The sequence below is a fragment of the Pseudomonas sp. 102515 genome (assembly GCF_031085165.1).
Lineage (GTDB): Bacteria > Pseudomonadota > Gammaproteobacteria > Pseudomonadales > Pseudomonadaceae > Chryseomonas.
In genome coordinates this window covers 283,414-339,537 of the sequence record NZ_JAVHTY010000001.1, presented here as the reverse complement: position 1 = coordinate 339,537, position 56,124 = coordinate 283,414, and the positions used below count along the sequence as shown (strand labels likewise).

The 56,124-nt window shown below is 66.3% G+C and carries 49 protein-coding genes and 1 other RNA gene (2 of these 50 cut by a window edge); 18 read left to right on the top strand and 32 right to left on the bottom strand.

Features of this window, described 5'->3' with window-relative positions; all coding sequences use genetic code 11:
• From RCF34_RS01535 to RCF34_RS01515, 5 genes are all read right to left on the bottom strand, one after another.
• Positions 1–679, bottom strand: the 5' portion of a protein-coding gene (locus RCF34_RS01535; RefSeq protein ID WP_308706577.1) for a GGDEF domain-containing protein. Its footprint begins 245 nt before the window's first position; only the first 679 of its 924 coding nucleotides appear in the window; it begins with the start codon at positions 677–679; its stop codon lies beyond the left edge, outside the window.
• A 173-nt stretch (positions 680–852) separates the two neighbouring features.
• Positions 853–1,854, bottom strand: coding sequence for an NADP-dependent oxidoreductase (locus tag RCF34_RS01530; RefSeq protein ID WP_308706576.1), 1,002 nt, complete (start codon positions 1,852–1,854; stop codon positions 853–855).
• A gap of 54 nt (positions 1,855–1,908) precedes the next feature.
• Positions 1,909–3,096, bottom strand: a complete 1,188-nt coding sequence (locus RCF34_RS01525; protein WP_308706575.1) for a benzoate/H(+) symporter BenE family transporter — start codon at positions 3,094–3,096, stop codon at positions 1,909–1,911.
• Between the two features lie 9 nt (positions 3,097–3,105).
• Positions 3,106–3,711 carry a LysE family translocator gene (locus RCF34_RS01520; protein WP_308706574.1) on the bottom strand — a complete coding sequence of 202 codons (606 nt, stop codon included), beginning with the start codon at positions 3,709–3,711 and terminating at the stop codon, positions 3,106–3,108.
• Between the two features lie 87 nt (positions 3,712–3,798).
• A complete protein-coding gene (locus RCF34_RS01515) occupies positions 3,799–4,278 on the bottom strand; it encodes a MarR family transcriptional regulator (protein WP_308706573.1) in 480 nt (159 codons plus the stop codon).
• Positions 4,279–4,358: 80 nt separating this feature from the next.
• Here RCF34_RS01515 and RCF34_RS01510 point away from each other — a divergent pair, with 80 nt between their 5' ends.
• Together RCF34_RS01510 and RCF34_RS01505 are read left to right on the top strand one after the other, a co-directional pair.
• Positions 4,359–5,528: a PLP-dependent aminotransferase family protein gene (locus RCF34_RS01510; RefSeq protein WP_308706572.1), complete on the top strand. Its 1,170-nt coding sequence runs from the start codon at positions 4,359–4,361 to the stop codon at positions 5,526–5,528.
• Position 5,529: 1 nt separating this feature from the next.
• Entirely contained in the window at positions 5,530–6,129 is a 600-nt protein-coding gene (locus RCF34_RS01505; protein ID WP_308706571.1) for a glutathione S-transferase family protein, read from the top strand.
• Positions 6,130–6,175: 46 nt separating this feature from the next.
• On the opposite strand, the gene RCF34_RS01500 is transcribed toward RCF34_RS01505, so the two are convergent.
• The 3 genes from RCF34_RS01500 to RCF34_RS01490 form a co-directional block, all read right to left on the bottom strand.
• Positions 6,176–6,598 (bottom strand): hypothetical protein, encoded by a 423-nt coding sequence (locus RCF34_RS01500; RefSeq protein WP_308706570.1) that lies wholly within the window; start codon positions 6,596–6,598, stop codon positions 6,176–6,178.
• A gap of 340 nt (positions 6,599–6,938) precedes the next feature.
• Positions 6,939–7,838, bottom strand: coding sequence for a manganese catalase family protein (locus RCF34_RS01495; protein ID WP_308706569.1), 900 nt, complete (start codon positions 7,836–7,838; stop codon positions 6,939–6,941).
• Between the two features lie 39 nt (positions 7,839–7,877).
• On the bottom strand, positions 7,878–8,390 hold the full coding sequence (locus RCF34_RS01490; protein WP_308706568.1) for a ferritin-like domain-containing protein: 513 nt from the start codon (positions 8,388–8,390) through the stop codon (positions 7,878–7,880).
• A gap of 352 nt (positions 8,391–8,742) precedes the next feature.
• Between RCF34_RS01490 and RCF34_RS01485 the strand changes: the two genes are divergently transcribed.
• A complete protein-coding gene (locus RCF34_RS01485) occupies positions 8,743–11,607 on the top strand; it encodes an EAL domain-containing protein (protein WP_308706567.1) in 2,865 nt (954 codons plus the stop codon).
• Here the strand turns inward: RCF34_RS01485 and rbsD are convergent.
• Genes rbsD through RCF34_RS01455 form a run of 6 tightly spaced genes read right to left on the bottom strand, consistent with a single transcriptional unit; the run spans position 11,604 to position 17,424 of the window.
• The gene (rbsD, locus tag RCF34_RS01480) at positions 11,604–12,008 is read right to left on the bottom strand and encodes a D-ribose pyranase (RefSeq protein ID WP_308706566.1); all 405 of its coding nucleotides are present in this window, start codon (positions 12,006–12,008) and stop codon (positions 11,604–11,606) included. The genes RCF34_RS01485 and rbsD overlap by 4 nt on opposite strands.
• Positions 12,005–12,913, bottom strand: a complete 909-nt coding sequence (gene rbsK / locus RCF34_RS01475) for a ribokinase (RefSeq protein ID WP_308706565.1) — start codon at positions 12,911–12,913, stop codon at positions 12,005–12,007. The genes rbsD and rbsK overlap by 4 nt, the downstream gene beginning before the upstream one ends.
• Complete coding sequence (locus tag RCF34_RS01470; protein ID WP_308706564.1) at positions 12,903–13,922, bottom strand: LacI family DNA-binding transcriptional regulator; 1,020 nt, start codon at positions 13,920–13,922, stop codon at positions 12,903–12,905. Before RCF34_RS01470 ends, rbsK begins: the two co-directional genes overlap by 11 nt.
• The gene (locus tag RCF34_RS01465) at positions 13,922–14,899 is read right to left on the bottom strand and encodes an ABC transporter permease (RefSeq protein WP_007158442.1); all 978 of its coding nucleotides are present in this window, start codon (positions 14,897–14,899) and stop codon (positions 13,922–13,924) included. Before RCF34_RS01465 ends, RCF34_RS01470 begins: the two co-directional genes overlap by 1 nt.
• Positions 14,896–16,452: a sugar ABC transporter ATP-binding protein gene (locus tag RCF34_RS01460; RefSeq protein WP_308706563.1), complete on the bottom strand. Its 1,557-nt coding sequence runs from the start codon at positions 16,450–16,452 to the stop codon at positions 14,896–14,898. The genes RCF34_RS01465 and RCF34_RS01460 overlap by 4 nt, the downstream gene beginning before the upstream one ends.
• 15 nt (positions 16,453–16,467) lie before the next feature.
• Positions 16,468–17,424 carry a sugar ABC transporter substrate-binding protein gene (locus RCF34_RS01455; protein WP_308706562.1) on the bottom strand — a complete coding sequence of 319 codons (957 nt, stop codon included), beginning with the start codon at positions 17,422–17,424 and terminating at the stop codon, positions 16,468–16,470.
• Positions 17,425–17,633: 209 nt separating this feature from the next.
• On the opposite strand from RCF34_RS01455, the gene RCF34_RS01450 reads away from it, so the two are divergent.
• Entirely contained in the window at positions 17,634–18,182 is a 549-nt protein-coding gene (locus tag RCF34_RS01450) for an adenine phosphoribosyltransferase (protein ID WP_308706561.1), read from the top strand.
• Positions 18,183–18,366: 184 nt separating this feature from the next.
• Here RCF34_RS01450 and RCF34_RS01445 read toward each other — a convergent pair whose 3' ends face one another.
• The 5 genes from RCF34_RS01445 to pnuC form a co-directional block, all read right to left on the bottom strand.
• Entirely contained in the window at positions 18,367–18,672 is a 306-nt protein-coding gene (locus tag RCF34_RS01445; protein WP_308706560.1) for an antibiotic biosynthesis monooxygenase, read from the bottom strand.
• Positions 18,673–18,736: 64 nt separating this feature from the next.
• On the bottom strand, positions 18,737–19,285 hold the full coding sequence (gene folE, locus RCF34_RS01440; RefSeq protein WP_308706559.1) for a GTP cyclohydrolase I FolE: 549 nt from the start codon (positions 19,283–19,285) through the stop codon (positions 18,737–18,739).
• Between the two features lie 63 nt (positions 19,286–19,348).
• The gene (locus RCF34_RS01435; RefSeq protein WP_308706558.1) at positions 19,349–19,903 is read right to left on the bottom strand and encodes a Smr/MutS family protein; all 555 of its coding nucleotides are present in this window, start codon (positions 19,901–19,903) and stop codon (positions 19,349–19,351) included.
• A 37-nt stretch (positions 19,904–19,940) separates the two neighbouring features.
• On the bottom strand, positions 19,941–20,468 hold the full coding sequence (locus tag RCF34_RS01430) for an AAA family ATPase (protein ID WP_308706557.1): 528 nt from the start codon (positions 20,466–20,468) through the stop codon (positions 19,941–19,943).
• Positions 20,465–21,028: a nicotinamide riboside transporter PnuC gene (gene pnuC, locus RCF34_RS01425; protein WP_308707503.1), complete on the bottom strand. Its 564-nt coding sequence runs from the start codon at positions 21,026–21,028 to the stop codon at positions 20,465–20,467. Before pnuC ends, RCF34_RS01430 begins: the two co-directional genes overlap by 4 nt.
• Before the next feature lie 265 nt (positions 21,029–21,293).
• On the opposite strand from pnuC, the gene RCF34_RS01420 reads away from it, so the two are divergent.
• The 3 genes from RCF34_RS01420 to RCF34_RS01410 all read left to right on the top strand — a co-directional run bounded on the left by RCF34_RS01420 (position 21,294) and on the right by RCF34_RS01410 (position 24,499).
• Positions 21,294–22,130 (top strand): undecaprenyl-diphosphate phosphatase, encoded by an 837-nt coding sequence (locus RCF34_RS01420; RefSeq protein ID WP_308706556.1) that lies wholly within the window; start codon positions 21,294–21,296, stop codon positions 22,128–22,130.
• Positions 22,127–22,627 carry a DUF1294 domain-containing protein gene (locus RCF34_RS01415; RefSeq protein WP_308706555.1) on the top strand — a complete coding sequence of 167 codons (501 nt, stop codon included), beginning with the start codon at positions 22,127–22,129 and terminating at the stop codon, positions 22,625–22,627. The genes RCF34_RS01420 and RCF34_RS01415 overlap by 4 nt, the downstream gene beginning before the upstream one ends.
• 78 nt (positions 22,628–22,705) lie before the next feature.
• Complete coding sequence (locus tag RCF34_RS01410) at positions 22,706–24,499, top strand: gamma-glutamyltransferase family protein (RefSeq protein ID WP_308706554.1); 1,794 nt, start codon at positions 22,706–22,708, stop codon at positions 24,497–24,499.
• Between the two features lie 140 nt (positions 24,500–24,639).
• Here RCF34_RS01410 and mqo read toward each other — a convergent pair whose 3' ends face one another.
• The 3 genes from mqo to RCF34_RS01395 all read right to left on the bottom strand — a co-directional run bounded on the left by mqo (position 24,640) and on the right by RCF34_RS01395 (position 28,838).
• Complete coding sequence (gene mqo / locus RCF34_RS01405) at positions 24,640–26,136, bottom strand: malate dehydrogenase (quinone) (RefSeq protein ID WP_308706553.1); 1,497 nt, start codon at positions 26,134–26,136, stop codon at positions 24,640–24,642.
• Positions 26,137–26,591: 455 nt separating this feature from the next.
• Positions 26,592–28,181, bottom strand: a complete 1,590-nt coding sequence (locus tag RCF34_RS01400) for an ABC-F family ATPase (protein ID WP_308706552.1) — start codon at positions 28,179–28,181, stop codon at positions 26,592–26,594.
• A gap of 240 nt (positions 28,182–28,421) precedes the next feature.
• Positions 28,422–28,838, bottom strand: coding sequence for a response regulator (locus tag RCF34_RS01395; protein WP_308706551.1), 417 nt, complete (start codon positions 28,836–28,838; stop codon positions 28,422–28,424).
• Between the two features lie 240 nt (positions 28,839–29,078).
• On the opposite strand from RCF34_RS01395, the gene RCF34_RS01390 reads away from it, so the two are divergent.
• Positions 29,079–29,273, top strand: coding sequence for a hypothetical protein (locus tag RCF34_RS01390; protein ID WP_308706550.1), 195 nt, complete (start codon positions 29,079–29,081; stop codon positions 29,271–29,273).
• Positions 29,274–29,322: 49 nt separating this feature from the next.
• Here RCF34_RS01390 and RCF34_RS01385 read toward each other — a convergent pair whose 3' ends face one another.
• Together RCF34_RS01385 and RCF34_RS01380 are read right to left on the bottom strand one after the other, a co-directional pair.
• Positions 29,323–30,531 carry an MFS transporter gene (locus RCF34_RS01385; RefSeq protein WP_308706549.1) on the bottom strand — a complete coding sequence of 403 codons (1,209 nt, stop codon included), beginning with the start codon at positions 30,529–30,531 and terminating at the stop codon, positions 29,323–29,325.
• Positions 30,528–31,736: an MFS transporter gene (locus RCF34_RS01380; protein ID WP_308706548.1), complete on the bottom strand. Its 1,209-nt coding sequence runs from the start codon at positions 31,734–31,736 to the stop codon at positions 30,528–30,530. Before RCF34_RS01380 ends, RCF34_RS01385 begins: the two co-directional genes overlap by 4 nt.
• A gap of 129 nt (positions 31,737–31,865) precedes the next feature.
• Between RCF34_RS01380 and RCF34_RS01375 the strand changes: the two genes are divergently transcribed.
• Entirely contained in the window at positions 31,866–32,279 is a 414-nt protein-coding gene (locus RCF34_RS01375) for a DUF192 domain-containing protein (RefSeq protein ID WP_308706547.1), read from the top strand.
• Positions 32,280–32,520: 241 nt separating this feature from the next.
• Here the strand turns inward: RCF34_RS01375 and RCF34_RS01370 are convergent, their stop codons facing one another.
• Positions 32,521–33,876 carry a substrate-binding domain-containing protein gene (locus RCF34_RS01370; protein WP_308706546.1) on the bottom strand — a complete coding sequence of 452 codons (1,356 nt, stop codon included), beginning with the start codon at positions 33,874–33,876 and terminating at the stop codon, positions 32,521–32,523.
• A 69-nt stretch (positions 33,877–33,945) separates the two neighbouring features.
• Complete coding sequence (gene xthA / locus RCF34_RS01365; RefSeq protein ID WP_308707502.1) at positions 33,946–34,758, bottom strand: exodeoxyribonuclease III; 813 nt, start codon at positions 34,756–34,758, stop codon at positions 33,946–33,948.
• A gap of 121 nt (positions 34,759–34,879) precedes the next feature.
• Here xthA and RCF34_RS01360 point away from each other — a divergent pair, with 121 nt between their 5' ends.
• The 7 genes from RCF34_RS01360 to RCF34_RS01330 all read left to right on the top strand — a co-directional run bounded on the left by RCF34_RS01360 (position 34,880) and on the right by RCF34_RS01330 (position 50,008).
• Positions 34,880–36,613 (top strand): autotransporter assembly complex family protein, encoded by a 1,734-nt coding sequence (locus RCF34_RS01360; protein ID WP_308706545.1) that lies wholly within the window; start codon positions 34,880–34,882, stop codon positions 36,611–36,613.
• The gene (locus RCF34_RS01355; RefSeq protein WP_308706544.1) at positions 36,610–40,302 is read left to right on the top strand and encodes a translocation/assembly module TamB domain-containing protein; all 3,693 of its coding nucleotides are present in this window, start codon (positions 36,610–36,612) and stop codon (positions 40,300–40,302) included. Before RCF34_RS01360 ends, RCF34_RS01355 begins: the two co-directional genes overlap by 4 nt.
• A 79-nt stretch (positions 40,303–40,381) precedes the next feature.
• Positions 40,382–40,882 (top strand): thiol peroxidase, encoded by a 501-nt coding sequence (tpx, locus tag RCF34_RS01350; protein ID WP_308706543.1) that lies wholly within the window; start codon positions 40,382–40,384, stop codon positions 40,880–40,882.
• A gap of 159 nt (positions 40,883–41,041) precedes the next feature.
• Entirely contained in the window at positions 41,042–42,277 is a 1,236-nt protein-coding gene (locus RCF34_RS01345) for an MdtA/MuxA family multidrug efflux RND transporter periplasmic adaptor subunit (protein WP_308706542.1), read from the top strand.
• A gap of 9 nt (positions 42,278–42,286) precedes the next feature.
• Complete coding sequence (locus RCF34_RS01340) at positions 42,287–45,418, top strand: multidrug efflux RND transporter permease subunit (protein WP_308706541.1); 3,132 nt, start codon at positions 42,287–42,289, stop codon at positions 45,416–45,418.
• Position 45,419: 1 nt separating this feature from the next.
• Positions 45,420–48,530, top strand: coding sequence for an efflux RND transporter permease subunit (locus RCF34_RS01335; protein WP_308706540.1), 3,111 nt, complete (start codon positions 45,420–45,422; stop codon positions 48,528–48,530).
• Positions 48,527–50,008 carry an efflux transporter outer membrane subunit gene (locus RCF34_RS01330; protein ID WP_308706539.1) on the top strand — a complete coding sequence of 494 codons (1,482 nt, stop codon included), beginning with the start codon at positions 48,527–48,529 and terminating at the stop codon, positions 50,006–50,008. Before RCF34_RS01335 ends, RCF34_RS01330 begins: the two co-directional genes overlap by 4 nt.
• Positions 50,009–50,058: 50 nt before the next feature.
• On the opposite strand, the gene RCF34_RS01325 is transcribed toward RCF34_RS01330, so the two are convergent.
• A complete protein-coding gene (locus tag RCF34_RS01325; protein WP_308706538.1) occupies positions 50,059–50,370 on the bottom strand; it encodes an SCP2 sterol-binding domain-containing protein in 312 nt (103 codons plus the stop codon).
• A gap of 259 nt (positions 50,371–50,629) precedes the next feature.
• On the opposite strand from RCF34_RS01325, the gene sohB reads away from it, so the two are divergent.
• Together sohB and RCF34_RS01315 are read left to right on the top strand one after the other, a co-directional pair.
• Positions 50,630–51,655, top strand: a complete 1,026-nt coding sequence (sohB, locus tag RCF34_RS01320; protein ID WP_308706537.1) for a protease SohB — start codon at positions 50,630–50,632, stop codon at positions 51,653–51,655.
• Positions 51,656–51,703: 48 nt separating this feature from the next.
• Positions 51,704–52,696, top strand: coding sequence for a YhdH/YhfP family quinone oxidoreductase (locus tag RCF34_RS01315; RefSeq protein WP_308706536.1), 993 nt, complete (start codon positions 51,704–51,706; stop codon positions 52,694–52,696).
• A 58-nt stretch (positions 52,697–52,754) separates the two neighbouring features.
• Here the strand turns inward: RCF34_RS01315 and RCF34_RS01310 are convergent, their stop codons facing one another.
• The 5 genes from RCF34_RS01310 to efeB all read right to left on the bottom strand — a co-directional run.
• Positions 52,755–53,255 (bottom strand): DUF934 domain-containing protein, encoded by a 501-nt coding sequence (locus tag RCF34_RS01310; RefSeq protein ID WP_308706535.1) that lies wholly within the window; start codon positions 53,253–53,255, stop codon positions 52,755–52,757.
• Positions 53,239–54,897: a nitrite/sulfite reductase gene (locus RCF34_RS01305; protein WP_308706534.1), complete on the bottom strand. Its 1,659-nt coding sequence runs from the start codon at positions 54,895–54,897 to the stop codon at positions 53,239–53,241. The genes RCF34_RS01310 and RCF34_RS01305 overlap by 17 nt, the downstream gene beginning before the upstream one ends.
• A 202-nt stretch (positions 54,898–55,099) precedes the next feature.
• Positions 55,100–55,175: non-coding RNA, sX9 sRNA (locus RCF34_RS01300), on the bottom strand.
• Between the two features lie 61 nt (positions 55,176–55,236).
• Positions 55,237–56,052 carry an iron uptake system protein EfeO gene (gene efeO, locus RCF34_RS01295; protein ID WP_308706533.1) on the bottom strand — a complete coding sequence of 272 codons (816 nt, stop codon included), beginning with the start codon at positions 56,050–56,052 and terminating at the stop codon, positions 55,237–55,239.
• 21 nt (positions 56,053–56,073) lie between these two features.
• Positions 56,074–56,124, bottom strand: partial view of an iron uptake transporter deferrochelatase/peroxidase subunit gene (efeB, locus tag RCF34_RS01290; protein ID WP_308706532.1) — the 3' portion only. It continues 1,242 nt past the right edge of the window; the window shows 51 of its 1,293 coding nt (coding positions 1,243–1,293); its start codon lies off the right edge, out of view; it ends in the stop codon at positions 56,074–56,076.

The window sequence follows — 56,124 nt, the reverse complement described above, 5'->3', positions numbered from 1 at the left end:
CGCCGCCAAAGCGAAAGACCATGTCCATGCTTCTCAGGCTGTTGTCGAGGGTGCGGGCGGTCTGGCGCAGCACGTCGTCGCCGACGCTGTGGCCGAAGCGGTCGTTGATGCGCTTGAAATGGTCCAGATCCACCATCAGCAGCGACAGCGGCTGCTGGGTCCGGCGGGCCAGTTCCAGCTCCCGCACCAGGGCGCGATCCAGGGCGCTGCGATTGCCGACACCGGTCAGGGCATCGCGCAGGGCATTGTTCTGGGCCTCGCGATAGAGCAGGGCATTGCGCAGGGGAAACAACAGACTGCCGAGCAGGTATTCCAGCGCACCGAGTTCGCTCTCTTGGAAGCGCTCCAGACGGTGGAAGGTCAGATCACCCAGGCGGAGATCCCCCTGGCTCAGGTGATAGTGCACCTGATGACCCTGTTCTTCGCCCAGGCCGATGGCGACGTCTTCCGCAGCATTGCGGTAGGCGAGGCCGGGCAGGTCCACCAGCGTATCCACCTCCTGCCGGAAGAGTTGCAGGACCCGTTCGAGATCCAGCGATGTCTGCAGCACGCCGAGCAAGCGCTGGCGCAGGGCGCCCAGCACCGCGGGGTCGCTTTCGCGGGCGGAGGCAGCCAGAGTGGCGTTACGCTGCTGGCGAGCGCGATCGAGGTTGATGGTGTTGGACGAGGGCGGGACCATGCCTGTTCTCCTTGGCGGATAGTCCCTCTACAGCGAGAAGCGTGCCAGTCTTAAAGTATCATTTAAATCAATGACTTGGCAGAATGATGGCGATTGGCCGTCTGTAACTTGACGCTTGAGGCCCAGGCGGGCCGCGATTGCAGCCCGCTGGTGACGACTTTCCGACGCGCGGTTTAGACCTTGAGCACCAGCTTGCCGAAGTTCTCGCCGGAGAACAGCTTCATCAAGGTCTCGGGAAAGGTGTCCAGGCCTTCCACCACGTGCTCCCGGGATTTGAGCTGGCCGTCGGCCAGCCAGATCGCCAGCTGCTTTTGTGCCTCGGCGTAGCGAGCGGCGTGGTCGAGCACGATGAAGCCTTCCATGCGCGCGCGATTGCTGAGCAGCGCCAGGTAGTTTTGCGGCCCCTGCACCTTGTCGCTGTTGTACTGGCTGATGGCGCCGCAGAGCACTACCCGCGCGCGGAAGTTGATCTGCGCCAGGACCGCGTCCAGGGTCGGGCCGCCGACGTTGTCGAAATAGACGTCGATACCGTTGGGGCACTCACGGTGCAGGGCGGCCGCGAGGTCCGGTTCCGCCTTGTAGTCGATGGCGGCGTCGAACCCCAGTTCCTCGATCAGATAACGGCATTTTTCCGCGCCACCGGCGATGCCCACCACATGGCAGGCCTTGAGCTTGCCGATCTGGCCGACCATGCTGCCGACCGCGCCGGCAGCGCCGGAGACCACGAGGGTCTGGCCGGCCTTGGGCTCGCCGACTTCCAGCAGGCCGAAGTAGGCGGTCAGGCCGGTCATGCCGAGCACGGAAAGATACTGGGGCAGGCTGGCCTTGCTGGGATCCACCTTGTAGAAGCCCTGGGGCTCGCCCAGATAGTAGTCCTGGATGCCGAGCATGCCGTTGATCGTGTCGCCTACCTTGAAGTCCGGGTGGTTGGACGCCACCACCTCACCCACGCCCAGGGCGCGAATGACTTCGCCGAGGCCGATGGGCTTGATATAGGACTTGCCCTCGTTCATCCAGCCGCGCATGGCCGGGTCGAGGGAAAGGAAGAGATTCTTGATCAGCACCTGACCGGCGCCGGGTTCGCCGATCGGCTGCTCGACGCGCTCGAAGGTGTCGGCGGTGGGTTCGCCGGACGGACGCTTGGCGAGCAGGAATTGGCGATTGGTACGGGACATGGTGTTCTCCTGACGTGAAGGATCCAGTTCCGACCCGTCAGGGGGGCGAGGGTTCTAACAGCGGCGTGCGGTGAGTAGCAAACTGGCCAAAAGGCCGGCGACCAGGCCCCAGAAGGCCGCGCCGATCCCGGCCAGGGTCAGGCCCGAGGCCGTGACCAGGAAGGTGATGAGCGCCGGCTCGCGCTGGCTGGGTTCGGCGAGGGCGCCGTGCAGGCCGTTCATGATGGAGCCGAGCAGCGCTAGGGCGGCCACCGAGATCACCAGCTCGCTCGGCAGGGAGGCGAACAGCGCCGCCAGGGTGGCGCCGAACAGCCCGGCGATACCGTAGAAGAGTCCGCACCAGACGGCCGCCGTATAGCGCTTGCTGGCATCTTCATGGGCCTGGGGGCCGGTGCAGATCGCCGCGCTGATGGCCGCTAGGTTGATGCCATGGGAGCCGAAGGGCGCCAGCAGGAGCGAGGCGAGGCCGGTGGTAGCGATCAGCGGCGAGGCCGGAACCGCGTAGCCATCGGTACGCAGCACGGCGATGCCAGGCATGTTCTGGGAGGCCATGGCCACCACGAACAGCGGGATGGCGATACCGATGGTGGCCGCCAGCGAAAAGGTCGGGGTGGTCCACACCGGCACCGCCAACTCCAGCCGCAGTGCGTGGAAATCCAGCAGGCCCAACCCTGCGGCCAGCAGCAGGCCGACCACCAGGGCGACCAGCACGCAATAGCGCGGCCACAGTCGCTTGGCCACCAGATAGACCAGGGCCATGCCCAGGACCAGCGCGGTCTGGTGCTGGGCCGCGGCGCAGATCTCGATACCGATGCGGAAGAGGATGCCGGCCAGCAGGGCGGCCGCCAGCGCCGGCGGTACCCGGCGCAGCAGACGGTCGACGCTGCCGGTGAGCCCGCAGAGGGCGAGCAGCACGGCGCAGATGACGAAGGCGCCGATGGCGTCGCTGTAGGGCACCGACGGCAGGCTGGTGACCAGCAGGGCGGCGCCCGGGGTCGACCAGGCGATGACGATGGGGGTGCGGTACCTCAGCGACAGGCCGATGGTGGTCAGCGCCATGCCGATGGACAGCGCCCAGATCCAGGAGGAGATCTGCCCGGTGCTCAGGCCGGCATTCTGGCCCGCCTGGAACATCAGCACCAGGGAGCTGGTGTAGCCCACCAGCATGGCGACGAAGCCGGCGACCACGGCGGCGGGCGAGGTGTCGACCAGCGGGGTAAAGCGTTGCGGAGCCGCGTGCATCGAAAAACCTCAGTGATGGCCGAACAGGATGGGGTAGAGGGACAGCACCAGCAGCAGGGCCATGCTCCAGTTGAACAGCCGCAGCCGTGCCGGGCTGCTGAGCAGACGGCGCAGGCCCATGCCGAACAGGGTCCAGAGGCTGACGCTGGGTAGGTTGATCAGGGCGAAGAGCAGGGCGACCAGCAGCAGGTTGGCGGTGAAGTTCTCGGCCGGAATATAGGCGGTGACCGCGCCGATGGCCATGACCCAGGCCTTGGGGTTCACCCATTGGAAGGCCGCCGCCTGGAAGAAGCCGAAGGGCTTGCCGCTGCCCGACTGCCGCGGCGTGGGGGCAGCGGCGGTGGCCAGCTTCCAGGCCAGATACAGCAGATAGCCACCGCCGAGGACCCGCAAGGCGATCTGCAGAGGCGGATAGAGGACGAACAGTTGACCCAGGCCGAGACCGGTGCAGATGACCAGCAGCATGTGGCCCAGGCTGATGCCGAACATGTGCGGCAGGGTCCGCCGAAAGCCGAAATTGACCCCTGACGCCAGCAGCATCATGTTGTTGGGGCCGGGCGTGGCGGAGGAGACGAAGGCGAAGAGCATGAAGGCGGAGAGCAGTTCGACGGTCATGAGGGCATCCCTGGGCTTTGCGCCAGCTTAGCCAGGCCTCTCGAGGCGGTATCCATACACCGAGGCCGCGAACCAACGGTACAGTTTTCAGGAGTCGACCGAGGGTTGCGAACTGTCCTGGCTGCCTTCGGCCTCATGGCGACCGGCCAGTGCCTGGTTGAAGGCCAGCCAGCCTTCGGCGGCGTCCGCTCCAGCCGCCACCAGCGCGGCTTGCACCAGGCGCATCTGCTCGCGTCTCAGGGTCTGCTCCAGCGCGGCGCCGCCGCGGGTCAGCGACAGCCGTCGCTTGCGCTTGTCCGTCGCGTCCGTCGCCATGGCCACCAGTTGCATCTCCAGCAACTGCCGCAGCGGAATGTTCAGCGCCTGCTTGCTGACGTTGAGCACTTCCAGCAGGGCCTTGTTGCTCAGTCCCGGTTCGCGGGCGATGAAGAACAGGATGCGCTGGTGGACCCGGCTCAGGCCGCGGCGCGCGAGCATGTCGTCGGCCTTGGCGGTGAACGCCTGGTAGCCGAAGAAGAAGGTCTCCATGACCAGGCGCTGCTGGGTGGTCTGATTTAGGTCAAGCATATTGACTTGTCTTTCCGGAGTGCATTAGGGTCGGTCAAGTAGTTTGACTCATTAGCCGGCCATGGGCCACAGGAGGGCAGATGGCATTTTCCGAACGGGTAAGCCGACTCAAGAGCAGCCTGATCCGCGACATCCTGGCCGCTGCGCAGCGCCCGGAAGTGATGTCCTTCGCCGGCGGCCTGCCCGCCGAGCGCTGCCTGCCGGCGGTGGACTGGAGCCGGATGCCGGTCGGCCTGGGTCAGTACGGCATGAGCGAGGGCGAGCCGGCACTGCGCGAGGCCATCGCCGCCCAGGCACGCGGCTATGGTCTGGACTGCACGGCGGACCAGGTGCTGGTGACCACCGGATCGCAGCAGGCCCTGGATCTGATCGCCAAGCTTTATCTCGACGTCGGCAGCCCGGTGCTGGTGGAAGGCCCCACCTATCTGGCTGCGCTGCAGAGCTTCCAGTTCTTTGGCGCCGAGTGCCTGGAGGTCAGCCTGACCGCTGAGGGGCTGGATCTGGAGGCCTTGCGCCTGCGCCTGGAAGGGCAGCGCCCGGCTTTCGCCTATCTGATCCCCACCTTCCAGAATCCTTCCGGCGTGCGCTATTCCGCGGCCAACCGTGCAGCGGTGGCAGCCCTGCTGGACGAGTACGGCGTGACCCTGGTCGAGGACGAGCCCTATCGTGAACTCAGCTATGACGGCGCGCCGGCGCGACCGATATGCGGCCAGCTCCGGCGCAGCACCTGGGTCCACACCGGCAGCCTGTCCAAGACATTGATGCCCGGCCTGCGCGTGGGCTACCTGATCGCCTCGCCCGAATTGCTCAAGCCCCTGCGGGCACTCAAGCAGGCCGCCGATCTGCATACCTGCCGCATGAGCCAGTGGCAGGTGCTGCGATGGCTGGGCAGCGACCGCTACGCCCAGCACCTGGATGAGGTACGGGCCTTCTACCGTGAGCGCCGCGATGGCTTCGCCCTGGCGCTGACGCGGCATTTCGGCGATATCGCCGACTGGCAGATCCCACAGGGCGGTCTGTTCTTCTGGTTGCGGCTGAAAACGCCCCTGGATACCCGTACGCTGCTGGACGCCGCGCTGGCACAGGATGTCGCCTTCATGCCGGGCGAGCCGTTCTTCGCCGAGCCGGAGCGTCACCACGGTCTGCTGCGGCTCAATTTCAGTCACGTGCTGCCCGAACGGCTGGACACGGGCCTCGCGCGCCTGGCCAGCGTGATCCGGAAAGCCACCCCCCATTACAAGGAGCTGTGAGATGTATCAGGTCTATGGCGATCGTCGTTCCGGCAACTGCTACAAGGTGGTGCTGATGCTGCACCTGCTCGGCGTGGAGTATCGCTGGCACGAGGTCGATATCCTCGCCGGCGAGACCCAGAGCGAAGCCTTCCTGGCGAAGAATCCCAACGGCAAGATTCCGGTGCTGGAGCTGGAGGACGGCACCTGCCTATGGGAGTCGAACGCCATCCTCAACTTCCTCGCCGACGGCACGCGCTTCCTGCCCAGCGAGCCGCGCCTGCGGACCCAGGTGCTGCAGTGGCAGTTCTTCGAGCAATACAGTCACGAGCCCTATGTGGCGGTGGCGCGTTTCATCCGGCTCTACCAGGGGCTGCCGGCCGAGCGCCTGGAGGAGTACGAGGTCTGCCAGGTACGTGGCTACAAGGCGCTGCGGGTGATGGAGCAGCAGCTGCAACGCACGCCCTTCCTGGTCGGGGAGCAGTACTCGATCGCCGACATCGCGCTCTATGCCTATACCCACGTCGCCCATGAAGGCGGCTTCCGCCTGGACGACTATCCGGCGATCCAGGCCTGGCTGGCCCGCGTGGCAGCGCAACCGGGGCATGTCGCCATCGGCTGAAATATGAACAGGGGAGCCGGGCTCCCCACGGGATGCCGGTGCGTGATCAGCGGGCGCTGACCACGAACTGCCAGTACTGGTTGAGCCGGCGCTCGCCGCCGTTGGCGGTCAGCAGCACCGAGGACGGCGGCTTGGACTGCAGCTCCGGCAGGGATTTCATCAGCGTCAGCCAATTGCTGTAGTAGGTCTGCAGACAGCGGCGGGCGGTGCCGTTGTTCTGCAGCGAGGTAAGGGCCCGCTGATAGGCCGGTTCGATCTGCGACAGCGCCTGGACGACGCAGGTGTCGGTATCGGAGAAGCGCGCGGTGTCGCCAATGCGGGTTCCGGCGATCACCGCCTTGTTCGCGCAGCTCTTGAAGGCAATCATGCTGGCCTGCTCGAATTGCAGGGCATTCTGATCCATGGCGAAGGCGGGTGCGCTGCAGACTGCGGTGGCAACGAGGGCTAAGGCGTAAAGATGGCGTTTCATGGTGGCGTCCCTGACTACGTCGGTACAACGTGGTGGCATCAATGCACAGCGGCAGACTGCGCCGCCGGATGAATGTTCAGCGCGAAAGGCGGCAAAGCGCCATCAGATGAATTCCACCAGACCGACGGTAGTGAGGCCTATGAACAGGGCGGTCAGAGCGACCATGGCGAACGCCAGGAGATAATCTTCCATCAGGGATTTCCCTACTACGATGACGGCAGTAGGACCGATGGCAATTGGCCAGGTTCTGGCAAGGGCGAGAGCAGGATGAGCTGGCCGACGAAAGGTCGTCACGCCGTGGAGAGGGTGGCGACGTCCAGTGGACGTCGTCACCCGAACATCACTCTTCCAGACGGTTCTTGTCGAGCTGCTTGGCCAGGCCGGCGCCCAGATCGGCAGCCGTTACCGGCGCCGCGTTCGGATCCGACATCGTACGGGTCGCGAGCTGTTCGATCGCCTTGGCCTGCATCGGTGGCAGCTTGACGCTGGCAAGACCGTCGCCACCGTCCACGGCGGGGCCGGGCTGTTCCACGAACTCCCAATCCTGACCCTGATTCCAGGGCCCGCGCAGGTCACCTTCGCCTTGCGACATGTTGTAGTAGACGCTGGCGAATTCGGGGCGCGGCGGCATCTTGCCCTGGGGGAAGTTGGGCTGGATGGAATGCAACGCGTTCTCGAAGGACTTCTGGTGAGCGATCTCGCGGGTCATCAGGAAGCTCAGGGTGTCCTTGATGCCGGCATCGTCGGTGACGTTGATCAGGCGCTCGTAGACGATCTTGGCCCGGGCTTCGGCGGCGATGTTGGAGCGGAGGTCGATGGTCGGTTCACCGATGGTATCGATGTAGGCCGCGGTCCAAGGCACTCCTGCCGAATTGGTCAACGCCGGGCCACCGCCATAGAGGATCTGGGTGAGGTGGGAGTCATTCCCCGCGCCCGTCAGCGAGCGGTACATGTCCGCTTCTTCCTGGGTCTTTTCCGCTAGGTCGCCCTTGGCGCCCTTGTTCAGCATGGCGATCATCGAGCCGATGATTTCCAGGTGGCTGAGTTCTTCGGTGGCGATGTCGAACAGCATGTCCTTGCGGCCCGGGTCGAGCTCGGCTATCGCCTGGGTGAAGTAACGCATGGCGGCGGCGAGTTCGCCTTGGGGACCGCCGAATTGCTCCAGCATTAGGTTGGCGAGACCGGGATTGGGTTCGGACACGCGCACGGTGTATTGCAGTCGTTTGTTATGGACGAACATGTAACCTCCAGGGGCTAGTCACGGTAAAGCTCGGGCGGTTCAGCGCTTCGCGGTCAGATCGGGGTCCGCGGAGCGTTCCAGGAAGGCACGGGTGGTGGCGGGCAGGTCCTCCAGCAACCAGGCCGCCATGGCCTTCTCCTGTTCGAGGATGCGTTCGCAGGCCTGCTGCGTTTCGGTGTCGCCGATCTCGGCAGCGGCGGCGATCAGCGTGGTGTAGGTGGCGATTTCGATGTTTTCGAAGACATAGCCGGCGATGGCGCCCTTGATGACCTCATCGCTCATGGGCGCGCCGCCAAGGGTCTGGCCCAGGGCCATCAACTTGCCACCCATGTCCTTGAGGGTCGAGGCGCTGCTGCCGTGACGGCTCAGGCAGCCTTCGATGATCTGGCGCTGCTCCTGGGTTTCCCTGATGTGCTGCTCGATGCGCTGGCGCAGTTGCGGATAGTGCTCCAGCCGGGCGGACTGGGCGGAGAGCATCTTCTCGGCCTGTTCCTCCATGGCATGGGCATCGCGCAGCCAGTCGATGAGGTTGTCTTGCTTGGAAGCGGTCATGGAAAACTCCTGCTCGTGGAGAGGGGCGACAACGGGCTGGAGGGGCCCGCCAGATTGCGTTCTGTCTGCTTATTAGTGGTCCTGGCCTAGCGAGAGATTCGGCTCGCGACGGCCTTTCGGATCGATGGGGAAGGCCCGGGCTTTTTGTTTTACAAGCCCAGCGGCAGGGGCTTGTCTGGCAGGTTGGATTGTTGGACAGGAGTACCCTGGCTGTACAACTCTTGTCTCAGTCGACTGATGTCGTTAGTCATATCTTTGCCGTTCGCGCCCCCAGGGAAACCGTTCATTCCGTACTTGCCGAAGCCCAGGGCATCTGTGTCAGGATTCGAGGAATGCACGGGAAGGAGTCAGCATGAAAGGGCCTGAGGAACAGTGGCCAGGTGCGCGCCCGGCCAGGCCGCCGGAGGCACGCTGGCCGGATCCGAATGCGCCGGGATTGGAGGCGGAGCAGATCATCGCGCAACTGCGTGCGGCCGCTGCCGATGCCGACTGGGCCTGGTACCAGCGCCGCGGCAACTGGTCATGCATGGCCACCGGCAATGGCATCAGTGCCTGGCCGGAACTGCTCGACGACGAGGAACTGGCGCAGCTGTCCGCCGAGGCCGGGCTCAGCTGCTATCCCACCGGCAGTGGCCCGACGCCGCTGGGCTGGTTGCTCGCCCGTCCCGATGGCCATACCGATTTCGCCGCGCTGGCCCTGAGATTTGGCTTCGTGCTGCAGCGCCTGCAGCTGCAGCGGGCCCAGGCCATCCAGCAGGTGCTCTACGACATCACCTACCTGGCCAGTTCGACCCTGGATCGTCAGCTGTTCATGCAGCGCACCCACGAGCTGCTGGTCTCGCTGATCGATGCCGAGAATTTCTTCCTGGCGCTGCAGGACGCCGACTCGGACCAGATCCACTATCCCTATTATTTCGACCAGCGCGACGAGAGTCCGCCCGAGCCCGGCTCCTTCGAGCTGCTGGATCGCGAGCGGCCCTGCCTGACCGCCTATGTGCTCATGCACGGGACACCGCTGCTGCTGCCCAAGGAGGCCATCGAAGCGGCGCAGGTGTCAGGGCCCTACTATTGCCAGGGCTCGGTCCCCGAGTTCTGGATGGGCATCCCGCTCAAGGATGGCGCCGATCGCACCTTCGGCGTGCTCAGCCTGCAGGTCTACGACCGCGAGCGCCGCTACGGCCCTGAGGACCAGGCGCTGTTCCAGGTGATCGCCCGCGACGTGGCCATGGCCCTGGATCGCATCCTCCGACGCGAATCCCTGGAAGCCACCGTGGGGCAGCGCACCCAGGAGCTGTCGGAGGTGAATGCCCGGCTGCGCGAGCAGGTCGCCGAGCGCGAACGCGCGGAGCAGCTGCAGGCGGCGCTGTTCCGCATCGCCGAGCTGTCCAGCGCCAGTACCGACATGCCGGAACTCCTGGGCGGTCTGCACCGCGTCGTGGGTGAGTTGCTCTATGCCCACAACTTCTATATCGCCCTCTACGACGACGCCTCGGGGGAGGTGAGCTTCCCCTATTTTGCCGACGAGCGCCGTACCACGGCCCCCGTCGCCCGGCGCGGCACCCGTGGCTATACCGAGTACACCATCCGCCAACGGCGACCCTGCATCATCGATCGGCACAAGGCCCGGCTGCTGATCGAGCAGGGCGAGATCGCCCCGGTCGCGGGTACTCCGGAGGCCTGCTCCTGGCTGGGCATCCCGCTCTACGACGGCAAGCACGTCCGTGGGGTCCTGGCGGTACAGAGCTATCGCGAAGACGTCTATTACAGCCGGCGCGACCAGGAGCTGCTCACCTTCGTCTCGCGCCACATCGATACCGCGCTGTCCCGGCGCAGCGCCGCGGAAGCCATCCAGCAATCGCGCCAGGCACTGGAGGTCAGGGTGCAGGAGCGCACCCGGGCGCTGGACGCCGCCAACGCCCGGCTGCTGTACGAGAACAACCACGATGCCCTGACCCGACTGCCCAATCGCAGCTTCTTCCAGCAACGCCTGGGCGAACTCTGGGCGGCGCTGGAGCGCGACGGGACCGGCCTGGCGGTGATGTTTCTCGACCTGGACAGGTTCAAGCGCATCAACGACCAGTTCGGCCATCCCTTCGGCGACCTGCTGCTGGTGGCGGCCGGTGAGCGGCTGTCCAGTTGCCTGCGGGAGACCGACCTGCTGGCGCGGCTGGGGGGCGACGAATTCGCCATCCTGGTGCCAGGTGGCGGGCTGGACTCGCCGGTGGCCATCGCCCAGCGCATCATCGAAGCCTTCGATCGCCCGCTGGTGATCGACGACCACAGCCTGTTCGCCTCCTGCAGCATCGGCATCGTGGTGGCCGATCCCAGCCTGCATCGGCAGCCGGACGACCTGTTGCGCGACGCCGACACGGCCATGTACCGGGTCAAGCAGGGCGGGCGCGACAACTTCGCGGTCTTCAACCAAGAACTGCGCCAGGTGGTCTCCGATCAGGTGGTGCGCGAAGGCGCGCTGCGCAAGGCGCTGAAGAATGGCAACGAACTGGAGCCCTTCTTCCAGCCGATCGTCGAGGTGACCACCGGCCGGGTCGCGGCCCTGGAGGCGCTGATTCGCTGGCGTCAGCCGGACGGCAGCGTACTGGCGCCGGGGGCCTTTCTACCCGAGCTGGAAGGCCTGCGGCTGATCGGGCGCCTGGATACCTACATGCTGACGCGCATCGCCGCCACCCTCGCCGAGCCGGCCCAGGCGCACTGGCCGGTGGTGCACGTCAATTGCTCCAGCTACAGCATCGTGCGGCCGGAATTCGCCGACGAGGTGCTGAGCATCCTCGCCGCGTATGGCGTGGCGCCATCGCGGATCTCCCTGGAGTTGACCGAAGGGGCCCTGGTCGCCGAGCCGGAGCGCGCCAAGGCGACCATGGAGGCCCTGGATCGCCACGGGGTCTCGGTGGTGCTGGACGATTTTGGCGCGGGCTTCTCGTCGCTGGGCTACGTCCACGAATACCGCTTCCGCGGCCTCAAGATCGACAAGTCCTTTGTCCTGCGTCTGGCCGACAGCGCCCGCAGCGTCGCCATCGTCCGCGCCATCGTGCGCATGGCCGAGTCGCTGGGGCTGGATGTGGTCGCCGAGGGCGTCGAGGACACCCAGGCCCTGCAACTGCTCAGGGACATGGGCGCCCGCCATGCCCAGGGCTATCTGTTCGCCCGCCCGCTGGACCTGCTGGCGACCCGGCGGCTGCTGGCCAGGGCCGTCGACTAGAAGGCGACGCCGGCGACCAGGATCAGGTTGGTGTAGGGCTGGCACTCGCCGGTGCGGATCTGCACCCGGGCCTGGCGACACAGGGTCTTCATTTCGTCATGGGAGACCAGGCGGCGGCTGCCCAAGGCGCCGCCCCCGGTCAGGCGTTCCAGTTCGCCCAGTGCCGGTGGCTGGGCGGTGAGGGTTTCCTCGGCGAGCAGATGGCTTTCCACCTGCATCTCGCTGAGCAGCGCCTGCAGCACACTGAGAAAATCCGGTACGCCCGGGGTCACGGCCAGATCGACCAAGGGCGTGCCCGGCGGCACCGGCATGCCGGCGTCACCGATGACTACCAGGTCGCCGTGACCGAGACTGGCAACGGCCTGGGACAGGGCGATGTTGAGCAGAGCGGTCTTTTTCACCGGGCGAGCTCCTGGCGGGTGGGGATGGACGGCTGGGCGCCCGGGCGGGTGACGGCAATGGCGGCGGCCTGCTGGCCGAGGGCGATGGCCTCCGAGACGCTCAGACCCTCCGCCAGGCCGGCGGCGAAGCCACCCAGGAAGGTGTCGCCGGCGGCGGTGGTGTCCACCGCCTTGACCGGTGTGGCCGGGTGGTGGCGGCAGCTGTCGGCGGTGACCTGCAGCAGGCCCTGGCCACCCAGGGTCAGCAGCACCTGACGGGCGCCGGCGGCGACCAGCTGACGTGCGGCGGCTTCGGCCTGCTCCAGAGTGTCCACCGCCAGGCCGGTCAGCAGGCTGGCTTCGCTTTCATTGGGCACCAGGTAGTCGATATGGGCGTACCACTCGGCCGGCAACGGACCGGTGGCCGGCGCCGGATTGAGGATCACCGTCTTGCCCAGTGCATGGGCGCGGGCGAGGGCAGCGCCCACGGTGGCCAGCGGGACTTCCAGCTGGGCGATCACCAGCTTGGCCTGGTCGAGCACGCTTTCTTGGGCCTGCAGGTGTGCGGCCGACAGTTCGCCGTTACCGCCGGCGACGATGACGATGGCGTTCTGGCCCTGGTCGTCCACCAGGATGGAGGCGATGCCGGTGGGCACCTCCGCAGCCACCGAAACGCCCTGGCAGTCGATACCTTCCTGGAGCAGGCTGCGGGTGAGGAAGTCGCCGTAGGGATCGGCGCCGACGCAGCCGATCATGGCGACCCGGGCGCCCAGGCGTGCCGCGGCGACGGCCTGATTCGCGCCCTTGCCGCCCGGTGCGGTGGTGAAAGCGTGGCCGGCGAGCGTTTCGCCGCCCTTGGGCAGGCGCGGGGCGCGCACCACCAGGTCCATGTTCAGGCTGCCGATGACGACGACGTCAGGGTGCATGGGAGGTCTCCAGAGCAGAGGGTGCCGCGGTGGATTCGCGCAGCACCAGCCGGGGTACGGCGATGTCGTGGGTGGAAGGGCTGCCGACCGTCTCGCGGCGCGCCAGCAGGAGCTGGGCGGCGCGCTCGCCGAGGTCGCGGATCGACTGGCCGATGGTGGTCAGGGCCGGGTAGAGATAGCGACTGAGCTCGATGTCGTCGAAGCCCACCACCGAGAGCTGGCCGGGGACGCTCAGCCCCAGCTCGGCGGCGGCGCGCAACACGCCCAGGGCGATGGTGTCGTTGCCGGCGAAGATCGCGGTCGGGCGCTCCGCCCGCGCCAACAACTCGCGGGCCGCGGCATGACCGGCCGCCGCGGTGAAGGAACAGCGCTGGATGGCGCCAGGGGCGATAGCGGCTTTCGCCAGAGCCTCCTGGTAGCCGGCGATCCGCTCGCTGGCGACGGGGGAGTCGGCCGGGCCACCGATGCAGGCGATCCGGCGATGGCCGAGTTCCAGCAGATGGCGGGTGGCGAGCAGGCCGCCCTGGCGGTGATCGACGCGGATATGCGCGGCCTGGACACCGTCCAGCGGCCGGTCGGCCAACACCAGCGGGATACGCAGGCCGGCGAGCGCGCGGGCGAAGCGCGGATCGCCGTCCACAGTGGCGACCACCAGGCCGTCGATCCGGCGCTCCTTGAGCACCCGCAGATAGCGCAGCTGCTTGTCGGCATCGTCATCGGAATTGCAGAGGATGATGCTGTAGCCCTGGCGCTCGCAATGATCCTCGATCCCCCGCGCCAGTTCGGCGAAGTAGGGGTTGACCGCATTGGGCACCAGCACGCCGAAGGTGCCGGTGGCGCGGCTGCGCAGGGAGCGCGCCACGCCGCTGGGCACGTAGCCCAGTTCGGCGATGGCCGCCTCGACCTTTTCCCGCACGCCCGGACTGACCGGGCGGCTGTTGTTCACCACATGGGAGACCGTGGTGTAGGAGATGCCGGCGCGGGCGGCGACATCCTTGATGGTCGCCATCAGCCCTTGCTCTTGGCGCGCTGGCTGCGGTAGGTGTCGAGGATCACAGCGACCACGATGACCGCGCCGGTGATGATGCGCTTGGTCGGCTCGCTGGCGCCAATCTGGGCCAGGCCCGCAGCCAGTACCGAGATGATCAGCACGCCGAAGAAGGTGCTGATGACCGAGCCGCGGCCGCCCATGAGGCTGGTCCCGCCGATCACCACGGCGGCGATCACCTGCAGCTCCAGGCCAACGCCGGCATTGGGATCGGCGGCTTCCAGACGGGAGATCTGGAACAGCGCGGCGAGGCCCGCCAGCAGGCCCATCAGGGCGAAGACGATGACCTTGTAGGGCTTGGGATTGATCCCGGCCAGGCGCACCGCTTCCTCGTTGGTGCCGATGGCGATCAGGTAGCGACCGAGCACCGAGCGGGTCAGCAGCAACTGCGCGACCACGATCACCAGCAGGGCGATGACGAAGGAGGGCGAGATGCCGAAGGCGAAGGGCGTCGACAGCCAGGCGTAGGCATCGCCGATGTAGGCGGTGCGCGAATCGGTCAGCTGGTAGGCGGCGCCACGGGCCATCTCCAGCACGCCCAAGGAGACGATGAAGGAGGGGATGCGCCAGGCCACCGTCACGCTGCCGGTGAGGGTGCCGGTCAGGGCCGCGCAGAGCATGCCCAGGGCGGCGGCCGGCAGGATCCCCCAGCCCCATTCCAGGGTGGCGACGCTGACCACGGCGGCGGCCAGGGCGACCACCGAACCCACCGAGAGATCGATGCCGCCGATGATCAGGATGAAGGTCATCCCGGTCGCCAGCACCATCAGATCGGGGATCTGGTTGGCCAGGGTGGTGAAGGTGGCGTAGGAGAGAAAATGGCTGCTCATCAGTGAAAACAGCACGATCATGGCCAGCAGGGCCGCGGCCAGGCCGACGTAGGTGCCCAGGCCCAGGCCGAAGGCACGCCGGGAGGAGGTGACGGGAAGACTGCTCATCGAATGGCTTCCTGAGAAAGGGGTTGCGGCGGGACAGGTTCTTCCAGCAGGGCTTCGCGGGAGCGATAGCCGGCGAAGGCGGCGGCCAGCAGCCGCTCCTGATCCCAGTCATGGCGTTCGAAGGTGGCTTCCAGGCGGCCGGCGGAGATCACGCCGATGCGATCGCAGATCAGCATCAGCTCGCGCAGGTCACTGGACACCACCACCAGGGCCTTGCCCTGGCGGGTGAGTTCGGCCAGCAGGCCATAGATTTCGAACTTGGCGCCGACGTCGATGCCGCGCGTGGGTTCGTCGAACAGCAGCACCTGGCAATCGCGTTCGAGCCAGCGGCCGATGACCACCTTCTGCTGGTTGCCACCGGAGAGTTCGCCCACGGGCTGGGTGCCATCGTTGCAGCGGATGCGCATGCCCTTGATATGGCGCTCGGCCAGGGCAGCTTCACGGGAAGTGCTGACCAGGCCCTGCTGGGCGACCTTGGCCATGTTGCCCAGGGCGATGTTGGCGCTGATCGGCTGGCTGAGCAGCAGGCCTTCGCTCTTGCGATCCTCGGTGATGAGGGCGATGCCCTGGCGCACCACCTTGGCCGGCGAGCTCAGGTCGACCGGCTTGCCGGCCAGGTGCACCGCGCCGGAGTCGGCGCGATCGGCGCCAAAGATCAGCCGCAGCAGTTCGGTCCGTCCGGCGCCGATCAAGCCGGAAATACCATAGATCTCGCCAGCGCGGACGCTGAAGGAGACGTCCTGGACCTTGTCGGCGCGCGTGAGCCTCTTGACCTCCAGCAGGGGCGGGCCGAACCGGCGCTCGCCCATGTCCAGGTGCTCGCCGAGATCCCGGCCGACCATGAGGCTGACGATCTGGTCGGTGCCGTACTCCGCCATGGGGGCATCGGCCACCAGGCGACCATCGCGCAGCACCACCAGCTGCTGGGCGATGCGCTTGAGTTCTTCCAGGCGGTGGGAGATGTAGACCAGGGCCACGCCCCGGGCACGCAGCCGCGCGATCTGCTCGAACAGCAGTTCCACCTCGCGCGAGGTGAGCATGGCGGTCGGCTCGTCGAGGATCAGCACCCGGCAATCGCCGATCAGGTTGCGGGCGATTTCCACCATCTGCTGGTGACCCACGCCCAGTTCGGCGATGGGGGTATCCGGATCGATGGCCTCCAGGCCGACCTGGGCCATGGCCAGCCGAGCCTGTTCGCGCAGCTGACGACGGTCAATCCAGCCCAGCCGCCGGGGCAGGCGGTCGAGAAAGAGATTTTCCGCCACGGTGAGGGTGGGCAGCAGATTGAGCTCCTGCATGACCATCCGCACCCCCTGGGCCTCCGCCTCTCGGCGGCTGCCCGGGGCATAGGGTCGGCCAAGGAAGCTCAGCTCTCCGGTGGTGGGTTGCACCAGGCCACAGAGAATCTTGGACAGGGTGCTCTTGCCGGCGCCGTTTTCCCCGGTGAGCGCCAGCACTTCGCCGGCGCGCAACTCCAGGTCCACGCCGCCGAGTACCGGCTGTGCATAGGTCTTGCCGATGCCACGGGCGCTGAGGATGACCTCGGACGACATGGGGCTCTCCTCGGATCAGGGCTGGGTGACGAGTTCGACCGGGGTCTCGATCACGCCGTCCTTGGCACCGGTGGGCTCGCCCTTGACCAGCTTGAGCGCGGCCTCGATCCCGAACACGGCCTGCTTGGCGGCGAACTGGTCGGCGGTGGCGAGGACGCGACCGTCTTTCAGCATCGGGTGGATGGCCTTGATGTTGTCGTAGCCGACGATCTGCACCTGACCTTTCTTGCCGGCCGCGCGCACGGCGGAGACGGCGCCCAGCGCCATGCTGTCGTTGCCGGCCAGCAGGGCCTTCAGGTCGGGGTATTCGTTGAGCATGGCCGCGGCCACGGCATTGCCCTTGTCGATTTCCCAGTTGCCGGACTGCACGCCGACGATCTTCATGCCGGCCGCTTCCATGGCGTCCTTGAAGCCTGCGGTGCGCTGCTGGGCGTTGGTGGTGGTGGAGACGCCCTCGATGATGCCGACCTGGTCACCCTGCTTGAGCTGCTTGGCGAGGTATTCGCCTACCAGCCGGGCGCCCTTGCGGTTGTCGGGGCCGACGAAGGGGATGTCCAGGGACTTGGACTTGAGCACGTCGGGATCCAGGCGATTGTCGATGTTGACCACCTTGATGCCGGCGTCGCTCGCCTTCTTCAGTACCGGGACCAGCGCCTTGGAATCGGCCGGGGCGATGACCAGGGCGTCGACCTTGGACACGATCATTTGCTCGACGATACGGATCTGGCTGGAGGTGTCGGTCTCGTCCTTGATCCCGTTGGAAATCAGGTCGAAGTCGGCGGAGTGCTCTTTCTGGTAGGTCTTGGCGCCGTCTTCCATGGTCAGGAAGAATTCGTTGGCCAGGGACTTCATGACCAGCGCGACCTTCGGCTTCTCGGCGGCCGTGGCATGACTGGCGGTGAGCGGCAGGATCAGCGAAGCGGAGGCGAGAGCGATAGCCGCCAGCAGGCGGGCAGGGCGAAAGGCCAGCATAGGGGGAATCTCCGAATTCTTATGGTTCTTGTGGTTGCGCAAACGTTTGCGCGCCGTCGAGAATGTCCGCTTCCCTGGTAGCTGTCAACGTAAGGCACTACATGAATCGATTCAGCTCGCAAGGCTGGCGGGTTGGCCCTGGCTGGGCAGGCACCGGTATACTGTGCAATCGTGTTCAACCAGGCGCCCGGCGCCCGAGAGTCTCTGCCATGTCCTTTTCCGAATCCGCCCTGAAATCCCTCATCCGGGCCGTGCCCGATTTTCCCAAGCCGGGGGTGATCTTTCGGGACATCACGCCACTGTTCCAGTCACCCGAGGGGCTGCATGCCGTCATCGCGGAGTTGCTGGAGCGCTATCGTTCGGCGTCCTTCACCCACGTCGGGGCGCTGGATGCACGCGGATTCCTCATCGGCCCGATCCTGGCCTACGAGCTGGGCAAGCCGCTAGTGCTGTTCCGCAAACAGGGCAAGCTGCCGGCCGAGCTGCTGACCGAGGTCTACAGCACCGAATACGGCGATTCGGTGATCGAGGTACACAAGGACAGCGTCGGTGCCGGTGATTCGGTCCTGCTGGTCGACGACCTCATCGCCACCGGTGGCACCCTGGTCGCCGCCGGCAACCTGATCCGCCGCCTGGGCGCCGAGGTCCACGAAGCGGCCGCCATCGTCGACCTGCCGGAACTGGGCGGCTCCAAGCGCCTGGAAGCCGCCGGCATCCCCACCTTCGCCCTGACGAGCTTTGCGCTGTCCGAGTATTGAGTGGCGGACGTTCGCTATCTCCGCCATAACCTAGCGCCCAGGCGGCCGCTGCCACGGGCACCGTAGGTTAGGTCGAGCGCAGCGAAGCCCAACAGCCCTTGCCTCGGCGCCGGTCCCGTTGGGCTTCGACGATGGAGCCGTCTCAGCCCAACCCACGATTCATCGCAATCCTGGCAGCCTCTCGTCAAAGCTCGGTCGTCGGCCTTTTCGGCTCCAGCGGATACAGATCCACCTCGTCCGCCAGCTTGGGCAACTCGTCGAGAAAGGCGAGAGTGTGTGGCTGGTTGAAGTGGTCGTCCTGGGCGGCGACCGAGATCCAGCGGGCCTGGACCACCCAGAGGTCGCCGTCCTCGCTACCCTGGAATACCCGATAGTCCAGGCACCCGTCGTCCCGCACCGCCACAGCAGCCAGGTCCAGCAGGTGGGCGCCCAGCGCCTGGGAACGTTCGGGCTGGGCTTTGAACAGGGTGAGGCTGTGGACGTCCGCCATGGCGTGCAGGTCTCCTGGAGATTCGAGGCTTCGACTCTCCAGGATGGCGGACGTCGCGGCCGACTCAGCGATTGATCAGGCTGAGGAATTCGGCGCGGGTGGCGTCGCTGGCGCGGAACTGGCCGAGCATCACCGAGGTGACCATGGAGGAATTCTGCTTCTCCACGCCGCGCATCATCATGCACATGTGCTGCGCCTCGATGACCACCGCGACACCGGCCGCACCGGTGACCTGCTCGATGGCTTCGGCGATCTGCCGGGTCATGTTTTCCTGGATCTGCAGCCGGCGAGCGAACATGTCGACGATGCGTGCCACCTTGGACAGCCCCAGCACCTTGCCCTTGGGCATGTAGGCGACGTGGGCCTTGCCGATGAAGGGCAGCATGTGGTGCTCGCACAGGGAGTACAGCTCGATGTTCTTGACCAGCACCATCTCGCTGTTGTCCGAGGTGAAGAGCGCCTCGCCCACCACCTCTTCCAGCGTCTGGGTGTAGCCACGGCAGAGGTACTGCATGGCCTTGGCCGCGCGCTTGGGCGTGTCCACCAGCCCCTCCCGGCCGATGTCTTCGCCGAGTCCGGTCAGGATCGAGGAGTAGTGCTGTTCGAGGGACATTGGGGTTCCTGTTTGTCGATAAGGAAGTGGGTGCCCGGATGAGACGTCACCCGAGTCGCGGAGTCACTCGTCGCGACCTTCGAGCATGGTGCGCTTGAGCAAGACATAAAGCGAGCCGGTACCGCCGTGGCGGGGTAGGCAGGAGGTGAAGCCCAGCACCTGGGGGTGCTGGCGCAACCAGGTATTGACGTGGCTCTTGATCAGCGGCCGGCGCCCATCCAGGCGAGCAGCCTTGCCATGGGTGATGCGCACGCAGCGGATTTCCAGGCGGGTGGCCTCGGCGAGAAAGTCCCAGAGGGTTTCCCGCGCCTTCTCCACGGTCATGCCGTGCAGGTCCAGGCTGCCCTCGAAGGGGATCTGGCCACCCTTGAGGCGCTTCAGCTGGGTGTCCTGGACACCGTCGCGGCCCCAGTAGAGCTCGTCTTCGGCACCCACGTCGATGACGAAGGCATCGCTCAGGCCATCCACGCGGGTAGTGGTCGAGGTTCTGGTCGCATCGGCCCGGCGCTGGGCGATCTGGCCCAGGTCGGCGCGCGGTTTGCCGGTGTCGGCGCGATCCTGCCTGAGCGGACGGATCCCGCGGGTGAAGTCGGCGAAAGAGGCGTCGTCGTCGTGCATGGCGTTCTCCGGTGTAGGGCGTCATTCTACCGGCGGGTCAGGGCTCGTGCAGCAATCGGCTCACCGTGGCCAGCGCGGTCCTTTGCCGCGTGGGCCAGTCGCCGGCGATCTCCAGCACCGACTGGCCATGGGCTAGCAGCCAGTCCCGGCAACGGGCGAAGAAGGCCAGCCGCTCGGTGAGCTCCGGCTGGCAGCGCTGACCATCGTCCTGCCAGGCGACGTCGCGCGGGTCGAGCAGCAGGTGCAGGTCGTAGCGGCGGGCCAGCAGCGCCGGTTCCAGCCAGCCAGGCGCGGCGCCGAACAGCAGACGACTCCACAGCAGGTTGCTCAGCAGGTGGGTGTCCAGCAGCAGCAATGCCGGCGCACTGGCCCGCGCCTGGTCTTCACGGCGCAATTGCTCGCGGGCGATGAGCTCCACATCCGCCAGACTGGTGTCGGTCCCGTGCCGCTCGCAGTATTCGCGGACGTACTCGTCGACCCGGACACCACCGAATCTCTCGGCGAGAACCGCCGTCAGCCAGGATTTGCCGCTCGACTCGGGTCCGGTCAGCACCACGACCTTCATCGGGCGCTCGCCAGGGCGCGGCGCCAGTCGAGCCAACCGTAGGCAGCCAGGCCGACGAAGACCGCATAGAGGATCGCGGTGGGATAGAGGCCCTTGTAATAGAAGAGGCCCACATAGATGACGTCCAGCACGAACCACAGCACCCAGCACTGCAGGCGCTTCTGCGCCATCCAGAACTGCGCGACCAGGCTGAAGCCGGTGAGTGCCGCATCCAGCCAGGGCAGGGCGGCGTCGGTATGGGTGCCCATGAGATAGCCGAGGGCAAGGCTACCCAGGGCGCCGACGGCCAGGCCGGCCAGCAGGGGCCTCGCCGCGAGCGAACTGACCATCCGCCCCTGGTGTTGCTGGCCACCCCTCAGCCACTGCCACCAGCCGTATAGCTGCAGCGCCGCATAGATGCACTGCAGCAGCATGTCGGAATAGAGCTTCACGTCCAGGAAGATCCCGGCGTAGAGCACCACCATCACCAGGCCGATGGGCCAGGCCCAGATGTTCTGGCGCACCGTCAACCAGACGGCGATCACCCCGAGAACGGCGGCCAGCAACTCCACGGGCGACATGCCCAGCAGGGTGGTGAGGGACTCCAGAAACGACATGCTTCACATCCGGAAAGATTGAATGGGTCATTGTACGGCACCTAATGGCCGTCTATCGGTCTCTTCAACCGGTCTCGCTCTGGTAAGGTGCCGGGCGCTGACTTCAGCACGTGCTGTCTTGGGTACCGCGAAGGCCATGCCCTGCGGAGCGTCACGGTTCGAACCCCGTTGCCGCTGGAGCCTGCAGCTCCGGCTACCTGCAAATGTTTCACTTGGATGGAGTAATACCATGGACCTATGGAGTGCCTTGCAGGCGCTGATTCTGGGGATCGTCGAGGGCATCACCGAGTTTCTGCCCATTTCCAGCACCGGCCACCAGATCGTCGTTGCCGATCTGATCGGTTTCGGGGGGGAAAGGGCCATCGCCTTCAATATCATCATCCAGCTGGCGGCCATCCTGGCCGTGGTCTGGGAATACCGCGTCAAGGTCTTCGAGATCGTCACCGACCTGCCGCGCAAGTCCTATGCGCAGCGGTTCACCGGCAACCTGATCGTCGCCTTCCTGCCCGCTGCCGTGCTGGGCGTGATCCTCGGCGACCTGATCCACGAATACCTGTTCAACCCCATCACCGTGGCCTTCGCCCTGGTGATCGGTGGCGTGATCATGATCTGGGCGGAAAAGCGTACCCATCGCATCCGCGTGGAAGAGGTGGACGACATGCGCTGGCATGACGCCCTGAAGGTCGGCTGTGCCCAGTGCCTGGCGATGATCCCGGGCACCTCGCGCTCGGGTTCCACCATCATCGGCGGCCTGCTGTTCGGCCTGTCGCGCAAGGCGGCCACCGAGTTCTCCTTCTTCCTGGCCATGCCGACCATGGTCGGCGCGACGGTCTACTCGGTGTACAAGTACCGTCACCTGTTCACCGCCAGCGATGTCCTGGTATTCGGGGTCGGCTTCGTCACCTCCTTCATCTTCGCCATGCTGGCGGTCAAAGCCTTGCTGAAGTTCATCGGCAACCACAGCTACGAGGTCTTCGGCTGGTACCGCATCGTCTTCGGACTGCTGATCCTGGCCACCTGGCAATTCGGCTGGATCGACTGGCACGCGGCCAAGGCAGCCGGGTGAAACCCGAGCAGGAACAGCAGAGCCGGCGCAAGCCGGCTCGTGCGTCTACGCAGAACGCTTCCCCCAAGGCTGCCAAGCGGGCGGGGCCGCTGACGCCCTACCAGCAGCGCGCCGCCATCGCCCGCCAGGACATGCTGGCACTGCTGCAGGTCGCGGTCTTCCTCCTGCCCCTGGTGGGTATGCTGTCGCTGGCCTTCGGGCGCGGGGTGCTCTGGCCAGTGCCGCTCTACCTGCTGGCCAGCGTAGCCACCTATCTGCTCTACAAGCACGACAAGCAGCGCGCCCGTGACAAGGGCTGGCGCGTGCCGGAGCGGATGCTGCACCTGGGCGAATTGCTCGGCGGCTGGCCGGGCGCCCTGATTGCCCAGCAGCGATTCCGCCACAAGACGGTCAAGCTGAGCTTTCGGCTGGTGTTATTCGCCATCGTCGCCCTGCACCAGCTGCTCTGGCTGGATGTGCTCTGCGGCGGCTTCCTGCACCGTCACCTGCCGCTCTGAGATCAGCCAGGCGGCATCGGTGCGGGTGATGGGCTAGGCTTGGCGGGCGAATGCCGCCCGTTGCCCAGGAGCCCCACGTTGCGAACCCCTCTGTCGATCCTCACGCCCCTGCTCTTGTCCCTGACCCTGGCCGCCTGTAGCCAGAGTCGCGAGACCTCCTCGCCCACGGCCCCCGAGGCCGGTTCCGGCTATCGCCCCGGGCTGGCGGCCAGCGAAGCCACCCGGCAGATGGCGGCGGCGGCCAACCCCCTGGCTGCCGAGGCAGGACGGGAGATCCTGCGCCGGGGTGGCTCGGCCATCGACGCCGCCATCGCCATGCAGGCGGTCCTGACCCTGGTCGAGCCGCAATCCTCGGGGATCGGCGGCGGCGCCTTCCTGCTCTACTGGGACGGGCGCAAGGTCCAGGCCTACGATGGTCGCGAGACCGCGCCGGCGGGCGCTACGGAAAGGCTTTTCCTGCATCCGGACGGCAGCCCCATGGCCTTCGAGGAGGCGCGTATCGGCGGTCGGTCGGTCGGGGTGCCCGGGGTATTGCGCGCGCTGGAGTTGGCGCATCGCGACCACGGCAAGCTGGCCTGGCAGGTATTGTTCGAGCCGGCGATCCGCCTGGCCCGCGAGGGCTTCCCGCTGTCGCCACGGCTGCACAACCAACTGCTCCAGGATCCCTTCCTCAAGCGGTCGCCCGGCCTGGCCGCGCTGTACCTGGATGACCGGGGTCAGGTGAAGCCGGTAGGCATCCGGCTGCGCAATCCCGAGTTGGCCGCCACCCTGGCGCTGATCGCGCGGGAAGGCGCCGGAGCGCTCTATCGCGGCGACCTGGCCCAGGCCATTACCGCGGCCGTGCAGCAAAGTCCCAATCCCGGCAGCCTGAGTCTCCAGGATCTGGCCGGCTATCGCGCCAGGACCCGTACGCCGCTGTGCACCGACTACCAGCGCTGGCGCGTGTGCGGCATGCCACCGCCCGCCGGCGGTATCACCGTGGCCCAGACCCTGGGCATCCTCCAGGCCCTGGAGGCCCGTGATCCGACCTGGGCCCTGGCGCCACTGCGGCCGGTGCCGACCGCGCTGCCAGCGGGCCAGGAGCCGCGTCCCGAAGCCGTGCATCTGATCACCGAAGCCGAACGCCTGGCCTACGCCGATCGCGCCCAGTACGTGGCCGATCCGGAGCGGGTGCCGGTCAACGTCAAAGGCCTGCTTGATCCAGGCTATCTGGCCAGTCGTGCCCAGCAGGTCGGTGAGCGCAGCCTGGGCAAGGCCGCGCCTGGTGTTCCACCCGGACCGACCCTGGCCTGGGCGCCGGATCGCTCGCCGCTGCGCATCTCCACATCCCAGGTCGTGGCGGCGGATGCCTGGGGCGGCGCCCTGTCCATGACCACCACGGTGGAGAGCTACTTCGGCTCCCATCTGATGGTGAAGGGCTTCATGCTCAACAATCAGCTGACGGACTTTTCCTTCGTGCCGCGGGAGAAGGGCCTGCCGGTGGCCAATCGCGTGGAGCCGGGCAAGCGGCCGCGCTCGACCATGTCGCCGACCCTGGTGTTCGACCGCCAGAGCGGTGAGCTGCTGGCCGCCCTGGGCTCGCCGGGCGGTTCGCAGATCGCCGGCTATGTGGTCAAGACCCTGGTCGGCTTGCTGGACTGGCAGCTGGATCCCCAAGCGGCGGCGGGACTGCCGAATTTCGGCAGCCGCAATGGCCCCACCGAGCTGGAGCGCGGCGAGACCACATCCGCCTTGCGCCAGGCACTGGAGCAGCGTGGGCATCAGGTGCGCGAGGACGAGATGACCAGTGGCATCCAGGTCATTCGCCGGGTGGGCTCAGGCTGGCAGGGGGGTGCCGATCCGCGGCGGGAGGGGGCGGCACTAGGGGATTAGGCGGAAGCCTAGGGGTAGAACGTCCCTCACCCCAGCCCTCTCCCAGGGGAGAGGGTGCTGTTTGGACGAGGTCGGGAGTCCGGAGCAGGTTTGCAGGGAAGGAGACGTCGGACCGGGTGACCGGTCCGACGTCTGTCGCATCAGGCCGGCTGGTCGAGCTGCAGCACGCGGGTGGTGCGCTCGCGCACTTCGCGCAGCAGTTCGGGTTCTTCCGCCAGCTTGTGGCCGAAGGCCGGGAACATGGTACGCAGCTTGGCCTGCCAGTCTTCGCTCTGGAAGCGGCTGGGGAAGCAGCGCTCGACCAGGGTCAGCATGATGGACACTGAGGTGGAAGCGCCCGGGGAGGCGCCCAGCAGCGCGGCGATGGTGCCGTCACCGGAGGCGACGATCTCGGTGCCGAACTGCAGGATGCCGCCTTTCTGCGGATCCTTCTTGATGATCTGCACCCGCTGGCCCGCCACTTCCAGGCGCCAGTCCTGCTTGCGCACGGCTGGGTAGAAGGCACGCAGTTCCTCGACGCGCTGGTCGAAGGACTGCAACACCTGGCCGACCAGGTAGCGGGTCAGCGGCATGTTGTCCCGCGCCACGGCGAGCATGGGGCCGATGTTGCCCGACTTGATCGACTTGGGCAGGTCGAGGAAGGAGCCGCGCTTGAGGAACTTGGTGGTGAAGCCGGCGAAGGGCCCGAACAACAGCGACTTCTTGCCATCCACCACCCGGGTGTCCAGATGCGGCACCGACATCGGCGGCGAGTTGACCCCGGCCAGGCCGTAGACCTTGGCCTGGTGCCGTTCGACGATCTGTGGATCGTCGCAGCGCAGCCATTGGCCGCTCACCGGGAAGCCACCGTAGCCGGCGCCCTCGGGGATGCCGGACTTCTGCAGCAACGGCAAGGCCGCGCCACCGGCGCCGAGAAAGACGAACTTGGCGATCAGCGTGCGGGTAGCGCCGGAGCGGCTGTCCTCGATGGTCAGGCGCCACCGCTGGTCGGCTTCGCGGGTCAGGTCCACCACCTTCTGGTTGTAGCGGACCTGGGTGCCGGGACGGGTCTGCAGATGGCCCAGCAGGCTCATGGTCAGGGCGCCGAAGTTGACGTCGGTACCGCCGGCCACATGGGTCGCCGCCACGGCTTCGGTGGCCGGCCGGCCTTCCATCACCAGGGGCATCCACTCCCGCAGCTTGGCGTGGTCCTCGGAATACTCCATGCCATCGAAGCAGGCGTGGTCCTTGAGGGCTTCATAGCGCTTGCGCAGGAAGGTCATGTCCTTGGCACCATGGACGAAGGACATGTGCGGCACCGGGCTGATGAAGGCGCGCGGCGAGCCGAAGTGGCCTTCTTCCACCAGATAGGACCAGAATTGCCTGGAGGCCTCGAACATGCCGTTGATGCTGAGGGCCTTGGTGATGTCGATGCTGCCGTCCGCCTTTTCCGGGGTGTAGTTCAACTCGCAGAGGGCCGCATGGCCGGTTCCAGCGTTGTTCCAGGGGTTGGAACTCTCCGCCGCGCCTACGTCGAGCAGTTCGAGCACCTCGACGGTACTCGTGGGCTCCAGTTCCTTGAGCATGACCGCCAGGGTCGCGCTCATGATTCCCGCGCCGACGAAAACGAAATCCGACTCTTCGTTACCACTGTGCATTCATCGTACTCCTGAGACAGTGTCTCGCTTTACACCTGAGGGAGAGCGGGCGTCGGAGCCCGCCCTCGAGTTGGGCAACCCCGGGCTGGCCGCGAACGGCCAGGCAGGGGTGGGCAACCGGTAGGGCATGGCAGTCAGTTGCGACAGCGGCCGTCCGGCAATGTTCTGATTTATTGAGTGGGGGCCAAGCGTCCTGGCGGACCGGCGGAAGCCGGTGCCAGGCGGGAAGATCAGGGTGCGACAGGGAGCCCGTCGAGCGTGCCGGGAAGGGGCGCTACGTGTTACGAGACGTGGCAGGAGACCCCTGGTCTCCCGGCGCAAACGATAGGTGATGATCGCGGCGATCCTGGTCGAGTACCCGTTTCGGTGCGAAATGATACCTAGGGTAACTGCTTAGGGCACCCTCTATTTTGTTCGTGTAGTGGGTCGCGCGACTCACTACACGAACCCTGGGGTCAGCCGTTGATGCCTTGGCTGCGCAGGTAGTCGTCGTAGCTGCCGCTGAAATCGACCACGCCGGTCTCGCTCATGTCGAGGATGCGGGTCGCCAGCGAAGAGACGAATTCGCGGTCGTGGCTGACGAAGATCAGGGTGCCCGGATAGTTTTCCAGCGCCAGGTTCAGCGCCTCGATGGATTCCATGTCCAGGTGGTTGGTGGGCTCGTCCATCACCAGCACGTTGGGCTTCTTCAGGATCAGCTTGCCGAACAGCATGCGGCCTTGCTCGCCACCGGAGATGACCTTGACCGACTTCTGGATGTCGTCGCTGGAGAACAGCATGCGACCCAGGGTACCGCGTACCATCTGCTCGCCGCCCTGCGTCCATTGGCCCATCCACTCGAACAGAGTGGCATCGTCGGCGAAGTCCTCGGCATGGTCCTGAGCGAAGTAGCCCACGTCGGCGCTGTCGGTCCACTTCACTTCACCGCTCTGGGGGCGCATCTCGCCCACCAGGGTGCGCAGCAGGGTGGTCTTGCCGATGCCGTTGGGGCCGATGATGGCGACCCGCTCGCCGGCTTCGATCTGCAGGCCCAGGCGCTTGAACAGCGGGGTACCGTCGAAGCCCTGGGTGACGTTTTCCAGCGTCACCGCCTGGCGGTGCAGCTTCTTGTGCTGCTCGAAGCGGATGAAGGGGCTGACGCGGCTGGACGGCTTGACCTCGTCCAGCTGGATCTTGTCGATCTGGCGCGCCCGGCTGGTGGCCTGCTTGGCCTTGGAGGCGTTGGCCGAGAAGCGGCTGACGAATTGCTGCAGTTCGGCGATCTGGGCCTTCTTCTTGGCGTTGTCCGACAGCAGGCGCTCACGGGCCTGGGTGGCGGCGGTCATGTACTCGTCGTAGTTGCCGGGGAACAGGCGCAGCTCGCCGTAATCCAGGTCGGCCATGTGGGTGCAGACGCTGTTCAGGAAGTGGCGATCGTGGGAGATGATGATCATGGTGCTGTTGCGCGCGACCAGGACGCCTTCCAGCCAGCGGATGGTGTTGATGTCCAGGTGGTTGGTGGGTTCGTCGAGCAGCAGCAGTTCCGGATCGGAGAACAGTGCCTGGGCCAGCAGCACCCGCAGCTTCCAGCCGGGAGCGACGGCGCTCATGGGGCCGAAGTGCTGGTCCTGGGGGATGCCCAGGCCGAGCAGCAGCTCGCCCGCCCGCGCTTCGGCGGTGTAGCCGTCGTATTCGGCGAATTGCACCTCCAGTTCGGCCACGGCCATGCCGTCGTCTTCGCTCATTTCCGGCAGGGAGTAGATACGGTCACGCTCGGCCTTGACCTTGGCCAGCTCGGCGTGGCCCATGATCACGGTATCGATGACCGTGCAGTCTTCATAGGCGAACTGGTCCTGGCGCAGCTTGCCCAGGCGCACGTTGGGTTCGAGCATCACCTGGCCGCCGGTGGGTTCCAGATCGCCCCCGAGGATCTTCATGAAGGTGGACTTGCCGCAGCCATTGGCGCCGATCAGGCCGTAGCGATGGCCGTTGCCGAATTTGACGGACACGTTTTCGAACAGCGGCTTGGCGCCAAACTGCATGGTGATGTTAGCGGTGGAGATCAAGGGGTTTACCTGTAAGGGGTTTCAGACCGGAGCTCGGCCGCTGTCCGGACCGGCAGGCGGCTTGGACAGGACGTTCCGATCGGATGGGCAGAGATCCAGCGGGCAGGGTCGATGGGCAGCGACGGTACGCGGCGGCCTGGCTGGGCTGCGGTAAAGGCGGGCGGCGCCCGACATGCCGCCTATTGTGGCATAGCTGCGAGGTCGTTTGTACGGGGCAAGCGGCGGGTGGGTGTCGCTGGACTAACTGGCGGCCGGGTCGGGGGAGCCAGGGCGGGGTACCACCTTCCAGACGGCTTCGGTCAGTTGATCCAGCGTCCACGGCTTGTGCAAGAAGGGTACCCCGGACGGAATGTCATTTCTCAAGCCGGCGTAGCCGGACATCAGTACGAAGGGGACCGCGGGCCAGCGTTCGCTGACGATCCTGGCCAGTTGAACGCCATCGATCACGCCGGGCATCCGCACGTTCGACACCACGACGTTCACCTGCTGCCAGTGCAGCTCCAGAAACTGCAGGGCGGCGTCGGCCGTGCCGAAGGTTTCCACATGGAAGCCCTCCTGCTTGAGAACCTCGCGCACCAAGGCCTGCAGCAGCAGCTCGTCTTCGGAAACGACCGCAAGCAGATTCGAGGTGCTGGCAGAGCGGGTCAGCGTATCCATGGGCAGGCAATCCGGGATGAGAGGATCTTTGAAGTCTAGTCAGCCGTAGGCCAATAGCCCGAAAAGACGTTCGATCACCCGGGGTGCGACTGACTAACCCGGACGGCGCATTTGCGCAAAGCCTCTGGCAAGGGGCTGACGCCACTTGCGGATTGGGCGACGTGTGGTAGGCGCCCAGGTGAAACATCTGGCGCCGTCGACCTACTAAAGCTTGAGACCGAACGGCACAGGAGCCACGGCATGATCCTTTCTCTTTCTCCCGCGCCCGACACTACCTCCCCGCTGGCTATTTGGCTGGGCGGCGATCAGGCACCGCTCAACGACTCCGACATGGCCGATGAAGAGATCGACACCGAGATCCCCGACGAGGTGGTCGAGAATCTAACCGAGCCGGCCAAACCACCGGCACCGATTCCAGATCCTGGTCCGCTGTAAAGGTCGCGAACAAGGGCTCCAGGATACTGTACTCGACCAGGGCGGCTACTCAGGTCTTGACTGCGTCTTGGCTCTCGCGAAGCGCTCGATGATAGAGGAGGGCGCTCAGGCCAAGCCCCATCAGGGCCATGAGGCCGGCGAAGAGGAAGATGGCGCTGAAGCCGAAGCCATTGGCGATCAGCCCGGCGAGCGGGCCGGTGATCCCCAGGGCCAGATCCAGGCACAGCGAGTAGGCGCCCAGCGCGGCACTGCGATTGGTCGGGGGGACCTTGACGATGGCTTCCACCCCCAGGGCTGGATAGACCAGTGACAGTCCGAAGCCGGCCATGGCCGCGCCGATTAGCGCCATCTGCGGGGTAACTGCTAGCCAGAGCAGCAGCAGGCCCAGGGTCTCGACGGTGAAACAGGCCAGGGCGACCCGAAAGCCACCCAGTTTGTTGATGGTGCCGGCGAACAGCAGCCGCGCACAGATGAAGGCTGCACCGAAGGCCGTGAGGCAGAAGGCGGCGTTGGGCCAGCCATTGCTCGCATAGTAGAGCGTGACGAAGGTAGCGATGGCGCCGAAGCCGACCGAGCTCAGCAGCAGGCAGAGACCGAACGGACTGATGCGCCAGAACACCTTGTGAAAGGGCAGGCGCTCTCCGGGAATCACCGGTGCCGGTTCCTTGTTCCAGGCCAGGGCCAGGCCCAGGGCACCCAGCAACGCGATGGCCACGCCCAGGCTCCACAGGCCCAGGCCTGCGACCATGGCCACACCTAGCGGGGCGCCGATCGCGAGGGCGCCGTAGGCGGCGATACCATTCCAGGAGATCACCTTGCTCACGTGCTGCATGCCGACGCTGCCCATGCCCCAGCTCAGGCAGCCGGTACCGATCAGGGCTTGGGACATGCCGAGGATGATCCTGCCGACGATCAGCAGGCCCAGGCTGAGGCCAGGCACGCTGTGCAGCGAGGTGGCCAGCAGGGTCAGCACGCCACAGGCGACGCAGCCGAATAGCCCGTAGATCACCCCGCGCTTGGCGCCGATGCTGTCGGCCAGCTTGCCGGCCAGGGGCCGGGTGAACAGGGTGGCGAGGTACTGGATGCTGATCGCCAGCCCCGCGATCACAGATCCGTAGCCGAGATCGTCATGCACGTAGCCTGGCAGGATCGCCAGCGGCAGGCCGATCGCTAGGAACAGCAGGAAGCTGAAGACGACGATCGAAACGATGCGCAGCGTGATGGCGAACGAGGTAGCGGGAGGGGCGGTCGTGGTCATGGCTGTTCTCGAGAGGACTCGTCGAAACGGCAGAGGAGGCGAACGCTCAGGGCGAGGCCGGCGAGCGCGGCCAGGGCGGCGCAGAGAAAGCTGGCGGCATAGCCGAAGTGGGTGGCCACGGTGCCGATCAGGGGGCCGGTCACTGCCAGCGAAAGGTCGATGAATACCGAATAGCCAGCCAGGGCGGCGCCCCGGTTGGAGGACGGAACCCGCTGCACCGCTTCCACGGCGAGCGCCGGGAACACCAGCGAGAAACCGATCCCGGTGAGGGCGGCGCCTACCAGGGCGGTGGTCACGCTGGGCGCCAGCCAGAGTATGGCCAGGCCCACCGCTTCCACCGCCAGGCTGACGATGGCGACGCGAAAGCCGCCGTGACGATTGATGGCGTTGGCACACACCAGGCGTACACCGATGAAGAAACCGCCGAACACCGTCAGGCACAAGGCCGCGCCGCTCCAGCCCTGGCTGGCGTAATAGAGGGTGATGAAGGTCGCCAGGGTACCGAAGCCAATGCCGCCCAGCGCCAGGCCGAGGCCGAAGGGCAGGACTCGGCCCAGCACGGTGGTGAAGGGCAGGCGTTCGCCGCGCACCGGGACGATGGGCGGACGGGGCTTGGCGATGCGATAACCCGCGACGGCCAGGCCGACGATGCTGACCCCCATGATCCACAGCCCCAGCGTATCCACCAGCACCACGCCCAGGGGGGCGCCTATGGCCAGGGCGCCATAGCTGGCGACGCCGTTCCAGGAGATCACCTTGGCGGTGTTGGCCGGGCCGACCCGGCCGATCGCCCAGGAGATGGCGCCGGTACCCGAAAGGCTTTCGGCGCAGCCCAGCACCAGCCGGCCGAGCAGCAGGGCGGCGAGGCTGACCCAGGGCCAGGCTTGCAGGAGCACCGACGCCAGCATCAGGACGCCGCTGAGGCCGCAGCCGAGCATGCCGTAGAGGACCGACTGTTTGGCGCCCACCGTATCGATGATGCGTCCGGCATGGGAGCGCGAGAACAGCGTCGCCAGGTACTGACTGCTGATCACCAGGCCGGCGATGATGGAATTGAAACCCAGTTGGTCATGCACGTAGCCCGGCAGCACGGCCAAGGGGATGCCGATGGTAAGGTAGGCGATAAAGGTGAAGAGCACCGTGCCCAGGGTGATGCGGGTGGCCAGGGCGGGTGAGGGTGCGGGCGGTAGGCTGGCGGTCGACATCGGACTCGAGAGTTGTCTGACAATGTGGGATAGATTGCTTTCGCCCGGTAAAGGTCACATGCGATGACATTTTTTGTCCATGCTCGGAACCGAGCGAAACGGCAAGGTTCCTGCCGGCTTGGCTGGCTATTGCTGACCGCACTGGTGGCCTTGCCTGCCGGGGCGGCAGAGCGGATCGAATTGGAAATCGGTGGGCAACGCCTGGCCGTCGAGGTGGCGACGACCCCGGCCCAGCGAGCCCAAGGACTCATGGGGCGACCGCCGTTGGGTGCCGGCGAAGGCATGCTGTTCGTCTTTGCCGGGGATGACGAGCGCTGCCTGTGGATGCGCGATACCCCCAGCGCCCTGGCGGCCGCCTTCATCGATGCGCGCGGCAGGATCCTCAACACCGTCGAGATGCAGCCACTGACCGATACCCGGCACTGCTCCCGGGCACCGGCGCGCTATGCGCTAGAAACCCAGACCGGCTGGTTTTCGGCGCGAGGCTTCAAATCGGGCGAGCGCATACAGGGACTGGAAGGCGTGGCGCCTGCATCCCGATGAGTCCGTGCCATTGAATCCTGAAAATTTTATATAAAGACTTTCAAAAACAAGTGCTTAATGGATTTTATAAGTGTTGATTCTAGATGGTGTGTGAGAAATCACTTTAAGTATGAAGTGGTGCTTGAAGTACTATAGGCACCTGTAGTTGACCGGCTCGGCAACGACCCCTCCTGTCCACGCAGGCAATGGGGCCGCCCGTTGCCCTTTACCGTTTCCTGCAAAAGAACCAGGCAATCGATCGCTAATGAATCCAGGCCTCGACGCGCTGGTTCTTTACCCGGCCATTGGCTGACAGTCCGGCCACGGGCAGCTGGTCGCCCAGAGAGAGTAGTTCGCTGGCGAAGGCCTGCTGATGCCGCAGCGCCGTGGCCACCGCGGTGGCCCGCAGGCGCGCCAGTAGCGCTGCCCGCGCCGGATCCTCGGTGGCGTCGTTGAAGCCCACCAGGATCAGCTGCCGGTTGACGTTCCCGGGCTGGCGCATGAAGGCGGCCAGCCGTTCGACATCGCGTAGCGCCTTGTTGTCCAGGCGCGCGCTGCCGGCGGTAAAGCGGAAGTTGACCGTGAGGCGCTGCGCTCGACGTGCCAGCTCGCTGTAGGCCGGTGGCATACCGCGGGTGTCACCTATGGTCAGAGGCCCGATGCGCTGGGCGACGAAGCCGCTTTGCTGCACCACCGCCTGGCCCGCCGGGGTCTGGCTGAATTCCAGCAGGCTCCGCGCCCAGTCCGAACGATGAGCCGGCGGCGCATACAGGAAGAGGCGGCGGGCGAGCGGATAGTCTTCGGTGGCTATGCTGTCTTCGCTAGGCGCTATGGCGCGGCCTTCACCGTCGCGCAGGGCGAGCTTTGGCGACTCGGCAGCCGCCGCCAGGCTGGTGAAGCCAATGCCGGCGGGATCGTCGGCCACCCGCTGCGCCAGTTCTTCGTTGGACTCGAAGCGCCGGGCGGCGGCGCTCAGGCGTTTGCCGGCCGCATTCAACACCAGCTCGCGAAAGGTGTCGTAGGTGCCCGAGCGATCATCGCGCGCATAGATCCGGATCGGGCCAGGCGTGCCGCCCAGTTGCCGCCAGTCGCCGACTTCGCCGGAGAAGATCTGCGCCAACTGCCGCAGATCGAGTTCCCGCAGCGGATTGCCGGGATGCACGATGATCGCCAGACCATCCAGGCCGATGACGTATTCCGCCTCCTTGCTGCGCAGGTCACCCAGACTGGCCAGGACACCCACTTCGCTATCGGTGACAGGGCGCGAGGCCGCGGCGAGATCGGTCGCGCCCGCGGCCAGGGCGGTAAAGCCGGTACTGGAACCGTGGGCCGCGATCTGCACGGCCACGGCATTGCCCTGCGGGGCTCGGGCCACCAGTTGCCATTCGTCCATGACGGCGGTGGGTACTACCTGGGGATCCCGGTAGCCGCGTTCGGCGAGCAGGGCCGCGACCAGGCGCGGCCCCAGACGGGCATTGATGGTGTTGGAGCCCTGCACGCGCAGGAGATTGGTCGTGGATTCGCTGGCCAGCAGGGGTGAGGGCAGCAGCGGAAGCAAGGTCGCGAGCACCGCTCGCCGCAGAAAGGCGCGGCGGAATACCGGGGCGGAGCAATTCATGGGTCGGCCTCGAGCCTAAAGCGAGGCCGCAACCTTAGGGGTGCCGCATGACGCTGACGTGACAGGACTTCATGTCAATTCTAGCCAGATCGGCGCATGGTCCGAAGGTTTTTCCATCCCGCGGATCTCGTAGTCCACTCCGGCGGAGACGATGTGCTCGCGCAGGGCCTGCGAAGCGAGGATGGTGTCGATGCGCAGGCCGCGCTTGGGTTCGTCCTCGAAGCCGCGACTGCGATAAGGGAACCAGCTGAAGCGGTCGTCGACTTCCGGATGCAGCTGGCGATAGCTGTCGATCAGGCCCCAGTCGAGCAGCCGCTGCATCCACTCGCGTTCTTCCGGTTGAAAGCTGCAGGCGCCGGTGCGCAGCCAGCGCTTGGCATTGGCAGCACCGATGCCGATATCCCGATCCTGGGCCGAAATATTGAAGTCGCCCATCAGCAACAAGGGCGTGTCCGGCGAGAAACGTTCTTCAAGTAGATTCTGAAGATCCGCGTAGAACTTCCTCTTGCCAGGGAATTTTGTTGGATGAGCAATATTCTCACCTTGAGGAAAATAGCCGTTCATGACCACCAGCGGCTGACCTTGGCGGTCGGCGAAGACGCCATAGATGAATCTCTTCTGGGATTCTTCGCCATCACCGGGAAAGCCCTTGTACAACTCCAGAGGCGCCAGGCGCGACAGCAGGGCCACACCGTAGTGACCCTTCTGGCCGTGATAGTGCACGTGATAACCCAGGGCCTCGACCTCAGCCAGGGGAAACTGGTCATCCGAGACCTTGGTTTCCTGCAGGCCGATCACATCCGGATCATAGCGCTCTATGATTGCAGAAAGTTGATGAGGTCTTGCACGCAAGCCATTGATATTGAAGCAAACTACCTTCATAACGCCCTCCCAAAACGTGGATGGCCCTAGCCTAGCAGAAAGCCTGTTGCCGAAGCGGCGACCTGGCGAACCCTGGCCACTCCCGTTTGTCTCACAGCGCAACGCCCGTTAGCATTCCTGTATGAATAAGCCGAACGCTCTACGCCGCGCTCTGATTGGAGTTTGTTGTCTGCATGGCGTGGCCTGGGCGGCACCGGCCGAAGTCAGCGTTCGCGTCCAACCCGCCAACTACTCCCTGCGAGACAACATCCAGGCCTACATCGGCTCCGTCGAAGGGCGCGATATCGCCGGCCTGCAGCGTCTGCGCCCGGCCACGGAACGGCAGGCCGGGCAGGCCGCCCAGGCGCTTGGCTATTATCATGCGCAGATCGAGACGCGGGTGGAGACAGGCGAGCCGCCACGGCTGATCGTCGAGGTACGGCCCGGTGAGCCGGTTAAGCTGCGTAACGTCGATATCCGCATCGAGGGCCCGGCGCGACAGTTGCGGGCCTTTCAGCAGCCGATTCCCGCAGGCTTGAAGCCAGGCCAGCCGCTGAACCAGGGTCTCTACGAGGACGCCAAGGGCCTGATCCAGAATCAGGCGCAGCGTTATGGCTTCTTTCGCGGCACCTTCACCCAGCACCAGCTGCGTATCGATCCCGCCACCGGGTTCGCCGACATCGCCCTGGTGTTCGACAGCGGTCCGCGCTTCGTCCTCGGCGAGGTGTCCTTCGCAGGGGATGCCCCCTTCGATCCCGACCTGCTCCAGCGCATGGTGCCCTTCGCCCAGGGAACGCCCTACGATTCCGAGCTGATCGCCGATTTCCAGAGCAACCTGCTGGCCAGCGGGTTCTTCGACGGGGCACGGCTCGACACCTATCCCAAGCACGAAGGCGCCGCCGAGGTGCCGGTGACGGTCACGCTGCGGACCCGCAAGCCACGGACCTTCGGTTTCGGCCCCGGCTATTCCACCGATGTCGGCCCACGGCTGAGATTCACCTGGGAAAACCACTGGCTCAATGCCCAGGGCCACAGCCTGGGTGCGGAAGCGGAGTTGTCGGCGCCACGCCAGAGCATCGCCACCTGGTACGACATTCCGGGGCAGGACCCGATCAACGACAAGTTCCGCTTCGCCGGCGGCTACCAGTACGAGCAGATCGCCGACGACGACTCCCTCAGTCAGTTGCTGACCGTGGGCCCCGAGTGGCATCGCAGGTTTCCCAATGGCTGGGAGCGGGTGCTCTCGCTCAAGTGGCGCAACGAAAGCTATCGCCTGGGCAATGACGAAGGCACCTCCAACCTAGTGATGCCAGGGGTGGATTTCTCCCTGCTGCGCAGCGATAACCGCATCGACCCCAATCGCGGCTACCGTCTGCAATTCGGCGTCTCGGCGGCGAAGGAAGGAGTGCTCTCGGACGCCAACATGATCCATGCCACGGCGCTGGCCCGCGGGCTGATCACCGTGGGTGACGGGCACCGCTTCCTCGGGCGCCTGCAACTGGGCGGCAACTTCACCAATGGCTACAACAAGGTCCCGCCGTCGCTGCGCTTTTTCGCCGGCGGCGACCAGAGCGTTCGCGGCTACGACTACCAGACCCTGTCGCCGGAAAACGACGAAGGCGACTATGTGGGGGGTCGCTACCTCGTCGCCGGCGGCGTCGAATACCAGTATCCCCTGCGTGACAAATGGCGCCTGGCCACCTTCATCGACCAGGGCAGCGCCTTCAACGCCCTCAACAATTACGAACTCAAGACCAGCGTCGGCATAGGTGTGCGCTGGGTCTCGCCGGTAGGGCCGATCCGTGTCGATCTGGCCCACGGTCTCGACGAACCCGGCGGTATCCGCCTGCACTTTTCCATAGGGCCTGAGCTGTGAAGTCGGTAGGCGGTGTCATCCTCGGCGTATTGGCGGCCCTGCTGGGCGCCCTGATCCTGCTGCTGGCCCTGGTACTGGGCAACGCCGGCGTCGGCCGTCTGGTGCTGGAACGGGTCCCCGGTCTGACCCTGGTCGATTTCCAGGGTCGCCTGGGTGGCCATTGGCAGGCTCGGCAGCTGGTCTGGGAGGGGGGGGCCACCCGGGTGACGGTCGAGGCCCCCGAATTCGGCTGGCGACCCGCCTGCCTGCTCAGGCTGCAGCTGTGCATCGATACCTTGGTCGCCTCGCGCATCGCCATCGAGCAGGCGCCCAGTCCGCAGCCTGCGCCCGAGCAGAGCGGGCCCGTCCAGTTGCCCAGCCTTGGCTTGCCCTTGGGTGTGCAGCTGGGCGACGTACGGATCGGCGAGATCTTCTACAACGGCGCCGAGCAGGCCCGCGACCTGGAACTCCAGGCCCTCTGGCAGGCTGATGGCGTCGCCATCGAGCGACTGGCCGGCATGGCCCACGGCATCACCCTGGATACCCACGGCCGGCTGCAGCCAAGCGGTGCCTGGCCGCTGCAGTTGCAGGGCACCCTCGGCCTGCCCGCACCGGGGGCCGCGTCCTGGTCCCTGGTGCTCGAGCTGGACGGCGAGTTGCAGAAGACCTTGCAGCTGGAGGCCGACAGCAGCGGCTATCTGCCCGGACGCCTGACCGGCACGGTGCAGCCGCTGGTGGACAACGTCCCGGCCGATCTGCAACTGGTGGCCGATGGCTTCAAGGCGGCCGCCAGCCTGCCCGATACCCTGAGGCTGAATGATCTCAAGCTGACCGCACGGGGCGATCTGGCCGCGGGCTACGCCCTGGTCGGCCAGGCCCGGTTGCCGGGCGAGGGCGGTCCGGTGGACCTGAATCTGGAGGGCAGGGTCGATGCCAAGGGCGCGCGGATCGCCGCCTTGCGCCTCCAGGCCGCGCCCGAGCAGCGCGTGGCGCTGGGCGGACGAATCGACTGGCAGCAAGGGCTTGCCGCCGACGCCACCCTGGATTGGCGCGATTTCCCCTGGCGGCGGCTGTACCCCATGGCCGAGCCCCCGGTAAGCCTGCGGCGTTTGCAAGGCGAGGTGGCTTATAGAGACGGTGCCTATCTGGGCAATCTCCAGGCTGCGGCCACCGGTCCGGCCGGTGCCTTCACCCTGGCCACCCCCTTCAGCGGCGATACCACCCAACTCAATCTGCCATCGCTGGATCTCCAGGCAGGCCAGGGGCGGGCGCAGGGCAAGGTCAACCTGGGCTTCGCCGAGGGCGTGAGCTGGCAGGTGGCTCTGGATCTGAGTCGCCTGGATCCAGCCTTCTGGGTCGCCCAGCTGCCCGGCAGCCTGGCCGGTCCATTGCGCAGTTCCGGTGCCTTCAGGGATGGCCGCCTGCAACTGGACGCCGATCTGGACCTCGAGGGCCGGCTGCGCAACCAGCCGGCCGTGCTGGCAGCCAAGGCCAAGGGCGCCGGCGAGCAATGGCAGGTCTCCCAGCTGGACATCCGCCTGGGTGAAAACCGGATCCAGGGGCAGGGCGCCCTCGACCAGCGGCTGCAGGGCCAGCTGCAGCTGGATCTGCGTCGCCTCGGCCAACTCTGGCCCGATCTCTCCGGCAGCGCTCAGGGCCGCCTGGATCTGGCCGGCACCCTCAAGGCGCCAACGGGCCAGCTGCGCCTCGACGGGCGCCAGCTCGCCTATGCCGACAACCGCATGGGCAGCCTGGCGCTGGCGGCCGCCCTGGATGATCGCCAGCGCGGCAATTTGGACCTGACCGCCCAGGGCCTGCAGGCGGCCGGGCGCGCTTTCGGCGTCTTGCGGTTGCAGGGGCAGGGCGACCGTCGCCGGCAGCAGGCCGAGCTGTCGCTCAAGGGCCCGCAGCTCAACCTGACGCTCACGGCCGGCGGTACCCTGGCCGACAACGGCAGCTGGCAAGGCCAGCTGGCTCGCGGCGCGGTTGCCGCTAGTGGCCAGAACTGGACACTGCAAAGCCCTGCACGCATCGAGCGCCTGGCCAATGGTCGCCTGGAGCTGGGCCGGCACTGCTGGCGTTCCGGCGCCGCCAGTCTCTGTGGTGACGATCAGCAACTGCTGCCGGATACCCGGCTCGCGTGGCATCTGCGCGCCTTCCCGCTCGCCAGTCTGCAACCGTTGCTGCCGCCGGAAATGGTCTGGCAGGGCACGCTCGATGGCGATGTCGATTTGCGCCTGCCCAAGGCCGGGCCCGATGGCGAGATCCGTCTCCAGGCCGGACGTGGCAGCCTCAAGCTGCGCGACGCCGCCGGCCAGTGGCAGACCTTCGGCTATGACAGCCTGGACGTCACCAGCGCCCTGAAACCGCAACAGGTCGACACCCAGGTGCGCCTGACCAGTGCCGATCTTGGCCGTCTCGACGTCCAGGCCCGGCTGGATCCCCGCGATGCGAACCAGGCGCTGGCTGGCCGCTTTCAATTGCAAGGCTTGAATCTGGCCCTCGGCAAGGCCTTCGTCGAAGGCATCGAACACCTCGAAGGCAAGATCAACGGCGCGGGCGAGCTGGGAGGAACCCTGCTGCAACCACGCGTCAATGGCCAGATCCAGCTCACCGGCGGTGACATCGGCGGCGGCAGCGTGCCGACGCGCCTGCAGGACCTCGGCCTGATCGCGCGCATCCAGGGCGATACCGCCCTGCTCGACGGCGGCTGGCGCAGCGGCGCCCAGGGGCGTGGCCAGATCCAGGGCAGCGTCGGCTGGGCCAGTGGTCTGGACGTCAACGTGGCGGTGACCGGCGACAAGCTTCCCGTCAACGTCGAGCCCTATGCGCAGCTGGAAGTGGCGCCCAATCTCAAGATCCTGATGCAGAACGGCCGCCTGGCCCTGGCGGGCGAGGTGCGGGTGCCGCGCGGGCGCATTCGGGTTCGGCAACTGCCGCCGTCCACGGTCAAGGTGTCGGACGATGCGGTCATCGTCGGCCAGGAGGCGCCCGCCAGGCAGCAGCCAATGCAGATCGCCATGGACGTCGATGTGCTGGTCGGTTCCGACAAGCTCACCTTCGATGCCTTCGGCCTGTCCGCCGAGATCGTCGGCAAGGTGCACATCGGCGACAACCTCGACACCCGCGGCGAGCTTAATCTGCGCAACGGTCGTTACAACGCCTACGGTCAGCGCCTGACCATGAGGCGCGCCCGGCTGTTCTTCCAGGGCCCCATCGCCCAGCCCTATATCGATGTGGAAGCCGTGCGGGTGGTGCAGGAGCAGAACGTCACCGCCGGCCTGCGGCTTTCGGGCTTCGCCCAGCAGCCGCGCATCGAGGTGTTCTCCGAACCGAGCATGAGCCAGGAGCAGGCGCTGGCCTACCTGGTGTTGGGGCGCCCGCTTTCCAGCGGCAGCGAAGGGGACAACAACGTGCTCGGTCAGGCGGCGCTGGCCCTCGGCCTGGCCGGCAGCTCCGGTACCGCAGGCGCCCTGGCGCAGCGGTTGGGCATCCAGAACTTCCAGCTGGATACCGCCGGGTCGGGCGACAAGACCAGCGTGGTGGCGTCGGGTAACCTCACCGACAGATTGTCGGTGCGCTATGGGGTAGGGGTGTTCGATTCCGCCAATACCGTCGCCCTGCGCTACCAGCTCACCCGCCGGCTCTATCTCGAGATCGCCAGCGGTCTGGCTAATTCCCTGGATTTCTTCTATCGCCGCGATTTTTGAAGCGGGGGCGCGTAACACTTTGATCGGGTGCGGAAAACGTGTTTACTCCCTGTCCCGTCCCATTAGAAAGGAGCCGTTCATGGCAACCGTCAATTTGCGTGGCAACCCGGTAGACGTGCAGGGCAACCTGCCGCAGCCTGGCCAGCAGGCCCCGGCCTTCAGCCTGGTCAATGGCGATCTGCAGGACATCACTCTGGCTAGCCTCGCCGGCAAGCGCAAGGTGCTCAACATCTTCCCCAGCGTCGATACCCCGACCTGTGCGGCTTCGGTACGCAAGTTCAACACGGAAGTCGACAAGCTGGATAACACCCTGGTGCTGTGCATCTCCGCCGACCTGCCGTTCGCCCAGAAGCGGTTCTGCGGCGCCGAAGGCCTGGAAAAGGTCGTGAACCTCTCCACCCTGCGCGGTGCCGAATTCCTGCGGGACTATGGCGTCGCCCTGGCCAGCGGTCCGTTGCGGGGCCTGGCCGCCCGCGCCGTGGTGGTGCTGGACGAGCAGGACAAGGTGCTGCACAGCGAGCTGGTGCCCGAGATCGGCCAGGAGCCGGACTACGCGGCCGCACTCGCCGTTCTCGGCTGATCGACGTCAACCCACCGCGCAGAGCGGTGGGCGCTTCGAAACGGGCAGGCGCCTCTTGTGTCTGCCCGTTTTGCTTTAGGTAAAATCGCAGTAAAGGGGCTGGTTAGCCGTCTCGCTACTGCTTATCTTCCGCCTTTCCCAGCGTGTACGTATTCTCCGATGTCCGACTCTTCGCCTAGCTCGTCTTCCCGTCGCCGCCTGGTCTGGCTGTTCGTCCTCGTGGTACTGGTTGCCGCGGGCGGCTGGTACTGGTACCACCAGCACGGCCAGAAGAACGAGGCCGCCGCCGGCAAGGGTGCTCGCTCGCCCTTCGGCATGACCGGACCGACCCCGGTGCGGGTGGTGGCGGTGGAGCAGCGCAGCTTTCCCATCGTGCGCAAGTCCATCGGCACCGTGACGGCGCTCAACACCGTCAACGTCCGCACCCGGGTCGCCGGCGAACTGGTGCGGGTGGCCTTCGAGGAAGGCCAGAAGGTCAAGGCGGGCGAGGTGCTGGCCACCATAGATCCACGCCCCTACGAGGTGGCCCTGCAACAGGCCGAAGGCACCCTGCAGCAGAACCAGGCGCAGCTGCGCAACGCCGAGCTGGACCTCAAGCGCTATCAGGGCCTGTTCCGCGAGGACAGCATCGCCAGGCAGACGCTGGATACCCAGGAAGCCCTGGTCAACCAGTACCGCGGCACCCTCAAGAACAGCCAGGCCGCGGTGGCCGATGCCAAGCTGAATCTGGCATTCACCCAGATCAAGGCGCCCATCGCCGGGCGCGTTGGCCTGCGCCAGCTGGATGGAGGCAACCTGCTGTCCGCCAACGACAGCACCGTGGTGGCCGTCATCACCCAGACCCAGCCGATCTCGGTGGTCTTCACCCTGCCGGAAAGCCAGCTGGGCGAATTGCTCAAGCGCGCCCGCGCCGGCCAGACCCTGCCGGTCGAAGCCTGGGATCGCGGCGGTTCGCGCAAGGTCGCCGACGGCACCCTGCAGAGCTTCGACAACCAGATCGACACGGCCACCGGCACCCTCAAGTTCCGCGCCCGCTTCGCCAATGGCGACGAGGCGCTGTTCCCCAATCAGTTCGTGACCGTACGGGTGCGTGAACAGGTGCTGGACCAGGCGCTGGTGGTGCCTTCGGCGGCTATCCAATTCGGCTCCAATGGCACCTTCGCCTACGTGGTGGGGCCCGACAACAAGATCCAGGTGCGCAGCCTCAAGCTGGGTCCGGATGACGGCAGCCTGACTGTGGTCACCGAGGGCCTGGCCGCCGGTGACCGGGTGGTGACCGAAGGCACCGATCGCCTGCGCGAGGGCAACGAGGTGGAGGTGGTCACCGGTGCCTCGGCGGCGCCCAGCGAACCGGCCAAGCCGGCGGTACGCAAGCCCGGCAAGACCCAGGGCTGACCGGCCGCGATGGATATCTCGCGCCCCTTCATCCTGCGCCCGGTCGCCACCACCCTGTTGATGGTGGCGCTGCTCATCGCCGGTCTGCTGGCCTATCGCCTGTTGCCGGTCGCGGCCCTGCCGCAGGTGGACTATCCCACCATCCGCGTGCTCACCCTCTATCCGGGCGCCAGCCCCGATGTCATGACCAGTGCCGTCACCGCGCCGCTGGAGCGCCAATTCGGGCAGATGCCGGGCCTGTCGCAGATGGCCTCCACCAGCTCCGGCGGGGCCTCGGTCATCACCCTCAGATTCAACCTGGAACTGGACCTGTCGGTCGCCGAGCAGGAGGTCCAGGCGGCGATCAACGCGGCCAACAACCTCCTGCCCAACGACCTGCCGGCGCCACCGGTGTACAACAAGGTCAATCCGGCCGATACGCCCATCGTTACCCTGGCGATCAGTTCCAGGACCTTGCCGCTGCCCACGCTCTACGACCTGGTCGATACCCGCATGGCACAGAAGCTGGCCCAGGTCAGCGGGGTAGGCATGGTCAGCCTGGCCGGTGGCCAGCGGCCGGCCGTGCGCATCCAGGTCGACCCGGACAAGCTCGCGGCCCACAACCTGACCCTGGCCGACGTGCGCAGCCTGGTCACCAGCGAGAACACCAACCAACCCAAGGGTAGCTTCGACGGCCCCACCCGGGTCGCCACCCTGGATGCCAACGACCAGCTGCGCGATCCCAAGGCCTACGGCGACCTGATCCTGAACTACGCCGACAACGGCGCCCTGCGCCTGGGTGACGTCGCCACCATCGCCCAGGGCGCGGAAAACGACCGCCTGGCCGCCTGGGCCAATCGCAGCGGCGCCATCCTGGTCAATGTCCAGCGCCAGCCCGGCGCCAACGTCATCCAGACCGTCGACCGCATCCAGGCGCTCTTGCCCAGCCTCAAGGAAAGCCTGCCGGCCGGTCTCGACATCGCCGTGCTCAGCGACCGCACCGAGACCATCCGCGCGGCGGTGACCGACGTCCAGCACGAGATGCTGCTGGCGGTGGGGTTGGTGGTCATGGTCACCTTCGTTTTCCTGCGCCGTTTCAGCGCCACCCTGATTCCCTCGGTCACGGTGCCGCTGTCGCTGATCGGCACCTTCGGCGCCATGTACTTGGCCGGCTTCTCGCTGAACAACCTGTCGCTGATGGCCCTGACCATCGCCACCGGGTTCGTCGTCGACGACGCCATCGTCATGCTGGAAAACATCTCCCGGCATCTGGAAGAGGGCGCCACGCCAATGGCAGCGGCGCTCAAGGGCGCCCGCCAGATCGGCTTCACCCTGGTGTCCCTGACCGTCTCGCTGATCGCGGTGCTCATCCCGCTGCTGTTCATGCAGGACGTGGTCGGCCGCCTGTTCCGCGAATTCGCCATCACCCTGGCGGTGGCCATCCTCATCTCCCTGGTGATCTCCCTGACGCTCACGCCGATGATGTGCGCACGGCTGCTCCAGCGCGAACAGGCCGGCGAGCACCGGCTGGTCTGGCTGGAACGGCTGATCGCCGGCTACGGCCGCGCGCTGCGCTGGTCGCTGGCCAACCGGGCGCTGATGCTGCTGCTGGCGGTGGCCACCTTCGTGCTCACCGCGGTGCTCTACCTGCTGGTGCCCAAGGGCTTCTTTCCGGCCCAGGACACCGGGTCCATCCAGGGTATCACCGAGGCGCCCCAGTCGATCTCCTTCCGCGGCATGAGCGAGCGCCAGCAGGCGCTGGCCGAGGTCGTGCTGCAGGACCCGGCGGTGGCTAGCCTGTCCTCCTATATCGGCGTCGACGGCGACAACGTCACCCTCAACAGCGGCCGCATGCAGATCAACCTCAAGCCGCAGGGCGAGCGCGACGTGACTGCCCAGGAGGTGATCGACCGCCTGCGTCCCGAGGTCGCCAAGGTGGTGGGCATCACCCTCTACATGCAGCCAGTGCAGGACCTCAGCGTCGAGGACCGGGTCAGCCGGACCCAGTACCAACTCAGCCTGGACTCGCCCGACGCCAATCTGCTCGACACCTGGGTGCCGCGCCTGACCGAGGCGTTGCACGAGCGCCCGGAACTCACCGATGTCACCAGCGACCTGCAGAACAAGGGCCTGCAGCTGTACCTGACCATCGACCGTGATGCCGCGGCGCGCCTCGGCGTGCAGGTCTCCGCCATCACCGACGCCCTCTACGACGCCCTCGGCCAGCGGCAGATCTCGACCATCTACACCCAGGCCAACCAGTACCGGGTGGTGCTCGCCAGCGCCGCCGCCGACAGCCTGGGACCGGATGCCCTCAGCCAGGTCTGGGTGAAGGCGGGCAGCGGTACCTCGTCCAGCGGCAGCAGTGGCACCGGCACGGCCACCATGACCGAAACCGCCACGGACACCAGTCGCACTCCGGTGCGGCTGTCCAGCCTGGTGAAGATGGAGCAACGGCCGACCCGGCTGGTGATCAACCACCTCAGCCAGTTCCCGGCGGTGACCCTGTCGTTCAACCTGGCCAACGGCGTCTCCCTAGGCGCCGCGGTGGCGGCCATCGACGCGGCCAAGCAGGAGATCGGCCTGCCGGTGGGCATCAACACCCACTACCAGGGCGCGGCGGCGGCCTTCCAGGCCTCGCTGTCCAGTACCCTGCTGCTGATCCTGGCGGCGGTGGTGGTGATGTATATCGTCCTGGGGGTGCTCTACGAGAGCTTCATCCATCCGCTGACCATCCTCTCGACGCTGCCCTCGGCGGCCATCGGTGCCCTGCTGGCCCTGCTGCTCACCGGCAACGACCTCGGCCTGATCGCGGTGATCGGCATCATCCTGCTGATCGGCATCGTCAAGAAGAACGCCATCATGATGATCGACTTCGCCCTCGACGCCGAACGCCACCAGGGGCTGAAGCCGGAGGAGGCCATCTACCAGGCGGCGTTGCTGAGATTCCGGCCGATCCTCATGACCACCCTGGCCGCGCTGTTCGGCGCGGTGCCGCTGATGCTGGCCACCGGCGCCGGCGCCGAGTTGCGCCAGCCGCTGGGCCTGGTGATGGTCGGCGGCCTGCTGGTCAGCCAGGTGCTGACGCTGTTCACCACCCCGGTGATCTACCTGGCCTTCGACAGCCTGGGCGAGCGCCTGGGTCGGCGCAGGACGGCCTGAGGTGAATCTTTCGGCGCCCTTCATCGCCCGGCCGGTCGCGACCCTGCTGCTGAGCCTGGCGCTGCTGCTGCTCGGCGCCATCGCCTTCCGGCTGTTGCCGGTGGCGCCCCTGCCGCAGATGGACTTCCCGACCATCACGGTGTCGGCGACGCTGTCTGGCGCCAGTCCCCAGGTGATGGCTTCCAGCGTCGCCACGCCGCTGGAGCGTTCCCTGGGCACCATCGCCGGCATCAGCTCCATGACCAGCCGCAGCAGCCAGGGCTCGACGCAGATCATCATCCAGTTCGATCTGGACAAGGACGTCAACACCGCCGCCCGCGAGGTGCAGGCGGCCATCAATGCCTCGCGCAACCTGCTACCCAGTGGCATGCGCCAGATGCCGCGCTATCGCAAGGTCAATCCGTCCCAGGCACCCATCATGGTGTTTTCGCTGACTTCCAAGACCCTGAGCAAGGGCGAGCTCTACGACCTGGCGTCCACGGTGCTGGCGCAGAGCCTGTCCCAGGTCAGCGGCGTGGGCGAGGTGCAGATCGGCGGCAGCTCCCTGCCCGCGGTACGCGTCGAGCTGGAACCGCGCCAGCTGGAGCACTATGGCCTGGCGCTGGACGACGTCCGCACCGCGATCAACAGCGCCAACCAGCGCCGGCCCAAGGGCGCGGTGGCCAACGACGAGCACAACTGGCAGATCCAGGCCAACGACCAGCTGTTCAAGGCCGCCGACTACGCCCCCCTGATCATCCGCTACCAGGATGGCGCGACGCTGCGCCTGCGCGATGTCGCCAAAGTCAGCGATGCGGTGGAAGACCGCTACAACGCCGGCTTCTACAACGACCAGAGCGCGGTGCTGCTGGTGGTCAATCGCCAGGCCAACGCCAACATCATCGAGACCATCGCCGCGCTCAAGGCGCGCCTGCCGGCGCTGGAGGCCATCGTCCCGGCCAGCGCGCGGCTGGAAGTGGCCATGGACCGATCGGGGGTGATCAAGGCCACCCTGCATGAAGCCGAGCTGACCCTGATCATCGCCGTCTTCCTGGTGATCGGCGTGGTCTGGCTGTTCCTCGGCCGGCTGCGCAGCGCGGTGATCCCGGCCCTGGCGGTGCCCATCTCCCTGGTGGGGACCTTCGCCGTCATGTACCTCCTCGGTTTCTCCCTCAACACCCTGTCGCTGATGGCCCTGATCCTGGCCGCCGGGCTGGTGGTGGACGATGCCATCGTGGTGCTGGAGAACATCGCCCGCCACATCGACAACGGCATGGCGCCGCTCAAGGCGGCCTACCAGGGCACCCGCGAGGTGGGCTTCACCCTGCTGTCGATGAACGTTTCCCTGGTGGCGGTCTTCGTCGCCATCCTCTTCATCGGCGGCATCGTCGAAAAGCTGTTCCGTGAATTCTCCCTGACCCTGGCGGCGGCCATCCTGGTGTCGCTGGTGGTGTCCCTGACGCTGACGCCCATGCTCTGCGCGCGCTGGCTCAGGCCCCACGATCCGGCCACCGAAAGCCGCCTGCAGCGCTTCAGCGAGCGCGCCCATCGCCGCCTGGTGGCGGGTTACGACCGCAGCCTCGGCTGGGCCCTGCGCCATCGGCGCCTGACCCTGCTGAGTCTGATCGCCACCATAGCGCTCAACGTGCTGCTCTATGTGGTGGTGCCCAAGACCTTCATGCCGCAGCAGGACACCGGCCAGCTGATCGGTTTCATCCGGGGCGACAACGCCCTGTCGTTCCAGGTGATGCAGCCGAAGATCGAGATCCTGCGCAAGTCGCTGCTGGCCGATCCGGCGGTGGCCAGTGCCTCCGGCTTCGTGGGTAGCTCCGGCTCCGGCAGCGGGGTGAACAACGCGGTGATGCTGATTCGCCTCAAGCCGATCGCCGAGCGCCAGCTGGATGCCCAGAAGGTCATCGAGCGCATCCGGGCCAATGCGCCCAAGGTGCCGGGCGCCCAGCTGTTCCTCATGGCCGACCAAGACCTGAGATTCGGTGGTCGCCAGCAGAGCACCTCGTCCTATGAATACAACCTGCTCTCGGGCGACGTCGGGCTGCTGGAAACCTGGCAGCCCAAGGTGCTGGCCGCGCTCAAGGCGCTGCCGGAGCTGACCGCGGTGGACGGCCGCGAGGGCAGCACCCAGCAGATCACTCTGCAGATCGATCGCGAGAAGGCCAAGCGCCTCGGCGTGAACATGGAGACCGTGGCCGCGGTGCTCAACAACTCCTTCGCCCAGCGGCAGATCTCGACCATCTACGAGCCGCTCAACCAGTACAAGGTGGTGATGGAGATCAATCCGCGCTATGCCCAGGACCCGACCGTTCTGGAGCAGGTGCGGGTCATCACCGGCAGCGGCGCCCAGGTGCCGCTTTCGGCCTTCGCCTACTACACCAACAGCCTCGCCGAGGACCGCGTCACCCACGACGGCCAGTTCGCCTCGGAAAGCATCAACTTCGACCTGGCGCCGGATGTCAGCCTGGAACAGGCGACCCGGGCGGTGCAGCGCGCCGTGGCGGCCATCGGCCTGCCCAGCGATGTCCAGGGGCGCCTGGGCGGTTCGGCCAACATCTTCGCCAGCACGGTGTCCGGGCAGCCGCTGATGATCCTCGGCGCCCTGGTGCTGGTCTACATCGTGCTCGGCGTGCTCTACGAGAGCTACGTGCACCCGCTGACCATCCTCTCGACGCTGCCGTCGGCCGGGGTAGGGGCCTTGCTGGCCATCCAGCTCACCGGCGGCCAGTTCAGCCTGATCTCCATGCTCGGACTGTTCCTGCTGATCGGCGTGGTGAAGAAAAACGCCATCATGATGGTGGACCTGGCGCTGCAGCTGGAACGCCAGCAGGGGCTGACGCCCGAGGAGGGCATTCGCCAGGCCTGCCTGCTGCGCCTGAGGCCCATCCTCATGACCACCATGGCCGCCATCCTCGGCGCCGTGCCGTTGCTGATCGGCGATACCGAAGGCGCCGAGATGCGCCAACCGCTGGGCCTGGTGATCGTCGGCGGCCTGGTGCTGAGCCAGATCCTCACGCTCTACACCACCCCGGTGGTCTACCTCTATTTCGAACGCCTGCGCCGCCGCGTCAATCGCTGGCGCGGCATCCGTACCGACGCTGCCCTGGATACGCCGCTATGACCCCAACCCTGCGCCTGCCGACGCTGACCCTGGCTCTGCTGCTGGCCGGCTGTACCCTGGGCCCGGATTACCAGCGGCCGACCACCGCGGTGCCGGTCGCCTATCGCCACGCGGAAGGCTGGCAGGTGGCGGCGCCCAAGGATCTGGAGATCCGTGGCGACTGGTGGCGGCGCTACGATGATCCGACCCTCGACCGCCTGATGGTCCAGCTGAACCAGCGCAACCAGAGCCTGGCCCAGGCCGAGGCGACCTATCGGCAATCCCAGGCCCTGGTCGGCCAGGCGCGGGCTTCGCTGTTCCCGACCCTGTCCAGCAGCCTGGGCGCCACCCGCTCCGGGCGCGGGGGTGGTTCGGGCAGCAACACCGTCATCCGCAACTCCAATGGCACCAGCAGCACCTTCAGCAGCGGTGGCACCAGCACCATCAGCAACGCCTACGACGCCAGCCTGGGGGTGAGCTGGGAGCTGGATCTCTGGGGCCGCGTGAGGCGCCAGGTGGAGGCGGAGCGGGCCTCCGCCCAGGCCAGCGCCGCGGAGCTGGCGGCCACCCGCCTGAGTCTGCAGACGCAACTGGCGACCAATTACCTGCAAGTGCGGGTGCTGGACGCCCAGCAGCGACTGCTCGATGCCACTGTGGCCGCCTACGAGCGTTCCCTGCGCCTGACCCAGAACCAGTACCGCGCCGGCATCGTCACGCCGGCGGATGTGGCCCAGGCGACCACCCAGCTGAAGAGCACCCAGGCCGACGCCATCGACCTCAGGTATCAGCGTGCCCAACTGGAAAACGCCATCGCGGTGCTGGTCGGCGAAGTCCCGGCCAATTTCCAGCTGGCGGCGGTCAAGACAATTCCTGAATTGCCGCCGCTCCCGAGCGCGGTGCCCTCGACCCTGCTGGAGCGGCGTCCGGACATCGCCCAGGCCGAGCGCCAGGTCATGGCCGCCAATGCCGCCATTGGCGTCGCCGAAGCGGCCTACTACCCCGACCTGACCCTGAGTGCCAGCGGTGGCTACAGCGCCAGCCAGTGGGGCAACCTGATCAGCACGCCGAATCGCTTCTGGTCGATCGGGCCATCCTTTGCCCTGTCGCTGTTCGATGGTGGCCTGCGCCGGGCCCAGGTGGAGTCCGCCGAGGCCAGCTACGACGCCAGCGTCGCCGGCTATCGCCAGACCGTGCTGGATGGCTTGCGCGAGGTGGAGGACTATCTGGTGCAGCTGCGCACCTACAGCGACGAAGCGGGCGTACGCCAGGAGGCGCTGGATGCCGCGCGCCGGGCCCTGCGACTGGCCGAGAACCAGTACCAGGCCGGCCTGATCGGCTACCTCGACGTGGTCACCCTGCAGACCACCGCCCTGAGCAACGAACGTACCAACCTGACCCTGCTCGGCAGTCGCCTCAGCACCAGCGTCCAGCTGATCGCCGCGCTCGGCGGTGGCTGGGATGGCAACGTCACACCCCCGGCGCCGCCCCGGCGGCCCTGACTGCGGGCATGAAAAAGCCGGGCATTGCCCGGCTTTTTCATGTCTGGCGCTCAGTTGGGGAAGAGTTCGCCCAGCTTCATGCTCAGCATCATGTTGCCTTCGACGCGCAGCTTGCCGGACATGAAGGCCTGCATGCCGTCTGTTTCGCCGCTGACGATGCCGGCCAGGGTGTCCTGGTCCATGATCAGGGTGCAATCCGCATCGGCCGCGTCGCCTTGCTGGACGTCGCAGGTGCCGTCCTTGACGACCACGTAGTAGTTGTCACCGCCCTCGACGTCGAATTGATAGGTGAGGTCCAGGCCGGCCGCGGCGGAGGGGTCGAACTTGCTCTTCAGGGTGGCGATGGCTTCGGCTGCGCTCATGGCGAGGGTCCTTGTGGTCTTTTTCGATGAGGCCCACTCCAGCGGGAGGGGCAGGGCACTCGACCGAGGGTAGGGGGCGGCAGGAGGCCTGTCAACGGATATTCATACGCTTGTTTGAAAGCCCTGGGTGCGCGCGCGGCCCGATCGCTGCGAATGGCTAGCCTGTGCAGAAGGACCGCCCGGGGGTCGCCGAGTTTCTATCGGTCGGGCGACTCGGTATGCTGGGCAGGGCACTGCTGCCGCCATCCTAGGAGAGTCCGTGGAGTTTCTTGCCGACTATGCCAGTTTCCTGGCCAAAACCGTCACCGTGGTGGTCGCCATCATCGCCGTGCTGCTGTTCACCGCCGCCGTCCGCGGCCGCAACCGGCGCAGCTCCGCTGGCCAGTTGCAGGTGCAGAAGCTCAATGACTTCTATCGCGATCTGCGGCTGAGGTTGCAGCAGAGCGTGCTGGGCAAGGAGGCCTTCAAGGCGCTGCGCAAGCGCGAGACCAAGGCCGAGAAGACCAAGCGCAAGAGCGAGACCGGCAAGTCGCGGGTCTATGTGCTCGATTTCCATGGCGACATCAAGGCCACGGCCAACGAACACCTGCGCAACGAGATCACCGCGGTGCTGACCCTGGCGACGCCCAAGGACGAGGTGGTGGTACGGCTGGAAAGCGGTGGTGGCCTGGTGCACAGCTACGGCCTGGCCGCTTCGCAGCTGGCGCGCATCCGCCAGGCCGGGATCCCCCTGACCATCTGTGTCGACAAGGTGGCGGCCAGCGGCGGCTACATGATGGCCTGCATCGGCGACCGCATCCTCTGCGCGCCCTTCGCCATCCTCGGCTCCATCGGTGTGGTCGCCCAGCTGCCCAACGTCCACCGCCTGCTGAAGAAGCATGACGTGGACTTCGAGGTCTTCACCGCCGGCCAGTACAAGCGCACCGTCACGGTGTTCGGCGAGAACGACGAGAAGGGCAAGGAAAAATTCCAGCACGATCTGGATACCACCCATGTGCTGTTCAAGAATTTCGTCGCCCACTACCGGCCGCAGCTCAATATCGACGAGGTCGCCACGGGCGAGGTCTGGCTCGGCCAGGCCGCGCTGGGCAAGCAACTGGTGGACGAGCTGCGCACCAGTGACGAATACCTGGCCGAACGGGCCCAGGTGGTCGAGGTCTTTGCGCTGCGCTTCGTCGAGAAGAAATCCTTGCCCGAACGCCTGGGCATGGCGGCGAGCCTCGGTGTCGATCGCTTGGTGACCACCTGGTGGGAGCGTCTGGCCGAGTCGACCCGCTGGCGCTGAGGTCATAGGACTGGCGGCCCCATAACAAGACTCCACGGAGGTTCTGCGATGAGCAATTTTCAGGCGCTCTGGGTGACCGAAGGGGCCCATGGTGCTTTCCGGCAAGAGGTGGTGACGCGCAGCCTGGACGACCTTCCCGCGGGCGAGGTGCTGATCCGGGTGCGCTACTCCTCGCTCAACTACAAGGACGCCTTGTCGGCCATCGGCAACCGTGGCGTGACCCGGCGCTATCCCCATACCCCGGGCATCGACGCGGCCGGCGTGGTGGAGCAGTCCAGCGCCGCCGAATTCGCCGTGGGCGATGAGGTCCTCGTCACCGGCTATGACCTGGGCATGAATACCCCCGGCGGCTTCGGCCAGTACATCCGGGTGCCGGCCGCCTGGGTGATCCGTCGTCCGGACAATCTCGGCCTGCGCGAGGCCATGGTGCTGGGCACCGCGGGGCTGACCGCGGCGCTGTGCGTCGAGAAACTCGAACAGATGGGCCTGACGCTGGAGGCGGGCACCGTGCTGGTCACCGGCGCCAGTGGCGGCGTGGGCAGTCTGGCGGTCAAGCTGCTGGCACGCCTGGGCTATCACGTGGCGGCCTCCACCGCCAAGCTGGAGCGCGCGGAGTGGCTGCATCGCCTGGGTGCCCGGCAGATCCTCGACCGTGCGACCCTGGCCGATGGCGTCGGCAAGCCGCTGCTGGACCAGCAGTGGGCCGGCGCGGTGGATACCGTCGGCGGCGACATTCTCTTCAACGTCATCAAGTCGCTGGAATACGGCGGAAGCGTGGCCTGCTGCGGCATGACCGCCGGTACCACCTTCGCCGCCGGGGTCTTTCCCTTCATCCTGCGCGGAGTGAATCTGCTGGGCGTGGATTCCGTCGAGTTGCCGCTGATGGCCAAGGCCGCGCTCTGGGACAAGCTCTCGGTGCAGTGGAAGCTGGACGATCTGGACAGCCTGACCCGCGAGGTCGGCCTCGAAGAACTGCCCGATACCATCAGCCAGATCCTGGCGGGAAAGATGGTGGGTCGCGTGGTCGTCGATCTCGGTTGAGCGAAGGCCAGACAAAAAGAAACCCGCCGCGGCGGGTTTTCTTTTGCGTCCGCGACGTTCAGGCCTGACGACGGCGGAACAGCGGCTCCGGCTGATCCACCGCGCCCTGATAGGTCACGCTGAAGTCGCGCAGACCGGCCAGTGCCGCTTCCGGATCGCGGTCGGCGCGGACCACGTAGGCATCGAAGCCACAGCGCTTGAGAAAGAACAGCTGATCCTGCAGGACGTCGCCGATGGCGCGCAGCTCGCCGGTCCAGCCGAAGCGCTCGCGCAGCAGCCGGGCATAGGAGTAGCCGCGCCCGTCGACGAAGGCCGGGAAATTGATGGCGATGAGCGCGAAGTGCTCCAGATCGCCAGCGATGCTCTCCGGCTCTTCGTCGCTATCGAGCCAGATGCCCAGTTTGCCGTCGCGGCAGGTGAGGGCATGGCCGTGCTCCAGCCATAGGGCGGCCGGGATGATCACGTCGTCGCTGTTGGGGACGTCTTCGAAGGCGACGTCCTTGGGCAGCAGGTGCCAGTTGTCGGTGACCAGCTGGTCGCCCTTAATGATTCTTTGCATAAACGCGCTCCTTGAAGGGGTCGATACCGATACGGCGGTAGGTGTCGATGAAGCGCTCGTCTTCGGTGCGTTGCTCGACGTAGACGTTGATCAGCTTGCCGATCACCTCGGGCATCTGGTCCTGGGCGAAGGAGGGGCCGAGGATCTTGGCCAGGGTGGCGTCGCGGCCGGCGTCGCCGCCCAGGGACACCTGGTAGAACTCCTCGCCCTTCTTGTCCACGCCGAGGATGCCGATGTGGCCGACGTGGTGGTGACCGCAGGCGTTCATGCAGCCGGAGATGTTGAGGTCCAGTTCGCCGATGTCGAACAGGTAGTCCAGGTCGTCGAAACGGCGCTGGATGGCTTCGGCGATGGGGATCGACTTGGCGTTGGCCAGGGAGCAGAAATCACCGCCCGGGCAGCAGATCATGTCGGTCAGCAGGCCGATGTTGGGGGTGGCGAAGCCGTGCTCGCGCAGCGCCTGCCAGAGCTCCAGCAACTGGTCCTGGCGGACATCGGCGAAGATCACGTTCTGCTGGTGCGAGGTACGCAGCTCGCCGAAGCTGTAGCGATCGGCGAGGTCGGCCATGGCGTCCAGCTGGCGATCGGTGACGTCGCCGGGGGCCACGCCGGTGGGCTTAAGTGACAGGGTCACGGCGACGTAGCCAGGGCGCTTGTGGCGGAAGGTGTTGCGCTGGCGCCAGCGGGCGAAGCCGGGTTGCTCGGCGTCCAGGCGGGCGAGGGCCGCGTCCTGGTCCTGCAGCTCGGCATAGGGCGGATCGACGAAGAAGGCGGAGACCCGCGCGACCTCGGCGTCGGTCAGGGTGATGGGGCCGTCCTTGAGGTGGGCCCATTCGGCCTCGACCTTTTCGGCGAAGGCGTCGGCGCCCAGGGCCTTGACCAGGATCTTGATGCGCGCCTTGAACTTGTTGTCGCGGCGACCGTAGCGGTTGTAGACCCGCAGGGTGGCTTCCAGGTAGCTGAGCAGGTGCTGCCAGGGCAGGAATTCGCGGATGAATTCACCGGTATGGGGGGTACGGCCCTGGCCGCCGCCGACCAGCACGCGGAAGCCCAGCTCGCCCGCCTCGTTGCGCACCGCTTCCAGGCCGATGTCGTGCACTTCGATGGCGGCGCGATCCAGGGCAGCGCCGTTGACGGCGATCTTGAACTTGCGCGGCAGGAAGGCGAATTCGGGGTGGAAGGTCGACCACTGGCGGATGATCTCGCACCAGGGGCGCGGATCGACCAGTTCGTCATGGGCAACGCCGGCGAACTGGTCGGTGGTGGTGTTGCGGATGCAGTTGCCGCTGGTCTGGATGGCGTGCATCTGCACGGTGGCCAGCTCGGCGAGGATCTCGGGGACGTCTTCCAGCTCCGGCCAGTTGAACTGGAAATTCTGCCGGGTGCTGATGTGGGCGTAGCCCTTGTCGTAGTCACGGGCGATCTGCGCCAGCTTGCGCACCTGGGTGGTGTTCAGCAGGCCATAGGGCACGGCGACCCGCAGCATGGGCGCATAGCGCTGGATGTAGAGACCGTTCTGCAGGCGCAGCGGGCGGTATTCTTCGCCACCCAGCTCTCCGGCCAGGAAGCGGCGGGTCTGGTCGCGAAACTGGGCGACACGCTCTTCGACGATCCGCTGATCGTACTGATCGTAAACGTACATGGTCATCCTGCTGTCAGGCGGCGCGCACGGCTGCGCGTGATCGAAGTCTTGGGCACCCAGGGGCGCTCTGACGACTTTTCTAGGCCGTGCACGATAGCAGCAGGTCTATATGCTTAAAAGCGATGTTTATTTATATATAAATCTATTCCGGCGATAAGCGGAAAGCGGGTGGGTGGAACCGGATACCGCTTATGAATACCGCGGTTGATAAAACGTAGCGCGCGGTTGTCAGGTGGGTGCGCGCGGCGCGCAGGAACCGAAGTGTACAAGCGGTACATGAGGATTCCGAGCACTGCACGCGCCCGCCTGGCGGACGCGCAGTAGTTTTAGCCGCCGCGGTTAGTTCAGGCCCAGCTTGCCGCGCAGGGTGGAGAGATCTTCCGCCAGGGTGTTGACCGGGCCCACCAGAGCCTTGCGATCACGCTCGCTGACCTTGTCGTAGGTTTCGAACCCGCCCTCCTTGGTCTTGTACTTGGCCAGAATCTTGTCGACCGTGGCGAAGTTCTTGTCGACCTTGGCGATGAAGGCCTGGTCCTGCTTCTCGATCTGCGGGCGGAACAGGTCGACGATCTTCTTGGCGCCATCGACGTTGGCCTGGAAGTCGTAGAGGTCGGTGTGGCTATAGCGCTCTTCCTCGCCCGACACCTTGGTCGCCGCCACTTCCTCCATCAGTGCCGCGGCGCCACCCACCACCTTTTCCGGCGGGAAGGTCAGGCCGTCGACCCGGGCCTGCAGGTCCTTGACGTCCGCCAGCAGCCTATCGGCGAGGGGACCCTGGCCTTCGGTGGTGTTCTGAGTGAAGAGGGCGTGCTCCAGACGATGGAAGCCGGTGAAGTCCTCGGACTTGACGCCCTGTTCGTGGTCGTCTTCGCGGGAATCGATGGCGGCGTCCAGGTCGCTGAAGAGTTCAGCGATGGGCTCGACCTGTTCGTAGGACACCCGCGTCGGGGCGTAGAGCTTGCGTGCGGTGGCCAGGTCGCCGCGCTTGACCGCCGCGGTGAAGGCCTGGGTCTGCTCGGTGAGCTTGGCCAGGTTGTCGGTGACATAGATCTTGTAGTCGGAGATGGGGCCGACCAGATCCAGCGGCGAGTTGGCAGCGAGGGCCGGCGTGGCGAGGGCCAGGCCGAGGGCAACGGCGAGGAACGAGCGTTTCATTCGACTTCTCCTGTCGAGGTTTTAAAGCGATGCGGCGGCCAGCAGGCTGCGGCCGAGATAGTCCTTGGCATC

Excerpts from the sequence above, each read along its gene's own strand:
- RCF34_RS01305 (WP_308706534.1), bottom strand. The coding sequence starts at position 54,897 with ATGTACGTTTACGATCAGTACGATCAGCGGATCGTCGAAGAGCGTGTC.
- RCF34_RS01340 (WP_308706541.1), top strand. The coding sequence starts at position 42,287 with ATGGATATCTCGCGCCCCTTCATCCTGCGCCCGGTCGCCACCACCCTG.
- folE (WP_308706559.1), bottom strand. The coding sequence starts at position 19,285 with ATGTCCCTCGAACAGCACTACTCCTCGATCCTGACCGGACTCGGCGAA.
- RCF34_RS01525 (WP_308706575.1), bottom strand. The coding sequence starts at position 3,096 with ATGCACGCGGCTCCGCAACGCTTTACCCCGCTGGTCGACACCTCGCCC.
- RCF34_RS01450 (WP_308706561.1), top strand. The coding sequence starts at position 17,634 with ATGTCCTTTTCCGAATCCGCCCTGAAATCCCTCATCCGGGCCGTGCCC.
- RCF34_RS01490 (WP_308706568.1), bottom strand. The coding sequence starts at position 8,390 with ATGACCGCTTCCAAGCAAGACAACCTCATCGACTGGCTGCGCGATGCC.
- RCF34_RS01460 (WP_308706563.1), bottom strand. The coding sequence starts at position 16,452 with ATGTCGTCCGAGGTCATCCTCAGCGCCCGTGGCATCGGCAAGACCTAT.
- rbsK (WP_308706565.1), bottom strand. The coding sequence starts at position 12,913 with ATGCACCCTGACGTCGTCGTCATCGGCAGCCTGAACATGGACCTGGTG.
- RCF34_RS01390 (WP_308706550.1), top strand. The coding sequence starts at position 29,079 with ATGATCCTTTCTCTTTCTCCCGCGCCCGACACTACCTCCCCGCTGGCT.
- RCF34_RS01315 (WP_308706536.1), top strand. The coding sequence starts at position 51,704 with ATGAGCAATTTTCAGGCGCTCTGGGTGACCGAAGGGGCCCATGGTGCT.
- RCF34_RS01510 (WP_308706572.1), top strand. The coding sequence starts at position 4,359 with ATGGCATTTTCCGAACGGGTAAGCCGACTCAAGAGCAGCCTGATCCGC.
- efeO (WP_308706533.1), bottom strand. The coding sequence starts at position 56,052 with ATGAAACGCTCGTTCCTCGCCGTTGCCCTCGGCCTGGCCCTCGCCACG.
- RCF34_RS01465 (WP_007158442.1), bottom strand. The coding sequence starts at position 14,899 with ATGAGCAGTCTTCCCGTCACCTCCTCCCGGCGTGCCTTCGGCCTGGGC.
- RCF34_RS01420 (WP_308706556.1), top strand. The coding sequence starts at position 21,294 with ATGGACCTATGGAGTGCCTTGCAGGCGCTGATTCTGGGGATCGTCGAG.
- pnuC (WP_308707503.1), bottom strand. The coding sequence starts at position 21,028 with ATGTCGCCCGTGGAGTTGCTGGCCGCCGTTCTCGGGGTGATCGCCGTC.
- RCF34_RS01345 (WP_308706542.1), top strand. The coding sequence starts at position 41,042 with ATGTCCGACTCTTCGCCTAGCTCGTCTTCCCGTCGCCGCCTGGTCTGG.
- RCF34_RS01380 (WP_308706548.1), bottom strand. The coding sequence starts at position 31,736 with ATGTCGACCGCCAGCCTACCGCCCGCACCCTCACCCGCCCTGGCCACC.
- RCF34_RS01515 (WP_308706573.1), bottom strand. The coding sequence starts at position 4,278 with ATGCTTGACCTAAATCAGACCACCCAGCAGCGCCTGGTCATGGAGACC.
- RCF34_RS01325 (WP_308706538.1), bottom strand. The coding sequence starts at position 50,370 with ATGAGCGCAGCCGAAGCCATCGCCACCCTGAAGAGCAAGTTCGACCCC.
- RCF34_RS01370 (WP_308706546.1), bottom strand. The coding sequence starts at position 33,876 with ATGAATTGCTCCGCCCCGGTATTCCGCCGCGCCTTTCTGCGGCGAGCG.
- RCF34_RS01470 (WP_308706564.1), bottom strand. The coding sequence starts at position 13,922 with ATGGCGACCATCAAGGATGTCGCCGCCCGCGCCGGCATCTCCTACACC.
- RCF34_RS01455 (WP_308706562.1), bottom strand. The coding sequence starts at position 17,424 with ATGCTGGCCTTTCGCCCTGCCCGCCTGCTGGCGGCTATCGCTCTCGCC.
- RCF34_RS01495 (WP_308706569.1), bottom strand. The coding sequence starts at position 7,838 with ATGTTCGTCCATAACAAACGACTGCAATACACCGTGCGCGTGTCCGAA.
- mqo (WP_308706553.1), bottom strand. The coding sequence starts at position 26,136 with ATGCACAGTGGTAACGAAGAGTCGGATTTCGTTTTCGTCGGCGCGGGA.
- tpx (WP_308706543.1), top strand. The coding sequence starts at position 40,382 with ATGGCAACCGTCAATTTGCGTGGCAACCCGGTAGACGTGCAGGGCAAC.
- RCF34_RS01360 (WP_308706545.1), top strand. The coding sequence starts at position 34,880 with ATGAATAAGCCGAACGCTCTACGCCGCGCTCTGATTGGAGTTTGTTGT.
- RCF34_RS01385 (WP_308706549.1), bottom strand. The coding sequence starts at position 30,531 with ATGACCACGACCGCCCCTCCCGCTACCTCGTTCGCCATCACGCTGCGC.
- RCF34_RS01500 (WP_308706570.1), bottom strand. The coding sequence starts at position 6,598 with ATGAAACGCCATCTTTACGCCTTAGCCCTCGTTGCCACCGCAGTCTGC.
- RCF34_RS01435 (WP_308706558.1), bottom strand. The coding sequence starts at position 19,903 with ATGCACGACGACGACGCCTCTTTCGCCGACTTCACCCGCGGGATCCGT.
- RCF34_RS01445 (WP_308706560.1), bottom strand. The coding sequence starts at position 18,672 with ATGGCGGACGTCCACAGCCTCACCCTGTTCAAAGCCCAGCCCGAACGT.
- xthA (WP_308707502.1), bottom strand. The coding sequence starts at position 34,758 with ATGAAGGTAGTTTGCTTCAATATCAATGGCTTGCGTGCAAGACCTCAT.
- RCF34_RS01330 (WP_308706539.1), top strand. The coding sequence starts at position 48,527 with ATGACCCCAACCCTGCGCCTGCCGACGCTGACCCTGGCTCTGCTGCTG.
- RCF34_RS01310 (WP_308706535.1), bottom strand. The coding sequence starts at position 53,255 with ATGCAAAGAATCATTAAGGGCGACCAGCTGGTCACCGACAACTGGCAC.
- RCF34_RS01505 (WP_308706571.1), top strand. The coding sequence starts at position 5,530 with ATGTATCAGGTCTATGGCGATCGTCGTTCCGGCAACTGCTACAAGGTG.
- RCF34_RS01520 (WP_308706574.1), bottom strand. The coding sequence starts at position 3,711 with ATGACCGTCGAACTGCTCTCCGCCTTCATGCTCTTCGCCTTCGTCTCC.
- RCF34_RS01430 (WP_308706557.1), bottom strand. The coding sequence starts at position 20,468 with ATGAAGGTCGTGGTGCTGACCGGACCCGAGTCGAGCGGCAAATCCTGG.
- RCF34_RS01395 (WP_308706551.1), bottom strand. The coding sequence starts at position 28,838 with ATGGATACGCTGACCCGCTCTGCCAGCACCTCGAATCTGCTTGCGGTC.
- RCF34_RS01485 (WP_308706567.1), top strand. The coding sequence starts at position 8,743 with ATGAAAGGGCCTGAGGAACAGTGGCCAGGTGCGCGCCCGGCCAGGCCG.
- RCF34_RS01530 (WP_308706576.1), bottom strand. The coding sequence starts at position 1,854 with ATGTCCCGTACCAATCGCCAATTCCTGCTCGCCAAGCGTCCGTCCGGC.